This is a genomic window from Clostridium sp. (genome assembly GCF_034179595.1).
In the GTDB taxonomy this organism is placed as follows: domain Bacteria; phylum Bacillota; class Clostridia; order Clostridiales; family Clostridiaceae; genus Clostridium.
Map to the genome: position 1 here is coordinate 57,672 of NZ_JAXFPT010000014.1, position 57,671 is coordinate 115,342.

The window sequence follows — 57,671 nt, forward strand, 5'->3', positions numbered from 1 at the left end:
AATGAAGATACTATTGTAACTATTGTATTATTAGGTCCATAATTTTCATTATAAAACTTTAATAAATCATCTCTTTTAAAATTATCAACATTTTTTTCTATTCCTATAACATCATATCTTAAATGACTTTTTTCAAAAGCTACTTCATCAGTTTTCTTAAAGCTTAAATCTTCAATATCATCTTTGCTTGTCCTTATTTCTGCAAGTATTACGCTTCTTTCTTTTTCAATTTCTTCTACAGGGAAATTAGAATTTATCATCATATCTCCTAGTAACTTTATTCCATTTTCAATTTCTTCTTCTAAACAACTTATAGTATATACAGTAGAGTCATAATCTGTATAAGCATTATATTCTCCACCTAAATATTCAAGTTCCTCATTTAATTTTTCATTACTTCTTAAACTTGTCCCCTTAAATAACATATGTTCTATAAAATGACTTATACCTTTTTCATTTAAGTTTTCATACATAGCTCCAATTCCGACCCCAACGTTAACTGAAGCTATCTTTGTATCTTTTTTTATAGTTATTACCTTAAGTCCATTTTTAAGAATACTCTTTTTTATATCAAAATTTAATTTAACCATAATTATCTCCTATTTTAAATTTAATTGTAACCTTTAATATAATATGTTTTAAGAAATAATACAATACAAATAATAGAAACTATTTAAATATTTTTTTATTTATATATAATGTAATTAAGTATTTTTTTAAGGGGGTAATTTTTATGAAAAAATCCATACTTATTGTAGAAGATGAGATAAAAATACGTTTTTTAATTAGAGATTATTTTTTAAAAGAAGATTTTAATGTGTATGAAGCTGAAGATGGTGAAGTTGGATTAGAAGTTTTCTCAAAAGAGAAGATTGATTTAATAATTCTAGATGTAATGATGCCAAATATGGACGGTTTTACATTCTTAGAAAAGATACGTTCAGTTTCATCTGTACCTGTAATACTTTTAACAGCTAAAGCTGAAGAAGAAGATAAGCTTCAAGGTTATGAATTTGGAGCAGATGATTATATGACAAAACCATTTAGTCCAAAAGTTTTAGTTGCTAAAAGTAAAGCTCTTTTAAAAAGAACAATAAAGAATATTGATTCAAGTTCTCAAAATTTTAATGGTCTTACAATAAATAAACTCTCTCATGAAGTTAAGGTAAATGACACTGAAATTTCTCTTTCTCCAAAGGAATATGAACTTTTATTATATTTAATATCTAATGAAGGAATAGCTCTTTCAAGAGATACTATATTAGATAATGTTTGGGGATTTGATTATTATGGAGATATAAGAACTGTTGATACTAATATAAAAAGGCTTCGTGAAAAACTTTTAGATAAAGCTAATTATATAGTAACTGTTCGTGGTAGTGGATATAAATTTGAGGTGAAATAATGAAAGAAACTTTATCTAAAAGAATATTTCTTATAACATTTATATTTTTAGTATGTTTTATGGCACTAACTTTGCTTTTTCAAACATTTATTTTTGAAGACTTTTATCAGCAAAAGAAAACCAAATCACTTTCAAATCAAATAGAGGAATTTTCTAAAAAAAATTCATTTAAAATAAATGATACAAATAGACTTTACTCTGCACTTAGAGACTTTGAAGATAAAAATAATGCAAAGATAGCTATATTTTCAACAGATGGAAAACTTAGATATATATCAAGTAATCTTGAAAATGATAAAGAAAATATAAATATGCTAACAGAGTTTTGCTCTTCTTTATTAAATAATAATACTATTTTAATGAAGTTATTTACTAGTGATAAACCAGTATCTACTATATTTTTTACAAATAATCATAATACAAAAAATATAGGTGTAGCAACTGCTATATCAATTGATAGCAAAAATGATGCTATAGTGCTTTGCGTATCATCAATCCAACCTATCATTGAAGCTAGTAATGTTATAAGCGAATTTTATGTTTATATATTTATAGGTATTTTATTTATATGCTTGATAATTTCTTCTATTTTCTCTAAATTAGTAACTCATCCACTTAAAAATATAAACAATGTTGCAATTAAAATGTCAAAGATGGATTTTTCAGAAAAATGCGAAACTAATAGAGATGATGAAATAGGAAATCTTGCTAAAACGCTAAATTTTTTATCTATGAATCTTAAATCTTCTCTAGAAGATTTAAAAGAAAAAAACAAAAAACTTGAACAGGATATAGAAAAAGAACGTAAACTTGAAACAATGAGAAAAGATTTCGTAGCTAGTGTAAGCCATGAACTTAAAACACCTATAGGTATAATTGAAGGATATGCTGAAGGAATAAAAGATGGGATAGTATCTGGAGATGATGCACTTATTTATCTAGAAACAATAATTGATGAATCTAAAAAAATGGGCAAACTTGTTTCTAATATGTTAGAACTTTCAAAGCTTGAATCTGGAGTAATAAAACCACAATTTGAAATCTTTAATATAAATAGATTAATAAATAATGTAGTTAATAAACTAAAACCTGATTGTTTAGAAAAAAACTTAAAGATAGAATTTTCTCCAAAAACAGAATACTCTTATGTAAATGCTGATGTATTTCAAATGGAACAAGTTCTTACTAATGTAATAACTAATGCAATAAAATACACTCCTAAAAATAATGATATTAAAATAAGCATAGAAGATGTAGATAAGGATTATTTCAATATTTCAATATTAAATACTGGAACATCAATTCCAGAGGGAGAAAATATAAATCTATTTGATAAATTTTATAAACTTGATAAATCAAGAAATAGAAAAAGCAATAGTACCGGCTTAGGTCTTTCAATAGTTAAAAATATATTAGATTTACATAACTTTAAATATGATTTAAGAAATGTACATGATGGAGTGCTATTTGAATTTTTCCTTAAAAAAGCTGAAATAGATGATATTGAAGATATTTAAAATATAAGGATATTCCAAAATGGAATATCCTTTATTTAAATTAATCCACCATCTATTCTTATTATCTGTCCTGTTAAATAAGGTGAATCATCTGTACATAAAAATACTACACATTTAGCAATTTCACTAGTCTTACCAAATCTACCCATAGGAATCTCTTCTTCTAATTCTCTTCTTTCATCATCATCTAAAAATGAGTTCATTTCTGTATCTATAACTCCAGGTGCTATTGCATTAACTCTTATGTTTGAAGGTGCCATTTCCTTAGCTAATGCCTTAGTAAATAAATTTAATCCTCCCTTTGATGATGAATATAAAACTTCACAAGAAGCTCCAACTTCTCCCCACATAGAAGATATATTTATTATATTACCGCCTTTATTAAGCATATGTGGAAGTCCATGTTTTGTGATATACATAGCACCTTTAAGATTGACATCTAAAATATTATCTATATCTTCTTTAGTTGAATCCATAAATAGTCCTATTTTACTTATTCCTGCATTATTAACTATAATATCAATAGAGCCAAAGCTTTCTATAGTTTTATCTATTATATTTTTTGCACCTTCAAAGCTTTTAACATTTTCTTTTACCTTTATTGCATATCCACCAAATTCTTTTATAAGATTTAAAGTTTTGTCTGCTCCATCTTCATCTTTAGAATAATTTATTACAACGTTTGCTCCATTTTTTGCAAGTTCTATTGCTATATCTCTTCCTATTCCTCTTGAAGCACCTGTAACTATTGCTACTTTTCCTAATAGTTTTCTCATATTTTACTCCTTGTCGTATTCTTCTAGTACTCTAATTATATTTTTATAAAATATTTTTTCTATATCATCATAACTAAAACCTTCTCTTTGAAGATAGTCGCAAAGTTTGTTCATTTCACTTGTGTTCTTTATCTCAACTTCATTTTCTATTCCATCAAAATCACTACCTAATGCTAAAACATCAATCCCACCTATATTTCTTATATGCTTTGCATGTGATACTAAATCATAAATAGAAGTTATTTCATTTTTTCCTACAAAGTCACTGCAAAAGTTTAGTCCCATAACTCCGCCTTTATTAGCTAAAAGCTTTATCATTTCATCAGTTAAATTTCTTGGATGATTCATTATTTTTCTTGAATTAGAATGAGTTGCTATAAAAGGCTTATCACATATTTTTACTAAATCATAAAAACCTTTATCTGATAAATGTGAAGCATCAGGTATAATTCCAACCCTTTGCATTTCCTTTACCATTTCTATTCCAGTATTTTTTAAGCCCATATCTTTATATTTAAAATTATAATTTGGATAACCTATACTATTTTCATAATTCCAAGTTAGAGTTATCATCCTTATTCCCATATCATAAACTTCTTTAATTTTACTTATATCACCCTTTAATACTTCACCTTCTTCTATTGATAAAAAGGCTCCTATTTTTCCTAAACTTTCTGCTTCTTTAAGTTCTTTTACATTTCTAACTATTTTTATACTATCTTTATTTTTTTCTACTTCTCTCATAAAGTTTTCATACATATTTTTAAACCCTATATATGGATCATCTACTTCATTTAAATCTAAGAAAAAAGCAAAAACTTGAGCAAGAGCTCCTCCTTTTTTTAGCTTACTTATATCCACTTTACATACACTATTATCTAAATGTAGATTTTCATTTAACATCCTATATGCTGTATCGCAATGTAAATCTATATATTTCATACTTCCTCCAAAATGTATATTATTTTTATTTATATTATACAGTCATTACTTAACAAACTTCAAATACTCTTCAAGTTTTTGAGCTTTATCTAACTTATCTCTTTTTACAAATAAATTATTTTCTACGCATGGCTTATTTTTTTCCCACAATTTATTTTTTTCACAAGACTTATTTTCTTTACAAGAACAAGACTTATTTTCTTTACAAGAATTACATTTTCCTCTAACATCTATACTCCATTTAATTGGTACAATTGAGCCTTCATTTATTTCTAAACACGTTATACTATGAGGAAGTACACAAGATCCATCATTAAAATAAAGCCCTTCTCCTACTTTAGGAAATTTAACATTATGAGTATGTCCACATATTAATAAAGTTTTATTTTCATTTGCCCAATCTGCAAGCTTTTTATCAATCTTACTTCCTTTTTTATAGCTATTTGCAGGGCTATTTGGAGCCTTATATCCTGCAATTCCTTCTAAAAATGTCCATATATATCTTACTAAAAAGCGACTTACAAAACTAAATTCATTATTCATTAAGTCTAACTGATGACCATGCGTTACTATGCACTTTTTCTTAATTTTTTTACTATTCAAGGAAAAGTTTAAGACAATGCCTTCATGAAATTCTATATTATTTATTAATTTTAAAAAACTTTCCCCAAAATTTTCATCTATTTTTCTAAATTTATTCTCATTATATTTTTTAAAGTTCTTATTTTTCTTAATATTATCATGATTTCCATATATCATATATAATCTTTTCTTGCCACTGGATTTATCATTATTAAATTTATTATATAAATCAAATACCTCTTTATAATTATAGGCTATATCAATACAATTTCTATTTTCCCATAATTCATCTCCATCTCCTACCTCAACTAAAGTATATCCTTCATTATAATAATATTTTATAGCAGCTAGATATATATTCCTGTTGTTCATAAGAGAATCATTGTAGCCTCCATCACCTCTATGCACATCACTTATAAACACAATTTTTGAGTTTAAATCAACCTCTAATTCTTCCTCATTTTCTAATATCCTTAAAAATTCTTTTTTCCCCATAAATATCTCTTTATAATTAATTTGCATTATTATTATATTCATTTTTTAATTTTATGATATTAAAATCTTTAAAGTCCTATCTAAATATAAAAAAACAGAAAGAATTTTATTCTTTCTGTTTTTAAAATCATTTATACATTCTATGTTTTAAGCTTAAATTTCTAACCCTTTCAATTAATTCTTTAGATCCTTCTTCTCTTTTTTCTATTGCTTCATTAATTATAGATGCAATTTCTTTCATATCTTCTTCTTTATATCCTCTAGTAGTTACTGCTGCTGTTCCTATTCTTACTCCTGATGTAACAAATGGACTTCTCTTTTCATCTGGAACAGTATTTTTATTTAACGTAACTCCAATTGAATCTAAAAGCATCTGCGCTTCTTTACCAGTTATATCTTTATTTGTTAAATCAACTAAAATCAAATGAGTATCAGTTCCTCCTGATACGATTTTAAATCCATAATCTTTAAGACTCTCTGCTAAAGCTTTGCAATTTTTCACAACTTGTTTCATATATTCTTTAAATTCTTCATCTAACGCTTCCTTAAAAGCTACTGCTTTTGCAGCTATTATATGCATTAAAGGGCCTCCTTGAATTCCTGGGAATATATTCTTATCTAGCTCTTTTGCGTATTTTTCTTTGCATAATATTAAACCACCTCTAGGGCCTCTTAAAGTTTTATGAGTTGTTGAAGTTACAAAATCAGCATAAGGAACAGGCGACATATGAAGTCCTGCTGCAACAAGCCCTGCAATATGGGCCATATCTACCATAAAATAAGCTCCAACTTCATCACATATTTCTCTAAACTTTTTAAAATCTATCTCTCTTGAATAAGCACTTGCCCCTGCAACTATAAGCTTAGGTTTATGCTTTAATGCAAGAGCTTTTACATTTTCATAATCTATAACTTCTGTATTTTTATCTACTCCATATGATACAAAATTAAATAATTTACCTGAAAAATTCACAGGAGATCCATGAGTTAAATGTCCGCCATGACTTAAATCCATACCTAATACAGTATCTCCTTCATTTAAAACAGTAAAATATACTGCCATATTTGCTTGTGAACCTGAATGTGGCTGTACATTTGCATGTTCTGCATTAAATAATTCTTTAGCTCTTTTTCTTGCAATTTCTTCAACTTCATCAACTACAAAGCATCCACCATAATATCTTTTATTTGGATAACCTTCTGCATATTTGTTTGTTAAATATGATCCCATAGCTTCCATAACAGCTTCACTTGCAAAATTTTCTGATGCAATTAATTCTATCCCATTTTCTTGCCTTTCCATTTCTTTATTAATTAAGTTATAAATCTCAGTATCTGTTTTTGATATTTTTTCAAAATTCATCTTCTATCCCCTTTTCTAATTTTTTAAAATTTTTAATAAATATATTTTAAATTTCTATACTATTTATTATATTTTTATTCATATAAAATTAGTTCTTTTGATATTATAAGGTTTTACATTTATGATATAATATTTTTAATAACTTATTTTTCGAGGTGATAATTTGGACGTAAATAAATTACTTCATTTATCTACATATGCAGGGGTTTTGATGCTTCAAAGCGGAGCTGAAATACATAGAGTAGAAGAAACTATATGTAGAATATGTCAATCATATGAAATTAAGGAAGCAAATAGTTTTGTTACCCCAACCGGTATTATGGTATCTATATCATATAATGATCAAACATATTCTATAGTTAAAAGGGTACATGTAAGAGGGGTTGACTTACATAAAATAGAACAAATAAATGATTTATCAAGAAGAATTGAAGCATCTAAGCCACCTCTTGACTTAATAGATAAAGAACTTAATAAAATAAACAATACAAAAAGATATTCAATGCCTACCACAATATTTTTTTCCGGACTTGCTGCTGGATTTTTTTCAATATTATTTGGTGGAAACTTTAGAGATTTAATCGCATCTTTCTTTATAGGGATTTTTATACAATGCCTAGCTTCTATATTTTCAAAGATGTCATTAAATGATTTTTTCATAAATACTATTTGTGCTGGAACATGCGCAGCATTTGCAATCTTATTTTTAAATTTAGGGTTTATAACAAGTATTGATGAAACTATAATCGGATCTATAATGCTATTAGTTCCTGGACTTGCAATAACTAATGCTATAAGAGATACAATAGCTGGAGATTACTTAGGTGGAATAACAAAAGGTAGCGAAGCTTTTTTAGTTGCAATTGCAATTGCCGTAGGTACAGGTGGAGTTATTAGTTTTTGGCTTAAATTTTTAGGAGGCATTTAATATGACTACAATCATTATACAAAGTGTATATGCACTTATAGCAACTTTAGGATTTGGAATAATTTTTAATATACATGGTAAAAATTTATTTTTTGCAACAATAGGTGGCGGCATAAGTTGGTTTTGCTACCTATTAGGTTTAAAATTCAATCTTACAACTACAGCTACATTTTTCTTTTCATCAGTAATATTTAGTATTTATTCTGAAATACTTGCAAGAAAACTTAAAACTCCAGTTACTACGCTAGTTGTATGTGCATTAATTCCGTTAGTGCCTGGTTCTGGAATGTACTACACTATGTATCAAGCAGTTACAGGTGATATAATGCATTCGCTTGAACTTGGAATTAATACGTTAGCAAATGCAGGAGCACTAGCACTTGGAGTTATATTTGTATCTACTATAACTACTCAATATTATAAAGTAAAAAATAAAACTATAAAAAGATATAAAAAGATTGAGAAATAAAATCTCAATCTTTTTTATATAGTTAAATATTTTCTATTATCTTATCAATATTTCCTAAGCTTTGTTTTAATTCATCTATATCAACTACTTCATCAAATTCACTTGATGGATATTTTATATTAATCTTAGTATTAATATAATTATCTAGTGCTTTTTTAGCTTTAGCAAATTCATAAAGCTCAATCCTTAAAAGACATTCCATAAAATATAAATCTCTAAAATCACTATACTTTTTAGTTATCTTTTCTAAAAAATCTTCCTCTTCCTTATACATCTTTAATTGATGCAATGCTTTTGTTCTATTTATTATTATTTTAGGAATTAAATCTGACATATCTTCTTTTTCTTCTTCAAGTATTTTCATAACTTCATCATAATTTTGCAATGCATTTTTAAAGTTTCCAACCTTTCCAAATTCATTACCTAATCTAAAGAAATAATATATATCCTTTTTTTCGTATGAATTAAGTGTTGAAAGATTTCTTTTACTTTTCTCTTCAATATCAACTATATCCTTATCATTACCATAATTAAAGATTTGAGCATCAGTAAATGCTATAGCTTCTTTTCCATAATTTTTTATAATGCTTTCTTTAACGCTTTCTTGAATCTTACCCTTAAATCTTATATTTTTGTCATTTCTAAAAATTCTTATAGAATTTTCTATTGACCTTTTCTTTCCATTTATAAAAGAAGCTATTCTTAAATTAAGACCTTTATCTTTTTCATTATCTTTTATATAACTTAAAATTCTTTCTTTTCCAGTATCATTTATTATTTCATCACAATCTAAAATTAATATCCATTCTCCTCTAGCTTTATCTAAAGCTATGTTTCTAATATAAGAAAAGTCATCTTTCCATTCTTCTTTATATACCCTTCCCCCATATGATTTTACAATATCAATACTATTATCAGTTGATCCTGTATCTACAACTATTATTTCATCAACAATATCCTTAACGCTTTTTAAAGCATTACCTATTGTCTTTTCTTCATTTTTACATATCATACAAAGACTAATAAAAGCCTTTTCCATAAAAAAACCCCTCTCAATTATTAAATTTGTATCATATCTAAAAAAACTTATAATACTACTATATATTAAGTATATTAGTTTACATTATTATTTATGTTAAATACATTTAATATATATTTTTCTATAATAAAAAAACACTCATCATATAATGAGTGTTTTTAAAATTAATTATCTTGAACCTTATTTTTATGATAGTTATATATGTAAAATGGAATACCTATAAGCATTAATATAAAGCCCCACATTACAGTTTCTGCACCTGATCCATATATTGTCCATATTGAATATATAAATGCTAATATAGGAACTATTGCTCTTTTTATAAAGATTTTAAAGTTAAATTCTCTAACCCCTTTAAACATAAGCATTATTTCTGCTGCTGAAGTTAAAAGATATACTGGTAAAAATGATAGTGTTGCAAGTATAGTTATAAATGTAAATGCTGAAACCATACTTTTTTGGAAATTCATTATTAATAATATATTTACTAATACTGAACCTATTATTAAAGCATTTGCTGGTGTTTCATATTTTGGATGAAGTTTTCCAAAGAATTTAGGGAATACTCCATCTTCTCCAGCTGCAAAGGCAACACGTGCAGTTGAAAGTAACCAACCTATAGTTGTTCCAAGTATACATATAACAACTGCAATAGTAATTGGCTTACCAATTGAACTTCCTAAAATCTTAGTTAATATATCTGTAAGTGGTGCTTGGCTATTTGCAAGTTCTCCGTTTGACATAGCACCCATACTAGCTAAACTAATTAACATATAGATTACAGCAGCTATTATCATTCCATAAATAGTACTCTTTTTAACATTTTTCTCTGGATTTTTTATTTCTCCAGCCGTAACAGTTGAACTTTCAAGCCCTACAAAAGCCCAAAGCGTTGATGTTGCAGCAAGTGAAACTGTTGAAAGTCCTTTTCCTTCTGGAATTAAAGGTGTTATGTTTGAAACATCAAAATTTAAAAATGCAACAATAATAAATGTAGCAAAAAATACAATTTTAAATATAGTTGCTATTGTTTGAAGCTTTCCAGCCTTTTTAACACCTACTATGTTTATTATAGTAAAAATCCATAATATTGCACTTGTATATATTATTGAAAATAATGGCTTATGTAATGCTGGTATAACAGCTGCACTATAACTTGAAAGTGCTACAATTATCGCTGCATTTCCAATCCATGAACCATTCCAATAAAGCCATGCACTTAAAAATCCTGTAAATTCTCCAAATGCAGTTTTAGTATATTGATAAGCTCCACCAGTCTCTGGATATTTAGATCCAAGATTTGCAAATGAAATTGCTATTAGTATAGAGCCTATAGCTGTTACTATCCAAGCAATTATTGTTGCAAGCGGTCCTGAAAGTTGAGCTAAAGTTGCAGGCAGCATAAACACTCCTGAACCTATCATGTTTCCACAAACGAGCATAGTTGCCATAAACAAACTAATCTCTTTTTTTAGATTCTTCTCTTCCAATTTTCTTCCTCCTAATTTTAGAGTAAAAAATAAGCTCAAAGAGTATACCTTTGAGCATGTATAATAATCTTTACAAACACAAAGATAGCTCTTCACAATAGACTCTTGTGACAGTGTTACATATATTTTATGTAACCCCAATATATAATCTTAAAGCATAAATTATATATTTCGGCAATAATACCTTTTATATTAAATCAACGTGCTTTCCTCATTAATACTACTAATTATTATTGCGACCTCTATCTTACTTATTCTTTTATATGTGACATTATATTTATACATAATATTATAAATATTTATACACAGCATTATAATTGTATCTAAAGTATTAAAATATGTCAATTTTTTTATGTTTAATAAGTATATTTCTTATGAATTTTCACTCTTAAATTTCTCTACTAATTCCTTAAGTATAAAAATTTCTTCTAATTTTATACTATTAGGATTAGTCGTTAAAGGAAATTCTTTAATCCATATATTGCCGTCTTTTTCTTCCATAGGAATAACTTCTTTAGTTGAATCTTCATCATAAACTTCTTCTATATATTCATCCTTTGTTAAGATAACAATTCTTCTACAAGGTTCTTCATTATCTGAATATATATTAAAAAAGCTATTATAATTGTCAAATGATTTTACTGAAGTAACTATTTTTGCACTTAGTCCTAACTCTTTTGCAACATCTAATACATTAATATAATCTTTATTCATATTTTTAAACCTCTTTATTTAAATTAATAATCTTTATGTATTTTATTACAAAATAAAAGATGCATGGAAAATCCGGTGCACCTTTTATTTTATAATTTTATTGAGCTGATTCATCTACTGCAACTTCTTTTTCCATATCAGCTATAAATGAATTTAAATCCATAAATGAACTTTTAGCAAAATCTAAGAATAAATCTTCATCAACTTCCTTAAATTCTCTGCTGTTTATAACTACTAAATCTCTCATTAAAAGATTTACATCAATTTTTCCAACTATCTTAGCAACATTTGCTGATACTAATGCGTTTAATACTCCTTCGCATTCATTTCTATTATTTATTATAGCATTATTTGATTTTGGTAATTTTTCTTTATAATCTAATGTGATACATTCATAAAATTCACCAAACTCATCATAAACTTCTAATGCTATATTATCAGTATCTAAATATCTTTCCATAACGCAAGTTAAGTTAAGTCCATCCCATTGAACCTTTTTGTTAAATATCTTTATAGTTGCCATATTTAATTCTACCTTCTTTCAAATTATATATCCTAGTATGTATTAATTTAGTTATTTTCTAGTATTTTATCTATTATTTGTTTTCTTTCTTCACCTAATACATTAAATAACTTTACAGGCATATGTCCATCTTTATATACACTATTTTCATTAGCTTTAACTATTTTAACTATTTTTTCTTGTAATTTTTCATATGTCATAAGACCATCTAGATGTTGATCTATTAAGTCTTTTAAACATGTAGCTAATTCTTTTGGATTTTTGTAAATTACTCTCATAATTAACTCCTTTGTATTAATATTTATATATATAATAACATATTCCTCTGTTATTTTACATTGTTTTTTTAAATCAATACTTATCTTAATACGTTAAAATATTATTTATTATTTTACTTTATAGAATTTAAGAATTACACTATCTGTTAATCTTTTAGCTTTGCATATAAAAGCTGTTTCAGTAAGCCATCTTAATTCTTCGTTATAAACTTCAAATGTTGGTGTTGTGCAGAAATAATAAAGAGATGGATTTATAAAGCCTCCATTTTTAACTATATCTACATATTCTTTTGGAACAGTTCTAAAGCCATTATTTTCAATATAAAAACTCATTCCATTATCCAATCTTACAGCATATCTAGCACTTAAGTCGCATTTTCCATTTGGTCTTATTATTTGGCTATCAACTCCTCCTGGTAAAACTTCTCCATGCATATCTTTTCCTGTAAGTTCTCCACTTAATATAGGTATTAACTGTCTTCTTCCTACAACTTCATCTTGGCCCACTAATATAGGCTTATCTACTTTTACTGTAATTGAAAAAGCTTCTTCTAACATATTTAAAATTCCTCCTATTTTTTATATTTTAATTATACTACAATTAAAATATTTAATAAAAAACTTTAGAAAATTTAAACTTCTCCATATATTTCAATAACTTCTTCAAGTCTTGCAATTGAAGGTTGTGCTCCCTTTCTTTGTACAGTTATTGAAGAAACCTTATTTGCAAATTTAACTGCTTTTAATAAATTTTCAAAACTTAAGTTTTCTATATCTAACTTTGAGCTTAATCCTCCAATAAAGCTATCTCTAGCTGCTGTAGTGTCTATTGCCTTAACTTTATACGCTTCTACTATTTGTCCATCTTCTTTGCTTATAACAGCTGCTCCTTTTGAACCTAAAGTAACTATTACAAATTTCACGCCTTTTTCTAATAATCCATTTGCAGCAAGCTTTGCACTTTCTAAATCATTTACTTTAATACCTGTTAAAAGCTCGGCTTCAGTTTCATTTGGAATTATAATATCAGTATATTTTAATAATTCTTCATCTATCTTTTTAGCTGGTGCTGGATTTAAAATAGTTACTTTATTATTTTCTTTTGCTATTTTAAAAGCTTCTAATATAACCTCTTCTGGTACTTCAAATTGAGAAATTAAAATATCACTATTTTCTATTATTTCTTTTGATTTTTCTATTTCATCTTTATTTAAAGTCATATTTGATCCTGAAATAACTGTTATTGAATTATTTCCATTCTTATTTACAGTTATAACTGCCATTCCCGTTGGTTCATTTTCATCTTCAAATATTAAATTAGTATCTATAGAATCTTCTTCTAATAAACCTTTTAAAATTTTTCCATTATCATCTTTTCCGATTTTTCCAATCATAGAAACTATATTTCCACATCTTCTTGCTGCAACTGCTTGATTTGCACCTTTTCCCCCTGCTATCTTTTCAAAAGATTCTGAAAGAATTGTTTCGCCTTCTTTTGGCATTTCATTAACTTTTATAACTAAATCCATATTTATACTTCCAAGTACACAAACTTTATTCATATAATCTTATCCTTTCTAAACGTTTTTACTAAGTTTATTAATTATATAATAATATATTTTTTAAGATAATAAAAACCTAAATTATTATTTTATTAAGTAATCACACATTTAATTCCTTTTAAATATTTTATTTATATAGCTCTTATTTTGGAGAATATTATGTGTGCATTTAGAATTGTTTCATTTGATGGTGGTGGCATTAAAGGAGCATTATCTGCTAGAATTTTTAAAAGATTTTGTGATAGATATCCAGAGATACTAAAAAAGACTGACCTTTATGCTGGTGTTTCAACTGGATCTTTAATAGCTTTATTATTAGCTTCTGGAAAAGATGCCGATTTTGTTGATAATATATATAGCTATAACAACATAAAAAATGTTTTTAACAAAAATCATCTTAATTTTCTTAGGCCTAAATATAACAATAAAAATTTAAAAAATATATTAAGTTCTGTATTTAAAGATACTGATAAATTAAGTGATTTAAATAAATATGTATTTATTCCATCCTTTAGTTTAACAGGTCTAAACTCAAACACTTGGGAGCCTGTATTTTTTAATAATATAGAACAAAATGATAATCTATCTAATTATTCAATCATAGATGTAGCCTTATCTAGTTCTGCTGCCCCAACATATTTTCCATCTCATAAAGGTTTTATAGATGGTGCTGTCGTTACAAATATGCCAACTGCAACTGCTTTAATAAAAATCTTAAAGTTATATCCTAAGCTAGATTTCTCAGATTTTAGAATTCTCTCAATTGGCACAGGCATAACTCCTTGCTGTATAAAAAGAAATACTTCGAAATGGGGTATTATGCAATGGGCATATAATCCACTTATTAAAATGAAAAAGCCTCTAGTATCAATTTTATTAAATGATACTATTCCATTAGAAGACATGTACTGCAAAGAACTTCTTAAAGATAACTTTTTTAGAATAAATCCAATTTTAGAAAATGAAATAGAAATGGATGATTATAAAAAAGTAAATGATTTAAAAAATTTAGGTAGCTTACTTGATTTAACAGATGCTTATAAATATATAGAAAATAATTTTTTAAATTAAAAAGTAGGGATATTTATCCCTACTTTTACTTATAAATCTGTTTATTTATATTTATCTCTTTATTATCATTACTTTTAACTTCTTCAATATATTAAAGAATTAATAACAATTGTAGAAACTAAAATCCTACTTAATATAACCCAACCTACTATCAGTCTAACGTTTTTATTTTCTTATAAATATTCCCATAAAACTCTTTCTGAAACAATTTTCTTTCAATACTCTAAAATCCTATTATTTCTTCTAGCTTTTCTATATCAATATTTTCTTTAAGTAAGTTAGCTAACTTGTCATATTCTCTTTTTTTATGCTCTTTATAAGATATTTCTTTATTTATATTTTCTATTGAAATATTATTTTTCTTTGCTATATATTCTATAAGCTTTAGATTAAATTCGTCTGAATCAAATATTCCATGAAGATAAGTTCCAATAACTGTACCTTCCTTATTTATAGAACCAATTATCCTATTTTCATCATCACAAATAAATGAAATAGCATCTTCTTTATATTCATTTACTCCGTTATGGATTTCGTAGCCTTCTAGCTTTATATCAGAAATATATTTATTTATTGGATTATCTTTATTTATATGTGCTTTTGTTTGGACAGTTGTTTTTTCTTTCTTAAATCTAGTATTAAAGTCTAAGAAATTAAATCCTAATTCCTCTAAAGTATCTCCTTCAATCTTTTCATCATCTATTATTTTTTCTCCAAGCATTTGATAACCACCACAGATACCAAATATTAAGCATCCATTACTATGAAGTTCTTTAATTTTTTCATATAATCCTATATTTTTTATATGTTTTAAATCATCTATTGTGCTTTTACTTCCAGGTATTATTATCATATGAGGATTTCCTATTTCACTTACATCTTTAACATATCTTACACTTAATCCGTCCATTCTTTCTAAGTTGTTAAAATCAGTGAAGTTTGATATATGAGAAAGTTTTATAACTGCAATATCTATCTTTTCCTTTTTATTGTTTTTTCTTAATATTTTTTCACTAACACCATCTTCATCTTCAATATCTAATGTGCAGTGAGGCATTACCCCAAGAACAGGTATATTTATTATATCTTCTAATTGTTTCATAGCACCTTTAAATAAATCTACTCTACCTCTAAATTTATTTATTATTACGCCTTTAACTCGTTTTCTCTCTTCTTCATCAAGTAACATAATTGTTCCAACAACTGAAGCAAAAACCCCGCCTCTATCTATATCTGCAACTAATATAACAGGAACATCTGCCATCTTTGCCATAGACATATTTGCTATATCAGTATCTTTTAAATTTATTTCAGCACAGCTTCCAGAGCCTTCAAGAACAATTAAATCATAATTTTCTTTTATAGAGTTATATGTATTAGAAACTTCTTTTTTTAGTTCTTTATTTATTTCTTTATACTTATAAGCATCCATTATAAACTTAACTTTTCCATTTACTATAACTTGAGTTTTTCCTCCATTTGGTTTTAATAAAAGAGGATTCATAAAAGATTGTGGAGTTATATTACAAGCCTCTGCTTGAACAACTTGTGCTCTTCCCATTTCAAGCCCATCTTCTGTTACAAAAGAATTTAATGATATATTCATAGCTTTAAATGGTGCAACCTTTAAATTTTTATTTGTAAAATATCTACAAATAGCAGTAGCTAATGTACTTTTACCAACAGATGATGCTGTTCCAAGTAACATTATTCCCTTTGATTTCATAAAGCCTTCCCCCTTTATTTAAAAAGTCATAAATTCTATTAAATGATTTATTTTTGTAAAGTTTATATCTTTATAATCAGAACTTAAAAAGATATATTCTCCTTTTCCCTCTTCATGCATTCCAGTTACTGAATTAGTTATATGATCTCCTGTTATAAGCATAGAAAAGTCTTTATAATTTTCTTTTATATATAAAAATAGTGGATTTACTATTTCATTAAATGTCTTTTTAAGAAATAATATCTTCCCATCTAAATCTTTTCTATGAGCTAGTTCATCACAACCATTTATATGCAATAATAAAAAGTCATGACTTTCTATAGCTTCTTTTGACTTATTAAGCTTTTCTATTAGTGATGTATCATAATCTCCAGTAGCACTATATAAATCTATATTTTCTAAGCCTATAGATAATCCCATTCCCTTTACTAAATCAATCCCTGAAATAACAGCTCCATCTAATTTTAGCTTGTCTTTAATTAAATCTAGAGAAGTTTTTTTAGATAAACCCCAAGGATATAACATTATTCCCTTATATCCTATATTTTTAAAGTATTCATATGAGTATTTCATAAATTCTAATATAATATTTAATCCTCTATTAAACTTATCTAAAGTATTTTTTGGCAATATATCTTCTAAAAGATTACCTACATTATCATGTGGCTTAAAAAAAGCTATATCTTTTAAATCATCATAGTTTTCATCTATAAAGATTAGATTTCTGTATGCATCACAATGAATCATTTTTATCTTTTCATTTAATCTTCTATTTTTCTTAAAATCTTCTATAAACTTATATGTAATAAAGCCAGCTTCTTTTTTAGATAAACCACTTGTAAAATCTTTTAGTTTATAATTATCAATTTTAACTAAATTACATCTTAATATAGATTCATTTTCTTTTACCTTATATCCTTTTGACAATGCTTCAAAATAGGCTCTTTCATATATCTTATTTTCATTAGGTGAATATCCTAAGATATTAAAGATACAATTTAAACTATCTACATCATAACCAGCTGTAGAATTATCAAAACTCCCTCTATAAGAAAATTGAGTTATAGACTCTAAATATTTAAATTTAAAGTCTATAACTTCTTTTAAACTTTGTGTATCTTCAAAATATCCATCTAAAATTATAAGTACCTTTTTACTTTTCATAATCAAAAACCTTACTTAATGCACTAATAATCTTTTCATTTTCTTCTCTTGTTCTAACAGCAATTCTATAATACATATCATCTAAACCAATATAATTATTACAGCTTCTTATAAGTATTCCATACTTTAATAATTCTATCTTTAAATCTATATCTTTATCTATCTTAAAAAATATAAAATTAACTGATGGATTAAATACTTTTAATTCTTTTATATCTTTTAAACTATTATATAGATATTCTCTTTCCTTATTTACATAAAGAATGCTATCTTTGTTATATGTATCTTGTTTTAATCCACATATAGCTGAAACAGAAGCTAATGTATTTACATTCCAAGACATAGTTACCCTATCTATATTTTTAAGTAAATCTTTGTTAACTGTAACTCCAAAACCTATTCTAAGCCCTGGCATTGCATAAAACTTAGTTAAAGATTTTATTATAACTAAGTTAGAATACTTATATACTAAATCCATAACTGAATAATCTTCTTTATCCTCTACAAAATCTAAAAATGATTCATCAACTGCAACAAAAATATTTAAATCATGTGCTCTTTTTATAATCTTTTCTAAATAGTCTTTTTTGGTTATAACGCCTGTAGGATTATTAGGATTACATATAAATACAAGATCTATACTTTCATCTAATGATTCTAAAAATTTATCTGTTATTTTAAAATCGTCTTCTTCTTTTAAAAGAAAATATTCTATATCTCCACAAACACTATTTACTGCCTCTTCATATTCTGAAAAACTTGGAGCTAATAAAAGTGTTTTTTTAGGATTTAAAGCTCTCACTAAATTAAATATACATTCTGCTGCTCCATTGCCTAAAAATATATTTTCTTTTTTTATATTTTCAAAACTACTTATTTCTTTTTTTAGTTCATAATAAGTTATGTCTGGATAATTAACTATATCTTCTAAATTATTTATTATAGAATTTTTTATATTCAAATTAAGTCCTAAAGGATTTATATTTGCTGAAAAATCAATAATACTTTTTCTATCTATATTATAAACTCTGCATATTTCATCAATATTTCCACCATGAATAGACTTTAACATAAAATCACCTCAATAACCTTACTTATAACGCAAGCTACTATAACACCTAAAAATGAACTTAAATATAAAATTCTATTTACATCATCAACAGTTTTTAATGTTATTTTATTTATTTGATCTCCTATTTCAGGCTTTTTAACTAATTTTCCAAAATAATAATTTGCTCCACCAAGTCTTACCCCTAAAGCACCAGCTGCTGCTGATTCTGGGTGAGCACTATTTGGGCTTGTATGATTATTTTTGTCTCTATTATAAATTTTAAAGGCATTTTTATAATCTAATCTTAATAAAAATGATGATATTATTATTAAATAAGCTGAAAGCCTTGCTGGTATATAACTAAATACATCATCTAATTTAGCAGGAAAATATCCAAATTCTTTATACTTATCATTTTTATAACCAAACATAGAATCCATAGTATTTACTGCTTTATATAAAAACATAAGCGGTGCTCCACCTAAGCCTACAAAAAATAATGGTGCTATTACCCCATCTGACATATTTTCAGCAACAGTTTCAATAACAGCTTTCATTATTGCTTCTTTATCTAATCTATCAGTATCTCTTCCAACTATGTATGATAATTGCTTTCTAGCCATTTCTATATTATCTTCTTTTACATATTTTATTACCTTTAAGCCCTCAACTTTTAATGCCTTTGTTGATAAACAAAAATATATTGCTATACATTCGTAAATTAGAGCTATATATGGATTTATTTTTCCTAATAACTTTATAAGTAAAAAATTAATTAAAAATACTATAGATACAACTACAATCCAAGTAATTGCTCCTGCAAGCTTTAGATGTTTTTTGAAGATTTTTCTAAATAAATTTTCAAAGATTTGTGCTATTTTCCCTATTCCTCTTATTGGATGATATGGATTTTGAGGATCACCTATTATTAAGTCTAATAAATATCCTATTATTATCTTTATCATATTAAAAGCTCCTAAATTTAGATATAACCTTAAAGGCTATATCTTTCTACTAAATAATCAACTAATCTAGATTCATCATAAAAAGTATTACCATAATTCATTTTAGGTTTTTCTATGACAATAAGTTTTATATTTTTATCTATGCAAGATTGTAACTTTTCAAGTGTTCCACCAGCATTTCCACTATCTTTAGTTATCATTGCCTTAGCATTATATTGATCTATAAAACCAATATTTAATTCATAGCTTATAGGTCCCTTGATAGCTACAACATCTTGAACGTCAACGCCTAAACTTAATACTTCTTTAAGTATTTCAGAAGATGGTAAAATTCTATGTATGATTCTATTTTTGCTATTAACATCAAGGATATTTTTTATGTTTCTACTACCAGTAGTATTTAATATATTACCGTCTATATCTTTTAAAATTTCTTTAAGTTCATGATATTCTTTTATTTTTATTATATTTTCATAACTTGAGCTACTTAATACTCCCTGTCTTTCAAAACGAATATAATCAATCCCCATATCTTTTGCGCTTTGAATTGCGTTTTTGCTAACTTCTGTTGCATATGGATGCGAAGCATCTACTAAAACGTTTATATCAAATTCTTTAATTAGATTTTTTAAACCATCTTCATCTAAAGGTTTTGTATTTAAATGCTTTAGCTTAAAATTTTCAAGTAACTTTCCACCATACTCTGTAGCTGTAGATACAACAACTTCATCAGTATATTTATTTATCATTTTTAAGATTTCTCTTCCTTCAGAAGTGCCTAATATAAAACCTATCATTATTACTTATCCTCTAATTTATAACCTCTAGGTGTTATAAATATGCCATCTTTTATATAACTTTGTGAATTGCCGACTATAACTATACTCATCATATCAACTACTTCAGTATCAAACTTTTCAAGAGTTGTTATAGTATATTCCATACCATCTCTAAGAGCATTTTTAACAACTGCAATTGGAGTATTTCCATCTCTATATTCACTTATTATATCTAAGCATTCTCTTAAATACTCTGGTCTTCCCTTACTTTTTGGGTTATATAAAGATATTATAAAATCTCCTTCTGCTGCAAGTTTAACTCTCTTTTTTATAGTTTCATAAGGAGTCATTAAATCACTTAAACTTATATTACAATTATCATGCATAAGTGGAGCTCCAACTACTGAACCTGCTGCACTTGATGCTGTAAGTCCTGGAATTATAACTACTTCTTCATCAGTTTTAAGCTCTAATATAAGCCCTGCCATACCATATATTCCAGCATCTCCAGTACTTATTAAACAAACGTCCTTTTCTCTTGAAAGTTCTAAAGCTCTTTTACATCTTTCAACTTCGCCTCTCATGCCTGTTTGATAAATTTCTTTATCTCCTATTAAATCACGTACCATTTCTATGTACTTTGTATATCCAACAATTATATCAGCATTTAATATAGCTTCTTTTGCTTTTATAGTCATATGTTCTAATCCACCAGGACCAATTCCTACTACATATAATTTTCCCATCATTTAATCTCCTTTAAATGTATTTTTCTCCTATTGAAAGAGTCATTCCTTCGTATTTTATCTTTTTAACCTTAACCTTTGCATCCATAAGATAAATAACGGGTTCACAAACACATCTTACTCCAACAGTTTTAAATACAAAATCACTGCCTTCATAATCTTCATCTACACTATTTATCTCATCTTTATTAAAAGTTATAAATTCACATCCTAAAAATTTAGCTAAAGATATGATAGCTTTTTCATTTTTCTTAACATCTATAGAACCTATTTTAATTACTGATCTTTTATCATAATTATTTTCTTCTAACACCTTAAGAACAAATTCTCTAAGCTTTTTTTCATCCGTATCTTTTCTGCATCCAATTCCTAAAACTACATCTTTTCTAACTAATTTAAGTAAATTATTTTTCTTTTGTATATTTAGTTTATTGGTAACTAAAATCATATCGTCTCTTATTTCTTTTTCTTTTATATAGCCTTTTGGAGTGCTTATTATATCTTTTTCATCATTAAAATAAACTTTTTTACCGTTTACTAAAAGTGCTGCTACATCCTTACATATCTTTAAATCATCTATTACTAAATCATTTTCTTTTGCAATCATATCTGGTGCTACTATATTCATTTTATCTGTTGCAGTTGTTATAACTTCTGTATTATTTAAAATTTTAGCTACTTTAGATGTTAATCTATTTGCACCACCTAAATGACCACTTACAAGGCTTATTGTAAAATTATTATTTACATCAACAACAACTATAGCAGGATCCTTTGCCTTACTTTTAAGGTAAGGAGCTATAAGTCTTACCGCAATCCCAGTTGAACTTATAAATATAACTCCTTCTAATTCTTGCATAAATTCTTTTGTAACGCTCTTTAAATCTTTATCTTCTTTAGACTTTAAAAACACTCTGCAATTAAGATTTTCTTTTAGTTTCTCTGCAAGAATATCACCTTTTTTTGTTACACTTATTACACCAATCATCTTTAAAGTATTGCATCCCTAAACATATGTGAAAATGTTTTATCATAAAGCTTACTTTTTTCATATTCACAGTCAATAAAATCACCAACTAAGATTTGAGCACATTTTGTTATTCCAGCCTCTTTAACTTTTTCACTTATATCATCTAATGTACCAATTAATATTCTTTGATCTTCCCATGTTGCTCTTTCAACTACTGCTATATTAACGTTTCTTCCATATCCACGTCTTAATTTTTCTACAACCTTATCAATCATTGATATTGATAAAAATATTGCCATTGATGCTCCAATACTTGCAAGTTTTTCTAAATCTTCAGTTTCAGGAACTTTAGTTCTACCTTCTACTCTAGTTAAAATAACTGTTTGTGTTATACTTGGAAGAGTAAATTCTTTTTTTATAGCAGATGCAGCTGCTGTAAATGAGCTTACCCCTGGAATTACTTCATACTCTATATTATATTTATCAAGTTCATCCATTTGCTCTTTTATTGCACCATATATAGATGGATCACCTGTATGTAATCTTACTATTATCTTATCTTTATTTTCAGTCATAACCTTTATAACTTCATCTAAATTCATCTTTGCTGAATTATATATCTTTGCATCTTTTTTACAAAAGTTCATATGTTCACTTGAAACTAATGAACCTGCATATATAACTATATCTGCTTTTTCTAATATCTGTCTTCCCTTAACTGTAATTAAATCTACATCTCCTGGACCTGCTCCTATAAAATAAACCAAAATCTTTCCTCCTATCTATTTGCTATTATAAGTGACATATATTCTTTTGAATTTATTATGTCCTCTCTATTTGTTAATACCTTTTCTCCATCTCTTCCAACTCTTTGTACACATACATAATCAAAGCCTTTTTCTTCAAGATAGTTTACAACTTCTTCTTCTTTTTTATAAACTTTCATTATTACAACATACTTTTCATCTTTTATATCAGAAACTCTACTAGCTGGAAGAATTAAAAGAGGTTCATTTCCTATAACAAGAGTTCTATTTACTAAACTTGCTGCTGCACAAAATGATGTTATCCCTGGTATTGTAGTAACTTCTATACCATTTTCCTTCATATGGTCTAACATATGAATATATGTACTATAAACATATGGATCTCCAATAGTTAAAAAACCTACTGTTTTTCCATTTTCTATTTCACTTCTTATATAATCATAAGCTTCTTTAGCTTTTTCTACTCTATCTTTTTTTCCCATTGGGAAGTGTTTTAATACAACCTTTGTATCATCTTTTATATATTCTTTTGCAATTTCATAAGCTACACTTTCTCCGCCTTCTACTGCAACTGGAGCTACAATAATATCACAATTTTCAATAGCTCTAACAGCTTTAATAGTTAAAAGCTCACTATCTCCAGGTCCTACTCCTATACCGTATAACTTAGCCATCTATTTTTCTTCCTTTCTACACTCTACTATAAATATTGGATTATTTGCCATAAGCATTAGACTTTTTCCTCTTCCTTTGCTTACTTGAAGCATTGTTACATCAACATCATAACCTAACTTTTCAACTACACTTATTGCTTCATAAACATTTTTTAATGTTATAAAATTCATAACAAGCTTGCCTGATTTTTTAAGTAATTTATCAGAAGAAATGAGTATTTTTTCTAAGCTTCCTCCACTTCCTCCAACAAAAATAGAGTCAAATTTTTTATTTTGCTTTAAAAATTCATTTAAATAATCTAAAGCTTCTCCTTTAAAAAGACTTACATTATCACAATTAAATTTTTCAATATTCTTTTCTGTAATATCAATTGCTTCAAAATCCTTTTCTAATGAATATACATTACCCTTATATGCTATTTTTGCACATTGAATTGTGATAGAGCCAGTACCACTACCTATATCTAAGACATCAGAATCTTCTTTTAATTCTAATTTGCATACTGAACTTATTCTGATTTCTTCTTTAGTCATAGGGCAATTTCCTCTTATAAATTCACTATCCTTTATAAAGTTCATATCTTTCCTCATTCCATTAAATTCTTTCTATTATAACAACAGATAATAATTCATATATGTTGTTCATCAATTCCTTTGGAGTTCCTATGCTTATCTTTTCATCATCATATGATAAGTTTTCGCCTATAATAACTCTAGCATCTATACTATTTTCATATAAAATTTCACATAATCTACTTGGATTATTTACTTTATCAGTAAGCCATACAGAGCAATCATTTCCCTTAACATTTTCTAAAAATTCTTCATATCTTCCATGTAAACTTCCTAAGTAAGCCTTACTCCACATGACTTGAACTTTACTGGTTAAATATTGAAAAGAACTTATACCTGGTATAATTTCTATGTTTTCATCTATTTTACTCTTTAAATAATTTGTAATTCCATAAAATGTTGGATCTCCAGATGCTATTATAGACACATCTAAATCCTTATTTTCATTTACATTATCTAATAATTCCTTAAGTGATGACACTGTTATGCTTTCTTTTCCTAAAAACTTTATAGACTGCACTGCTCTATCAAAGCCAATAATCTTATCACTATTTTTTAAAATTTTTAATGCTTTTGGGAGTATATATTCTCTATTTCCAGGTCCAAGACCAACTATATAAATCATTTAATTCTCCTCTATCAATGAATTCCATAAAACTTTAGGATCACATGGATCATAATACATAACTACATCACAATTTATTTTATTATAAGTATAAAGTTCAAGTCTTTCTTTGACCTTTATTCCTATATTTCTATATAAATCATCGAATCCATCACCTAATAATTTCACTGCACCTTCTGATGTTTTTTGTTCTAATACATTCTTTACAAGATTTATATCATATCCTAAAAGTGCAAGTTCTAAAGCTATAACTTCAAGTCTTACATCACTTACTCTGCTATGTGTATTAAAACATCCATAAGCAACCTTACTTACTTTTCCAATATGTCCTACTAAAATTATGTTTTTTACATTTAAATTAGCGCAACATTCTAATGCATATCCAACATAGTTTGAAATTATAACAATTTGATTTTCTTTATATCCAAGCTGTTTACATAACCTTTCACCCATATTACCAAAAGTAAGTACTAGAGTCTCATTATTTATAGCCTTTTGATTTATTTCTAGTCTAACTGATGCTTTTAGTGCTTCTTCTGACATTGGATAGACTATTCCAGTTGTTCCAAGTATAGATATTCCGCCAACTATACCAAGTCTTGGATTAAATGTCTTTTTAGCAACCTCTTCTCCTTTTGGTACAGATATAGTTATTTGGACTCCCTTATCCTCTGGCTTTACCTTTAAAACTTCTTTTTTTATACATTCTCTTGGAACTTTATTTATTGCAGGCTCTCCCTTTGGTATAAAAAGGCCATCTTTTGTAACAACTCCAACGCCTTTTCCACCTTTTAAAACATAGCCTTCATCAATGATTTTAGCTTCTGCCCAGATATCTATACCATGAGTTGCATCAATATCATCTCCACCATCTTTAATAATAGAGCAAGCTACGAAATCTTTTCCTCTTTTTATTTCGTTTATTTGTAAATCAAGTTCTATTCCTTTTGGTGTATCAATTTTTATTGATTTGATTTCCTCATTATTAAATAGCATAAAAGTTGCAGCTTTTGCAGCAGCTGACGCACAAGACCCTGTTGTGTATCCGCACCTTAATTTTTTTCCGTCACTTTCAATATATAAGTCAAGCATACTAATTCTTACCTTTCATAAAGCATATACATAAGGGCATTAATTATTGCAGTTGCAACAGTACTTCCACCTTTTCTTCCATTAACTCTTATGTAAGGTATTCCAAGTTCCTCTAAGCCTTCTTTGCTTTCACTAGCTCCAACAAAACCTACTGGAACTGCAATTATAAGCTTTGGCTTTGCATCTCCACTTTCAATAAGCTCTCTTAATTTAAAAAGCGCTGTTGGTGCATTACCAAAAACAAATATATCAACACCTTCTTTAGACGCAAGTTCAACACCTGCCATTGAACGTGTTATTCCTCTTTCTTTTGATAACTCATGTACCTTATCTAAATTAACATAGCAAGTCCCTTCAGAATTTAATGCACTTAAAGCTCTCTTATTTATTCCTGCTAATATCATATTAGTATCTGTATAAAGTCTAGCTCCATTTTTAAATACTTCTTTAGCAGTTTCTATTGCACCTTCGCTTATTTCTAATAAATCTTTATATTCAAAGTCGGCCGTTGTATGTATAACTCTTTTTACTATAAGTAATTCTTCATCAGTAAAATTATGTTCTCCAAGCTCACTTCCTATAATCTCAAAACTTCTTCTTTCTATTCCCATTGGATCTTTTATATAATTCATAAATCCCACCTACTTTCTAAATTATTTTAATATTTCTTATAACCAACTATCTCTTTAAAGAAATCAATATTTCCTAAGAAATTAACATGTGGATAACCTGCAATAGTATTATTTTTTTTGTATCCGCATACCCACTCAGTTTTATTTCCTAGATAATTTTCTTTGCTTATATTATAAACTGTTTCTTCCTCTAAATTAACTTTTGATTTATGAAATTCATGACAATTAATTGTTAAATCTTGTTCATTATTATTTAAAATTAATGTTGAATATCCAAATCTTTGAAGCCTAGTTGTCATTTCTGCATTCCCATTAAAGAAACCAACCATTTCACTTCCATCTATATCTTGAGTAAGATACATAAGCCCTCCACATTCTGCAAAACACCTAAGACCATTTTCTAGAGCTTTTTTTATACTTTTTCTCATAGATATATTTTTTGAAAGTTCTTCTTTAAAAACTTCTGGATAACCTCCACCTATGTATAAAAAATCTAAATCTTTTGGTAGTTCTTTATCATTTAAAGGGCTAAAATACTTAATCTCTCCAATTTGTTTTAATAGTTCTATATTTTCTCTATAATAAAAACTAAAGGCTTTATCTAAGGCAACTCCTATTTTTATATCCTTATATTCTAAATCGTATTTAATACTTTTTGCCTTATATTCTTTAAATTCATCTACAAGGCTATCAATATCAACATACTCTTCTAAAAGTTTACTTGCATAATCTATCTTTTCTTTAAGGTTAGAAACTTCTACGCTTTGAACAAGTCCAAGATGTCTGCTCTTTAAACTTAACTTTTCATCTTTTGGCATATAGCCAAATACCTTTATATTGCAATGTTTTTCTATAGCAGCCTTTAACATAGTGTAATAACTTGGACTTATAGAATTTAATACTACTCCAACAATATTTGCATTTTTAAATTCTTTTAATCCATTTATTTCAGCACATAAAGTAACACTTTGAGCCCCTGGAGTGATTACAAGTAAAATTGGCATATCACCTAATTCTTTTGAAACATGATATGTAGAAGCAAAAGTAGATATACCTTTGCCATCATAAAGACCCATAACTCCTTCAATAACTCCTAAATCACTTTTTCCTTTTGAATAACTATAGTTTATTCCATCTGTTCCCATTAAAAATAAATCTAAATTTCTTGAAGGCTTTTTAGTTATAAATTCATGGAATGCTCCATCTATATAATCTGGACCAACCTTAAAGCCTTGAACTGAAAATCCTTTTTTAATTAAAGAATTCATTAAAGACAAAGTAAAGGTAGTTTTTCCTCCTCCACTTTTATTAGAAGCAATAATTAAAGATTTCATTATTTCTTTCTCTCTTTCTTTAAAAAATTATTTTCCTAACTTTTTAGTTTTTCCAACACCTAAATATGTATCATTTATCATATCTTCTATATGATCTATATATATCTTTCTAAATGCTTTAATCTCTCCAAGTCCATGAATATGTGTTTCTACTTCAAATCCATTTTCCTTTAAAATCGTTTTCCATGAATCGTCTTCATCTGAAGCCATATCATTTCTAACATGGTCTCCTGCAACAACCATTAATGGTACAAGTTTAACTTTTTTAATATTATTTTTATTTAGTCTTTTTAATACGCTATTTAAAGTTGGATATCCTTCAACTGTTCCAACAAATGCTCTTTCAAAGCCTTCATCATAAAGCATTGTTTGAAGTGCTCCATAAGCTGCATTAGAATAGTGTGCACTACCATGTCCAAATAAAACTACTGCTTCATCTTCCTTACATTCTAATAATTCTTTTATGCTATCTATAAATATCCCATAATCATTTGGCATATCCTCTTCTCCTTGATAAAAGAAAAGTGGTCTTCCAAACTTTATACTATTAAAGTACTTTTCAAATCTTTCCACATTACCTTTTACATAATCATATTCTTCCCCAGGTATTATGTGAATAGGTTGAACTAAAACTTCATCATATCCTAAATCTTTTATCTTTTCTAAAACTATCTCTGGTGTATCAACTTCCATGTTATAAACAGATTTTAATTTTCTTATTATCATATGTGAAGTAAAACTTCTAAATATATCATACTCTTTAAAATTTTCTTGTATTTCCTTTTCAATCTTCTCAATTGAATTTTCCAACGCGTCTAAATAACTCGTTCCAAAACTTACTACTAATATTGCTTTTCTCATAACTCACCTCAAAAAACATTTAAATTTATTGGGATTTTTAAAAAAGCACTTTTATCTTTAAGGATAAAAGTGCTTTGTGTACACAAAAATAAGATAGAGCTTTAAAATCTACCAAAACTTTATCTATCGTACTTCCCTCTGAAGAATAGCTAATAAGTCTTAGGCAGGTTTCCTGACTTTAGGGTCATCCTTACTTAATCCTTCCCAATATTAAATCATATTAGTGGCTTTATTTAAGCTTGTCACCTTTTACAGTAGCGGGGGCTGTAATGGATTTTCACCATTTTCTCTTTTAATAATTTAAATAAATTATTCACCTAAAACTATAAATTATTTAGTTTTGCTATCTTTTATTTTCTAATTACATATTACATTATATATTATATTTTTCATTTATTCAACACAAAACAAAAGGATTAGACTTAAAAATCTAATCCCTTTTATACCTTTATTTAACCTTTTTGATTTGGGAAAATCATATTTGGATATACTTTTTTCATATATGAATTTGGATAATGCTCATCTAAAAATCTATCAATTGCATTTGTAGCTTTAACATGATCCATTCTTGCAACTTCTCTTCTTACTGCTAATGCAGATAATATAATATTAGGTACCATTATTATTATAAATATATAAGTCCAAATCTTTATAGCTTTACTTGAAATCTTATTAAAAAATTTATCGATTAAAGGATAAACTTCTTTTATAAATAATACTCCTAATACTCCCCAGAATATACAATATTCAACGCTAGTTCTTCCACCTATACTTAAATTATTACTAGTATAATCCCAAGAAATTGTTCCTACCATCTTTTGTTGAGCCCATGAACATAAATATTCAAATGCTCCACCTGCAACTGCACTTATTAAAAATACTATAATTCCTCTTGTATGCAAAAACTTATACAATAATAAACTAAGAAGAGCACTGCCTATACCATATACAGGACTAAATGGACCATATAATAACCCTTGTCTACTTTCAAAATACCCATTTGTTATATAGCACCAAAGCATTTCAACACAGTACCCTAAGACACACCCTATCATAAAAATCCAAATCAATTTGTAAAAATTCATTTCTTTCTTTAAATCAAACATAAAATCTCCTTTTTTAATTAAATTTTTAATATCTAAAATAATATCATCATATTAAGTATTAATATGAAAGAGATTTTTAACTTTCTTTAAACTTTTACTTTTCCTATATTATATGTATTAGTGCATTTTAAGTTTTTCTATTTCTTCTAAGGTAAGATTACGCCATTTCCCCTTATCTATCCCATCTATTTTTATATTCATTATTCTTATTCTTTTTAACTTTATAACTGTATATCCAAAAACTTTAGTCATTCTTCTTATTTGTTTATTAAGTCCTTGAGTAAGTATTATCCTAAATGTATCTTCATTTATTCTAGTAACAGTGCAAGGTCTAGTCTTAACATTAAGTATTTCTACTCCATTTGCCATCCCTTCTAAAAAGCTATCATCAAAAGGTTTATCAACCTTAACTATATATTCTTTTTCATGATTATTCTGGGATTCTAATATTTTATTTGCAATTTCACCATCATTAGTCATTATTATTAATCCTTCAGATTCCTTATCAAGTCTTCCTACAGGAAATATATATTTTCCATAATTCATAAAGTCAATTATATTATCTTTAACTTCTTTAGCTGCTGTACAAGTTATTCCCTCTGGTTTATTTAATGCTATATAAACTTTTTCCATAGGCTTTAGAGGTTTATTATCTAAAAGTATTTCATCTGTCTCTTCTACCCATTGCCCTTTAGTGCAAAGCTTCCCATTTACTATTATTCTTCCATCTTCAATAATCCTATTAGCTTCTTTTCTTGAACAAATTCCATAGTTACTAAGTAATTTATTTATCCTCATCTAATATCCTTTCCTTTAATTAAAGTTAATTTTCATATAATGATACTTTAAGTAAATTTACTTACTTTTATATATTATAAGATAAAAAAAGTGCAGCATATATACTACACTTTAAATATTATTTTTGTCTTATAACTTCTATCATATATCCATCTGGATCAGTTACAAAATAATAATGTGGCTCTTCTCCTGGAAGTCCTTTTAAATCAGTAACCTTATAATCAAGTGAAATATGTTTTTCTCTCATTTCTTCTAAATTTTCAACTCCAATAGCTATGTGGCTAAATCCATTTCCTAATTCATATGGTTTTTCAGGATCATAGTTATAAGTAAGTTCTATTTCATAACCACCAACTTCATTTGATAAATAAACAAGAGTAAATTCATTTTCTGGAAAATCTTTTCTTTTTGTTTCTATAAGTCCTAAAGCTTCCTTATAAAACTTTAATGACTTTTCTAAATCCATAACTCTTATACATGTATGTAACATTTTTACTGACATAAAATAATATCTCCTTTATTATGTTTTAGTTTATTTTATCATAAAAAGTCAATTTAAAGTATATAGTTAGATAAATTTATATAAAAGCCTTTAATATAATGATTTCTATTTTAATTTATCTTTTAATTTATGGTATAATATATTCATAATTTTACATATTATGGAGGTTTTTTATGTGGTTTTTCTATGCCATCTTATCAGCCTTATTTGCTGCAATCACTTCAATCTTTGCTAAAATAGGAATTAGCGGAATAAGCTCTAATCTAGCAACTGCCATACGTACAATTGTTGTTTTAATCTTAGCATGGGCAATTGTATTTATAACAGGAAGTCATAGAGAAATTAAAAATATTTCAAGTAGAAGCATGTTATTTTTAATCTTATCTGGACTAGCTACAGGCTTATCTTGGCTATTTTATTATAAAGCTATTCAAATGGGCAATGTAACAAGCGTTGTTGCTATTGATAAATTAAGTATTATAATAACAATTGTTTTAGCATTTTTCATACTTAATGAACAAATTACGTTTAAATCAGTTATTGGAGGAATCTTAATAGCTTCTGGTACCCTCTTTATGGTATTATAAATTTTAGTAAAAAAGTGTATGATTTAATCTACACTTTTTATCTTTTTAATATATCTATCTTAGGTGTTCTAAAAGTATATTAAGACCTATTAAGATTAATATTACTCCACCAATGATTTCAGCATATTTTTGTAAAATGCCACCTAGCTTTCTTCCTATAAATACAGCTATTAAACTTAATACAAAAGTTGTTATTCCTATTATAAAAATAGAAGGTATTATACTAACATTTAAAAATGCAAAGCTTACACCTACTGCAAGTGCATCTATACTTGTTGCTATTGCAAGTATTATTAAATTTTTAGTGCTTACTTCATTATTTTCAAGCCTTTCACCTTCAACTGAAACTTCATCTATAACGTCTTCATTTGCAGACTTTTCTTCATCTTCTCCCTTTATTGATTCATAAATCATTTTACCTCCAATAAAAGCAAGAATGATAAATGAAATCCAATGGTCAAATGCTTCAATATAATCTTTAAAATATCTACCTGCAAACCAACCTATAAATGGCATTAAAGCTTGGAATCCGCCAAAAAATATTGCTATTTTTAAGGCATTTTTCATTACATTTTTCTTAAGGCTCATTCCTTTTGCAATTGCAACAGCAAAAGCATCCATAGATAGACCAATTCCGGTCATAAAAATCGCTAGAAAACTCATATGTATATAACTCCTTTTTTTAATTTTTACTCACCCTATATAAAAAAGGAGACTTACGCATAGCATAAAACTATGCATAAGTCTCGTTATTCAATATTAAGCCAGAACAGACTCTTGTTCAATATGTTGACTTAATAACTCCCTACAAATTATTTCGAGCTAACTACTCCCCTATACAAAATGAGTATATTTTAAATTTTTCATATAATATGGTAACAGATTTCCTTTATGAAATCAATTTATTTATTTAAAATAAATTGATCTATAGCCTTTGCTACTCCGCTATTTTCATTACTTTCTGTTACATAATCTGCATACTCTTTTATATCATCTGGTGCATTACCCATAACTACAGTAGTTCCAGCTTCATAAAACATTGATAAATCATTTCTACTATCACCAATACACATTATTTCATCTTTTTTTATTCCAAACTTTTTGGCTAACATCTTAACTGCATTTCCTTTAGATGTACCTTTTGCCATAAATTCAGCACATCCACTCCATGAATAAACAATATCCACATAATCTTTTAACTTTTCTATATCTTCTTTAGCATCTTCAATTTTTGTACTATTTTTAGTTTCTATTATTATAAGCTTTAATATATCAGATCCATATTTAGAAAATGCTTCTTTAAAATCATCTACTTCATAAAATTTAATTTTTTCATCTTCTGTTACCCATTCATTCATCTTTCTATGACTATCATCATCTGGAATTTTTGTATCACTTATTATTCCATATGGAGTATCAAAATAAGCTAAAAAATTATGCTTTTTTATAAGTTTATAAATTTCTTCTAAAGCTTCTTTATCTAATACTGATTTAAATATGATTTCATCTGTATCTTTTGCTCTTATATAAGAGCCGTTAGAACATATAAGCGGTGCTTTTATGCCTGTAATTTTAGCATATATCCTTGCTGATGCAAACACTCTTCCTGTTGATATTGCAATATTAACTCCTAATTCTGTCGCCTCTTTAAGAGCTCTTTTATTTTCATCACTCACTTCATGCTCTTTATTTAATAAAGTCCCATCCATATCAATACACACTAATTTATACATAGCTTCTTACACTCCCACCTTTTCATAATTATAAGATATAATATAAGTTAAATATATTATTTATACTCCATTTATATATTTTTTAGTATTATAAAATTTTTTTAGTCCATTAATACTTATCTCTATATTAATTTCTCATTATAATATATAAAAGATATATTATATATAAAAGTACTAAAATCAGCCCTTTAAATCTAGTTAATTTATTTATATCTTTATCTTTATTTAAAAATATCATAATCCCTATAATTAATGTTACTGCTATTAAAAATAATAAATCTATGTAAAGATTTCCCGCTACAATTATAGGATTAATAGTTGAAGATAATCCTAAAATAAGTAATATATTAAATATATTTGATCCTAATACATTACCTAGTGCAATCTCTGTCTCTCCTTTAAGAGCTGCAATTATAGATGTTACAAGTTCTGGAAGTGATGTTCCCATAGCTATTATTGTAAGACCAACTAATTTTTCACTCATTCCTATAGAATATGCTATATTAGTTGCTGAATTAACTACTAATTCTCCTCCTAAAATTATTCCAACTACTCCAATTACTATTTTTATAATATTTTTTCCAATTTTTATATGACTTAAATTTTTTCTTTCTATATCTCTAATATCTGAATCTTTATTTTTAAATACCTCTCTTATTAAAATAACTATATAAGTTATACATAGTAACAATAGGATTAATCCATCTAATCTTGATAGTAATCCATCTTTTCCATTAAATCTTAATCCAAAAGAAAATATATATAAAATAAATAATACTAATACATTAACTAAAAAATCTCTTTTAACAATATTTTTTCTAATCATAAGAGGTGTAACAAGCGCTGTCCCCCCAAGTACAATTAATGTATTAAAGAGATTTGAACCAAGTACATTTCCTATTGCAATCCCATTATTTCCTTTAATTGCTGATATTGAGCTTATTGCAAGTTCTGGCGCACTTGTACCAAGTGAAACTATTGTAAGCCCAACTATAACTGAAGGTATCCCTATATTTTTAGCTATATTTGATGATCCATCAACAAATATATCAGCACCCTTTATTAAAAAAATAAACCCTATAATTAGAATAATTGCATTTATAAAATTATTCATATTTCATTCTCCAATATACCTATTTCACAAAGTTATTTATCTTTTTAACTAACCCTTGAACCTTTTTTTGTTCATCTGACCCTTCTTCAAAGCCTAAACAATTTATAGCATAATTTTCTATAATCAATCCCCCAACATTATTTATAGCAGATCTTATAGCTGAAACTTGAACTAATATATCTCCACAGCAAGTATTTTTCTCCATCATACCTTGAATCCCCTTAACTTGACCTTCTATTCTTTTTAATCTATTCATTATATCTTTTCTAAGCTTTTCATTATGCTCATCGAAAATTAACATATCTCTATCATTTTCCATTTATAATATCCTCCTTATACCTCCGGGTGGTATTTTCTTATTATTATATTCTACATTATTTTTTCTAATTTTAGAAGTCATTAATATTGTACACTTTTTCTTTACAAAATATAATAGTGATATTAAACTTATTCTTAGCAATACAATTTTAGGAGGAAAAAATGAGTATAGTTACTGTTAAAGATATGAACCATGGATTTGGTGATAGAGCTATTTTTGAAGATGTTTCTTTTAGACTTTTAAAAGGAGAACACGTTGGACTTATTGGTGCAAATGGTGAAGGTAAATCTACTTTTATGAATATAATCACAGGAAAACTTATGCCTGATGAAGGAAAAGTTATTTGGTCAAATAATGTACGTGTTGGATATATGGATCAACACGCTGTTTTAACTAAAGGTACTTCAATTAGAGATGCTTTAAGAGAAGCATTTAGATATCTTTTTGATTTAGAAGCTGAAATGAATTCACTTTATGAAAAGATGGGTGAAGTATCAGAAGATGAACTTAATAAAATGCTTGAAAGAACTGCTGTTATTCAAGATATGCTTGATAATAATGGTTTTTATATGATAGATGCAAAGGTTGATGAAGTTGCAAAAGGTCTTGGTCTTTTAGACTTAGGACTTGATAAAGACGTAGATGATTTATCTGGAGGTCAAAGAACTAAAATATTACTTGGAAAACTTCTTTTAGAAAATCCAGATATATTACTTCTAGATGAGCCTACTAACTACTTAGATGAAGAACATATAGAATGGCTTAAGAGATACTTACAAAGCTATGAAAATGCATTTATACTTATATCTCACGACATTCCATTTTTAAATGATGTTGTAAATTTAATATATCATGTTGAAGAAAGAAAGCTTACAAGATATGTTGGTGATTACTACGAATTTAAGAGAAAGCATGAAGAAAATAAAAAGAGACTTGAAATAGCTTATGAAAAGCAACAAAAAGAAATAGCAAGACTTGAAGACTTTGTTGCAAGAAATAAAGCAAATGTTGCTACAACTGGTATGGCAAAATCAAGACAAAAGAAATTAGATAAGATGGAAAGAATCGAACTTACAAAAGAAAAACCAAAGCCTGAATTTAATTTTAAGTTTTCAAGAACATCTGGAAAAACTATATTTGAAACTAAAGATTTAGTAATTGGATATACTACTCCTTTAACAAAGCCACTTAATCTTTATATGGAAAGAGGTCAAAAGATAGCATTAGTTGGCGCAAATGGTCTTGGTAAATCTACTCTTTTAAAGAGCTTACTTGGTAAAGTTAAACCATTATCTGGTGAAGTTTTACTTGGAGATTATCAAAATATAGGATATTTTGAACAAGAAGAAAGAGAAGAAAACAATAATACTTGTATAGAAGAAGTTTGGAATGAGTTCCCAAGCAAAACTCAATATGAAATAAGATCTGCTCTTGCAAAATGTGGACTTACTACTAAACAACTTGAATCTAAGATAAGAGTTTTATCTGGAGGGGAAGCTGCAAAGGTAAGACTTTGTAAAATACTAAATACTGAAACTAATATACTTATCTTTGACGAGCCTACTAACCACTTAGATGTTGATGCAAAAGATGAACTTAAAAGAGCTTTAAAAGAATACAAAGGATCAATACTTCTTGTATCACACGAACCTGAATTTTATAAAGATATAGTTACAGAAATTTGGAACTGTGAAGATTGGACTACTAAAATAGTTTAATTATATACTTATTTAAAAGGTCAATATTATATTGGCCTTTTATTTTTGTGTTGTTTTATTAATTTTTAGCTTTATGTTGAATTTATGTTAAAAACCTTTTATTTTTTTCAAAAATATTATAAAATAGATATTAAAATGTTTTATTCATAAGAGTAATAATTCAATATTTGTCGTATAGTTTGTTATTATGAATTATAATTTTCAAAAAAGGAGGTAAAAATATGGAATTAAAATTTGATATATTCCAAACAATGGCATTAGCCACGATAATATTTTTTATAGGTAAACTTTTAAAAAATAAAATATCATTTTTCTCAAAATATTGTATACCAGCACCAGTAATAGGAGGTTTGCTTTTTTCAATATTAGTACTTATCTTAAAACTTACTAATACAGCAACAATAACTCTTGATACTACACTTCAGAATATTTTTATGACTGTATTCTTTACTAGCATTGGTTTTACTGCTAGTTTTAAAGTATTAAAAAAAGGTGGTATACATCTTATAATTTTTCTAATAATAGCAACTTTATTAATAATCTCTCAAGACATTTTAGGTGTATCATTAGCAAAGTTATTTAATTTACATCCACTACTTGGTCTTTGTACTGGATCTATTCCTATGGTTGGTGGACATGGAACTGCAGGTTCTTTTGGACCACTTTTTGAAGGTATGGGAGTTAAAGGAGCAACTACAGTATCATTTGCCTCTGCAACATTTGGATTAGTTATGGGTAGCTTAATAGGTGGAATAGTAGCTAAAAATTTAATTGAAAGATATAAGATTAAAACCCCTAAACATAGTGATGATCATTCTATACCAATGAGTGATTTTCATCAAGAAAATGATGCTATTCTTTGCAATGAAAGACTTATGAAAGCTATGTCATTAATATTCATTGCTATGGGAGCTGGTTCAATAATTTCAAAATTTCTTCAAGATTTAGGACTTACTTTTCCTTCATACATAGGTGCTATGTTAGCTGCAGCTATTATAAGAAATATATGTGATATAAAGAACATATCTTTAAAAGACAAAGAAATCGAAGTAATAGGTAATATTAGTTTATCATTCTTCTTATCAATGGCTCTTATGGGATTAAAGCTATGGGAACTATTTGATTTAGCATTACCCATGATTATAATGCTACTAGGTCAAACTCTTCTTATTGCATTCTTTGCTTATGTTATTACATTTAGAGCTATGGGAAAAGATTATGAAGCTACTGTTTTTGCATCTGGTCTTTGTGGATTCGGTATGGGAGCTACTCCTAATGCTATTGCAAATATGGATGCATTAACATCTAAATTTGGATTTGCTCCAAATGCTTATTTTACAGTTCCTATTGTTGGCTGTTTATTTATAGATTTTATAAACTCAACTGTCATAACTTTATTTGTAAATTTCATTCACTAAAATAAATAAATTACATAATAAAAGAGCTAAATTTCTTTAGCTCTTTTTTCTTTTATTTAGATAAAAATTCAATAAACTTCTTATTAAATTCCTCTAATTCATCATAAAATAAACAATGACCACTCTTTTCAAATGTATATAATTTTGAACAATATATATTCTTATTTAATTCTAGTGCAAATTCAAAAGGACATACTTCATCTAATATGCCATGAAATATTCCTGTTGGAACATCTATACATTTTAAATCATCAAACATATTTTCATCTCTAAGTGATATAGCTGTTTTTATAGTTGAATAACCTGTAGATTTTAAAGCTATATTAGAAAACCATTCTTTAAATTCTTTGCTTATTTTGCTTGCAAAAAGCTTATTTCCAAAATCACTTATGGTTTTAGGTTTATCTTCATATATTCCTTTTATAATATTATCAACTTCTTCTTTAGATAATCCATATGGATATCCTGGATATTTTGTAAATGATGGTGCTGCTGCTCCTAAAAGTGCAAGTTTTGATACCTTATAACCTTTATGCCTTGCCATGTATCTAATTGCTATTGCCCCACCCATAGAAAAACCAGCAAGAGTTAAAGATTTTACATCTATATTTTTTATAACTTTATATAAATCATCTGCTAAATCATCATAGTAATATCCATCAAACGGTTTATCTGAATTACCAAAACCTCTAAGATCTACTGATATACAACGAAAATTATATTTAGGTAATATATTATACTGATATTCAAATATTTCGCTTGTAAATGGCCAACCATGAATAAATAATACACTATGTCTTCCACTTGGATTTATATCATTTACAGCTATCTTAACGTCTTTATTAACTTTTTGATAATACATTTTTATCACCTCTATTTATTAATGATATATTTAAGATTATAAAAAGAGTATATCTTTAAATAAAATTTAGTTTTATCTAAAGATATACTCCATTTTTACTATATATTTATTCTAATTTTTATATAGATATTATAAATAATTATCACTTTTTATTTTATATTTTTTTATAAATCTTTTTATTATAACATCTACAGCAATATGAAGGTTTAATCTAGTATCAGCATCATAATCTGATATTTTAGGATCTCCTGCATAAATAACATATTTGCAAAGTCTTTCAAAAGTAGATTCTCTAGACTCTGTTATAAGTACAACATCTATGCATTTTAAATTTGCTTCAACAAGTACTTCTAAAAGTTCTGCAGTTTCTCCACTTTTTGAAAATATAAATACAAGGTCTTCATTTCTTTTTAATAGTTTACTAGATAATTTCATAAACCTTGGATCATTATGATGTTCTGTTGGTATCTCTAATAGTTGCAATTTCGTTTCAAATATACTTGCTATATAATCATTTATACCCATACTATATATAGTAACTTTCTTGCAACTTGCCATTTTATCAATTATCTCTTCTTGCATACTTTCTATTATAACTTTATAGGTTTCCATAATATAATCTATATAAGAATCGCCTAAAAGTTCTTTTTCATCTTCTATAATGTCATTTTTCCCAAAATAATCATCCTTAAATTGAACAAAACTTTTATAATGTAATTTTTTCGATAATCTATGAACAGTACTTGTACTTATTAAAAATTCTCTTGCTATATTTTCTATAGTAAATGTTTTATATGAAAATTTATTAGTATTATCTAAAAGTTTATTTAATAAATCTTTCTCAAGTACACTTAAATTTTTATTATATATTGATATTTTTCTATTTAAATTCAAATAACCACCTCTTCTATACCAACTAAATATACCACATTAACTTTACCATAGAATTATTTTTTTATCACTACTATACATTTATAGTAAGTGTATTTTAGAAGTATTTTGACCTATCAAAGTCAAATTTTTAATTATTAGTTCATAAATTATTTTAATAAACAATATAAAAATCAATATATTATTTTGTTATACACTAACTATATTAATTCTATTAAAACAAGATTTAAACTCTCTAAAAAAAGTGTTAATTGTTTTATAAATGATAAATTTAAGTATAATAAAAAAGACTATTACTAAGTAATAGTCTTTTTTATTAATTTAAAACTCTTCTAACTCTTCCTATTCTGCTCCAAGGTACACTTGCAATTTTTACATAATCATGTGATTTTGGTGCTTCTATCCATTGTCCATTTCCTATATACATACCAACATGTTGAAGATTTCCATAGAATAATAAATCTCCAGGTCTAGCATCATTTACTGAAACTTCTCTTCCTGCATTTATTTGGTCATACGTAGAGCCACCGATATTTATACCAATTTGTCTAAAGCCCCAATACATTAAGCCTGAACAATCAAATGCTCTATATCCGCTATTTATATATCTTGATGGGATATCATACTTTCCTTGTGCAGCAGCACTTGGATACATATTCTTAAATGATCTTAAACTAGATGTAGTTATAAGTTCACCTTTTCCTCCCCAAATATATGGTGAGCCAATTTGTTGCTTTAATATATTATAAATTGATTCAAATGAGGCTGATGCTTGTGATGAATTCGCATCATTTTTATCTACTAATTTTATATATTCTGAACTTGCATATCCTACCTTGCCATTTGAATTAATTTTATACCAGTTTCCATTTCTTGCTGTAACTTTAAAAGTTTCTCCTGGGAATAAATATCCTACGACTTCACTGTTTGCATCTGGTGATTTTCTAAGTCTTAAGCTCGTTGAAACATTAACTAATTTTCCATATTCATTAAGTACTCCATCATCGCTTATATTACTTCCGCTATTTCCATTATTATTACTTGATTGTCCAATAACTTGTACATAATCTTGATGAATATATCCAGTACCATTAGTATGTTTAATCTTATAAAAGCTTCCTGATTTACCTAGTATATCAAAAGTTTGTTCTGCTAATAAATATCCTACAACAGGACTATTTGTGCTTGGTGCATTCCTAACTCTTAAATTTGAGCTAACATTAATAACCTTACCTCTTCCTGATGCACTTTGTAAATTACTGCTATCAGTGTATCCATCTTCTCCTTGAGATAAGATTTTTACATAGTTTTTATGAATATACCCATTAATACCTTTAGCTTTTATCTTATACCAATCGCCTGTTCTTCCAGTTATATCAAACTCGTCTCCATTTGAAAGATATCCAACTATTGAATAACTAGTTGATGCTCCACTTCTTATTCTTAATCTAGTTGTTACGTTTGTAACTTGTCCAACTTTACCACCTAAATCAGTAGAATTGCTACTACTATTATTGCTTCCATTTATTTCTTGAACATATTCTCCTGATATATATCCAATTTTCCCATTAAAGCTTATCTTATACCATGATCCTGATTTTGAAATTATATCAAAAGTATTTCCTTTGTATAAATATCCTATTACAGAATGAGAAGTTGATGCTCCACTTCTTACTCTTAAGCTAGTTGTTACATTTATAACTTTTCCTTTTTTTGAAGAATTGGTAACCGAATTTGTATTACTTTCACCTTCTTTTATATAATCTCCATGTACATAGCCTATTTTTCCATTAAAATCAATTTTATACCATGACCCTGTTTTTTCTATTATATTTACCTTTTCTCCATTATGTAAATATCCTAATACTTTTGAATTAGTATTTGCACTTGATCTAACTCTAAGGTTGGTTGATACATTTACTACATGTCCAATTTTATGTTCACTAGCATGAGATTTGACCGTACCATGCATTAATATAGATGCAGTGCATGCAGAAGTAGCTAGCATTATTGCCATAACCTTCTTCTTATTCATAAAATCACTCCTATATATCCAAATTATAACACTCTACTTCTATATTCTACCTTATTTTGATTAATATTTAAAGATTTTTTATTTCTTTTGTTTAATTTAAACATTATATGGTTATTTATGAATATAAATGCTAAATACTATATGTAATTATGTTTATAATCTACATCATAATTGGTAATGTACTACAAGCTATACCTCCCCCAAGCTTTATCATTTCATCATATTCACAACAAAGAACCTTATATCCAGCTTTTCTTAATATTCTAGTCGTATCAGTATTACTACATATTACTTTCTTTTTTCCAATTACTAATACATTAGCGCCAAGATTATCTGCACTTTCATTTGGTATGTAATATAATTTTTTTATTCTCTTTTTTATTTCTTCTATATCATATACATATTTACTTATTAAAGCAGATTTTTTATCTAATATATTAAATACGCAATTTAAATGTGTTTTATTATCTGAATCAAATTTTATAGGTATTACTTCATACTTTAAACCCTTCTTTTCTATATATTCTCTAAGTTCTTCTATTGCAGCTTCAGTTGTTCTTTGACTTATTCCAACGAATATAGTTGAATTGCCAATTACAACATCTCCACCTTCTATACTATTTTCAAATATATAATGATTCATTTTATTTTTCTTTGCAAATTCTATAAGCTTTTTAGTTTCCTTTTTTCTGCTTGCACTTCTCATATTGCTAATAAATATAGTATCATCTAACATAAAACCAATGTCTCCAATAAATACTTCACTACTACTATTTTCAGTATTTAAAAAATAATATTTTATATCTTCTGAAGATAATATATTTAATAAATTATTATACTCATCAAGTGCTTTTTCCTTACAAAAAATACTTTTATGTCCACTATTACTATCAGCAATCTCTATAAATGTTGGATATCTCATTAAAATATAATCTATTTCATTCATATTAAATTCCTCTTTCATAACTATTTTATAATAATCTTTATTTTAATAAATCTTAATATAAAATAATTCGTCAATTTTCTTCTTATTTTAGCATATTTATAAGCTTTTTTGTATGTTTTTATTGATTATATTAATTATTTGCAAATAAAAAGATACCGTAAACTGGTATCTTTTTATTTTCTATTCTCTATTTTCTTCTCTTAATTTTATATCTATTCCTAACTCTTCAAGTTGTTTTTCATCAACTATATTTGGAGCTTCACTTAAATAGCAATATGCATTTTGGTTTTTAGGGAATGCTATAACGTCTTTTATGTTTTCAGTTCCTGCTAAGAACATTATCATTCTATCTAAACCAAACGCTAATCCGCCATGTGGTGGTGGTCCAAATTTAAATGCTTCTAATAAGAATCCAAATCTTTCCCATGCTTCTTCCATAGTAAATCCTAATGCCTTAAACATTCTTTCTTGAAGCTTAGTATCGTGTATTCTAATTGATCCTCCACCAAGTTCTTCTCCATTTAAAACAAGGTCATATGCTATTGATCTAACTTTTCCTGGATCTGTTTCTAAGAATTCTAAGTCTTCTTCCATTGGAGCTGTAAATGGATGGTGACATGCAGTATATCTACCTTCTTCTTCACTATACTCAAATAATGGGAATTCTGTAATCCAAGTAAAGTTAAATTCATTTTTATCTTTAATTAAATCAAACTTCTTAGCAAGCTCTAATCTTAAAGCACCTAAACTTTGGAAAACTACTGAATTTTTATCAGCAACTATTAATACTAAATCTCCAGTTTTAGCTTCAGCAGCTTCTAAAAGCTTAGCCATTTGATCTTCATTTAAGAATTTAGCTATTGGAGATTGTATACCATCTTCTTTAACCTTAATCCATGCAAGACCTTTAGCTTTATATGTTTTAACAAATTCTCCAAGTCTATCGATATCTTTTCTTCCCATTGAAGCTCCACCTTCAACACAAAGTGATCTTACTGATCCTCCATTTGAAAGTGCATCTGAAAATACTTTAAAATCAACATCCTTTACTGCTTCTGAAAGATTGTGAATCTTCATTTCAAATCTTAAATCTGGTTTATCTGAACCATAGCTTTCCATAGCTTCTTTAAATGTCATTCTCTTAATTGGAAGTGAAACTTTATGTCCTAATACTTCTTTAAATACGTGAGCTATTAAACCTTCATTTAATGCCATTATATCTTCTTGATCTACAAAGCTCATTTCTAAGTCAACTTGAGTAAATTCAGGTTGTCTATTTGCTCTTAAATCTTCATCTCTAAAACATTTAGTTATTTGATAGTATTTGTCAAATCCAGATACCATTAATAATTGTTTAAATATTTGTGGTGATTGAGGAAGTGCATAAAACATTCCTGGATAATTTCTTGAAGGAACTAAGTAGTCTCTTGCACCTTCTGGAGTACTCTTAGTAAGTATTGGTGTTTCAACTTCTAAGAATCCATTGTTATCTAAGTAATCTCTTATTGCTTTTGAAGCTCTATTTCTTATGAAGAATATTTTTTGCATATCTGGTCTTCTAAGATCTAAATATCTATATTTTAATCTTATGCTTTCAGCTGCATCTAAATCTTCTTTTATATATATTGGAGGTGTTTCTGATTCTGAAAGAATTTTTATATCCTCACACTTTAATTCTACAAGACCTGTTTCTAAATCTTTATTTGGAGCCTGTCTTAATACTATTTCTCCTGTTACTGCAACGCAGTATTCAGGTCTAACTCCCTTTGCCTTTTCAAATATTTCTTCTTCTACATCATCGCCAAATACAACTTGCATTATTCCAGTTCTATCTCTTAAATCAATAAACTGTAATCCTCCAAGCTTTCTATTTCTTTGAACCCATCCCATTAAGGTAACTTTTTTACCTACATGTTCTTCTCTAGGTTCACCACACATCATTGTTCTTTTTAAACCGCTAAGCGCTTCTGCCATATGTGATTCCTCCATATCTATTTAAAATAATTTATTTTAAGCTTTTTTAATTATGATTTAACTATTTCTTTTATCTTTTCTAAGTCATCTAAACTTATTTCAAATTGTTCTCCATCTTCCATTCTCTTAAATCTTGCTTTTCTGCTTTGTAATTCATCATCACCTAGAACAACACTAAATTTTGCTCCTATTTTATTTGCATACTTCATTTCTGCCTTAAAGCTTCTTCCTGCATGATTTATTTCAGAACTTACACCAATACTTCTTAAAGCATGTGCTAACTTAAATGCTTCTTTTGCCCCTTCTTCTCCTCTTGATGCTAAATAAAGTTCAACAACTGGATCTTTTGGAATTTCTATACCTTCTTTTTCAATAGCCATTATAAGTCTTTCTATTCCCATACCAAAGCCAACAGCTGGCATTTCAGGTCCACCTATTTCTTCAATTAATTTATCATATCTTCCTCCACCACATACTGTGAAATCAGAATTTAATATTTCAAATATTGTTTTAGTATAATAATCAAGTCCTCTAACTATACCTGGATCAACATTATAGTCTATACCTAAAATATCTAGGTATTCTTTAACCTTTGTAAAGTGATCACTACAATCTTCGCACACATAGTCTAATATTATTGGAGCATTTTTAGTTATTTCTTTGCAGCTCTTTTCCTTACAGTCTAAAATTCTCATAGGATTTTTTTCAAATCTTGTCTTACAAGTAGGACATAAATTTTCATAATTATCTTGTAAGAATTTCTTTAATGCTTCATTATATTTTGGTCTACAATTTGGACATCCTAAGTTATTTATGTTAAGAGTTAATCCTTTAAGACCTATCTTTTTAAGCACTTGCATTGCAAGAGCCATAACTTCAGCATCTATTGATGGATTTGAAGCACCAAACATTTCAATACCAAATTGATGGAACTGTCTATATCTTCCTTTTTGAGCTTTTTCATATCTAAAGCATGGAGTTATATAAAATAACTTAGTTGGTTGAGCTTCATTAAATAATCTATTCTCAATAAATGCTCTAACTGCAGGTGCAGTTCCCTCTGGCTTTAAAGTTATACTTCTTGATCCTTTATCTTCAAAAGTATACATTTCTTTTTGAACTATATCAGTTGTTTCACCAACACCTCTTAAAAATAGTTCTGTGTGTTCAAATATAGGAGTTCTTATTTCTCTTACTCCAAAATTTTTAGATAATTCTCTAAATATATTTTCAACATAATGCCACTTATAAGCATCACTTGGTAACATATCTTTAGTACCCTTAGGTGCTTGTATTTCCATTTTCTTGCCTCCTATCTGTATAATGTATCAAGTAATTTTATTTTACCTTCTATCATCTCATCTATTCTATTTACATACTCTCTAACATCTTTAACATTTGGAAATCTTTCTATTCTATTTTCATCTTTGAAAACTACTTTAGATACAGCATCAGCTCCAAGTGCAATTATAGTTTGAGTATCCTCTATCATTTGCATATTATAAATGCACTCTTTTCCTTCTTTTGCATATCCTATATTTTCCATATTCCCAACCATGTTTTTTTGTCTATACATATAGTATGGTTTAAGATTTAATTCTTTAGAAAGCTCTTTACTTTCATTATACATTTTTGTTATTTCATCTTGGTTTTTAATACCAAGTCCTTTTTTTAATATAAAGTTTTCATAAAGTCTTGAACCTCTCTTTAATGAAAGTCCATGAACTGTTAAGCTATCTGGTTTAAGCTTTTTTATTTCTCTTGCTGTATTTAAAGCTTCTTTATATCCTTCTCCTGGAAGTCCTATTATCATATCCATGTTTATATCTTTAAAGCCAAGCTCTCTTGCCATATTAAACTTTTCTTTTACATCTTCTACGCTATGATTTCTTCCGATTAATTTTAAAGTTTCATCATTCATAGTTTGAGGATTTATACTTATTCTTGAAACTTCATATTTTTTCATAGTTTCAAGCTTTTCTCTAGTAATAGAATCTGGTCTTCCACACTCAACTGTAAATTCTATTATTTCTCTATTTCTTACAAAAGAATTATAAATCCTCTCCATTACTTCTTCAAATTCCTCATTTGATACAGCAGTTGGAGTTCCTCCTCCAAAGTATACTGTTTCTATAGCTAAATTCTTTTTATCTACATATTCTTTTATCTTTTCTATTTCATGAGAAAGTGCATTTAAATAAGGAGTTACTAACTTCTTATTTCCTCCTATAGGATTAGATGCAAAAGAACAATATAAACATCTTGTAGGGCAAAAAGCCATACCTATATAAATAGCAATCTTTTCATTATTAACATTTACAAACTTTTCTTCAAGTTTTGCAACATCAATACAAAGCTTTGCTTTTTCTTCGCTTGCTATATGTTTATCATAAAAATATTTTATTATTTCATCTTCACTTTTCCCTTCATTTAGAAGTTTTAAAGCGATTTTAGAAGGTCTTATTCCAACTAAAGTTCCCCAAGGATATATATCTTTAGTTATTTCTCTAAGCCCTTTAAATATAACTTTTTTTATAGAATCTTTTATATTTTCTTCAATATTTTCACTTAATTCTAAATTTGAAGCTTTAAATAAAACTTTATCAGCTTCTATATTTACTATATAGTCATAATCTCCTTCTTCAGGAAATTTTAATTCATCTAAAGGAAAATATATATTAAACATTTGATAAACATCATATCTGTATTTTAAATCATTTAATCCTATATTTATTATCATAATTTCTCCTTAAGTTAAAAATGGATTATTATTTTTTTCAAATCCAATTGATGATTTTGGACCATGTCCTGGATATACTGTAACATCATCTCCTAAAGGTAATAACTTAGTTTTTATGCTAGTTATTATTTTGCCATAGTCTCCTCCAGAAAAATCTGTTCTACCTATTGCACCTTGGAATAATGTATCACCTGAAAATAAATTTTTATCAATTAAAAAACAAACTCCACCTTCTGTATGTCCAGGCGTATGAATTATATTAACCTTGTGTTTTCCAATATATAATTCTGTATTTTCATCTAAATATCCATCAGCTTTTCTCACATTTCCAAATACATAATTATCATTTTTTACATATTCTTCTTCAGCTTCATGCATATAAAACGGAATATTTAATAGTTTGCTTAAGTACTCAACTGCGCCAACATGATCTACATGTGCATGTGTTAATAAAATAAACTTAGGTTTTATATTTAACCCTTTTAGTATACCTTCAAGCTTTATTTCATCTCCACCTGGATCTATTATTCCAGCTTCTCTTGTATCTTCATCTATTACTATATAACAATTGGCATCATATATCCCTGCTGGTATTGTTTTTATTATCATAAAAAACATCTCCTTAAGATTAAAATTGTTTAAAACTATCTAACAATATAGTTACTGGACCATCATTTTGAATATCAACTTCCATATGTGCTCCAAACTCTCCTGTCTCTACTTTTAAACCTGTATGTTTTAACATATCTATAAACTTATTATATAATATTTTTGCCTCTTCTCCACCCTTAGCATTCATAAAATTAGGTCTTCTACCTTTTCTACAATCGCCATAAAGAGTAAATTGAGAAATTGCTAATATATCTCCCTTTATATCTAAAAGTGAATAATTCATCTTATCATTTTCATCTTCAAAAATCCTAAGATTTATTATTTTATCTTTTATATATTCTAAATCTTTTATAGTATCTTCCTTTGAGATACCAATTAAAACATTTATTCCTAAGCCAATTTCTCCAATTATCTTGCCATCTACTTTTACTTTTGATGAAGAAACTCTCTGTACTACTGCTCTCAAAATGGACACTTCCTTTAATTATTCATTCTATATACGTCTATAACACCCTTAATTCTTCTTATAGCTTTCATAAATTCTTTAAGTTGTTCAATTGAATTTATCTTAATTTTTACATTTATTATAGCTATATTTCCCTTTATAGAATTAGCATTTAATGAATTAAGCGGCAATCCTTTATCAGTTATAATAGCCATTATATCCGCTAAAATTCCCATTCTATCTTCTGTTTTAATCTGAATTTCCGCTATATATCCAGAACCTTCTTCTTTTCCAAAACTTGCTTCTACTATTTTTTCTGGTTCAGTTTCTATTAAGCTTTTTAAGTTGTTACAGTCTTTTCTATGAATTGATACTCCTCTTCCTTTTGTGATATATCCTAAAACATCATCACCTGGAACAGGATTGCAACATTTAGCGAATCTGACCATAATATTTTTAAGGCCTTTTACAGTTACTCCATAAGTATTGTTCTTCTCTTGCTTTTTCTCACTTTTTTGTATCTTTTCTTCGATATCTTTTTCTAAAGCATGCTTAGAATACTTTTCTTTTTCATCTATATTATCCTCTTTAAGTCTTGATACAAAATTACATGTATTTATAACGCCAATACCTATGCTTAAGTAAAGATCTTCAATTTGATGAATATTGTGTCTTTTCATCATTCTTTCATATACATCGCCTTTTGCAATATCATTATAGCTAACATTTTGCTTTTTAAGCTCTTTTTCTAGAAGTTCTTTACCTTTTTCAATATTTTCTTCTTTTTTAACTTTCTTAAACCATTGTCTTATTTTACTTTTTGCTTGGTTACTCTTTGCAATATTTAACCAATCCATATTAGGGCCTTTTGCAGCTTTTGAAGTTATTATTTCAACTATTTCACCGGTTTTAAGTTTATAGTCTAAAGGAACTATTTTTCCATTAACCTTAGCACCAACGCATTTATTTCCTACATCAGTATGAATTCTATAAGCAAAATCTATTGGAGTAGATCCACTTGAAAGATTTATAACAACTCCTTTTGGTGTAAATACAAACACTTCATCTGAGAATAAATCTATTTTAAAACCTTCTATAAATTCTTCTGCGTCTGAAGTTTCTCTTTGCCACTCTAACATATCTCTAAGCCATACAAGTTTTGTTTCAAAGTCTACACTATCATCAGCATTTCCTTCTTTATACTTCCAATGGGCAGCTATACCATATTCAGCAGTTTTATGCATCTCAAATGTTCTTATTTGAATTTCAAATGTTTTTCCTTGTGGTCCGATTACAGTTGTATGAAGTGATTGATACATATTAGGCTTTGGCATAGCTATATAATCTTTAAATCTTCCTGGAATAGGCTTATATATAGTATGAACTATACCTAATACTCCATAACAATCCTTAACAGAATCAACTAATATTCTTATTGCTGTTAAATCAAATATTTGTTCAATACTCTTATGCTTATTGACCATCTTTCTATAAATACTATAAAAATGTTTTGGTCTTCCTTCTATATCAGCATCTATTCCTGAATCTTCTAATTTTTGATGTAAATCTTTTATAACCGAATCAATATATTTTTCTCTTTCAATTCTTTTTTCAGCAATCTTATGAACTAAATCATAATATTCCTCTTCATGTAAATATCTAAAACTTAAGTCTTCTAATTCCCACTTAATTTTTGACATACCAAGTCTATGTGCAAGTGGTGCATATATATCTAAAGTTTCTTTTGCTTTTTGCTTTTGCTTTTCTTTTTTCATAAACTTCAAAGTTCTCATATTATGAAGTCTATCTGCTAATTTTATTATTATTACTCTAATATCCTTAGCCATTGCAAGAAGCATTTTTCTTACATTATCAGCTTGTTGTTCTTCCTTAGTCTTATATTGAATCTTACCAAGCTTTGTTACACCTTCAACTAAATTTGCAATTTCTTCATTAAATTCTTTGGCTAAATCTTCGTAAGTATAATCTGTATCTTCAATTACATCATGCAAAAGCCCTGCTGCAATTGTACTAGTGTCCATCCCTAGTTCTGCTAAAATACAAGCAACATCTATTGGATGTATTATGTATGGTTCTCCCGATTCCCTGCTTTGGTTTTTATGAGCCTCTTTAGCTAAATTATACGCCTTTTTTATTGTTTCGATATTGACATTATTACAATTTTCGTTAATAATTTTAATTAATTTATCTATCATTAGGATTACTCTCCTTAAAATGTTTAAAAACTATAATTACTTAAAATCAAAGGCTGGTTTTTTAACCAGCCATTATCTATAATTATATAATATTGTCAAATCATTTTCAATAATTTTAAGCATCGTATTTTGTTAATGACATAACATCATAACCTTGAAGCTTATCTCTACCCTTTAAATCAGTAAGTTCTATAACAAAATTTAATGATACAACTTCACCACCTGCAAGTTCTACAAGCTTTGTAACTGCTTCAATAGTACCACCTGTAGCTAATAAGTCATCAACTATAGCTACTCTTTGACCTTTTTTTATTGCACCTTTATGAAGTTCTAAATTGTCTGTGCCATATTCTAAGTCATAAGCTATTGAGAAAGTTTCTCCTGGTAATTTTCCAGGTTTTCTAACAGGTACAAAACCTGCTCCTAAAGCATAAGCTACAGGAACTCCGAATATAAAACCTCTTGCTTCTGGTCCTACAACTATATCAATATTTTTATCTTTTAAATGATCTGCTATTAAATTAACAGATTCTCTTAAACCTTCACCATCACCTATTAATGTAGTGATATCTTTAAAGCTTATCCCATCTTTTGGAAAGTTATCTATTACTCTTATTTTGTCCTTTAAATTCATAATAATTCCTCCAATATTTTAAGAAATTCACCTTTAAAACTTTTATCTTTGGTGTACTCTTGTATTATATAAATATTTTGCTATTTGTTCTGCTCTATCTTCATCATTTGTAGTAAGTAGCTCTAAAACTATTCTAGCATTATTAATCATACCAACTGCACTTTTAGTTGGAGTAATTAAATTTATTATCTTCTCTATATTCTCATCATCAAGCTCTTCTATATTATTGAAATTAATGATTGCTCTTAATCCAATATTATTTGTATTATCTAAAAATTTCTTGCCTTCTTTTAAGAAAACTGCGTTTTCTCCTTTATCTGAAGAACCAGCCCATTTAGTACCAATTAAAATTAAATCTAAGTATTTATTAATACTTTTCATATTATAATAAATAGCTATTGCTTGCATTAACTTAAACGTCAATGCACTTATGGATAAAGTCTTGTACCTATACTGGCATGACTTTTGTCTAGGATTTATGTAAATGTAATCTCTTTTTTCATCTGTCTTTTTATTTTCAAGGACAATTAAATCTATTCCTAAAGTTTTACAAAGTTCTGCTTCAGCTTTTGAAGCTAAATCTAAACCTAAAGTAATAAGTAATTCTCCTCCTAAAAAATCAACTTTCGTCTTTATATCAAAAGAGTCTACTTTTTTACACTCTTCTCCTCCATCATGAATTAAATATTCTACATCTGCATTTAAGTATCTTAGCACTAAGCTTAAGGAAGCAATTGCACAAATACCATCAACAGTGTCTGTTCCATATATAATGATTTTCTCCCTATTATTAATAGCAGTAATAAGACGTTCTATCGACTTGTTCATGTCTTTTAAAATAAAGGGATTATATCCTCTTATGTAATTAGGGCAATATATGCTCTCCCAAAACTTACGCATCACTTACTATCTCCTCCATAAAATTAGAAAACACTAATATTATAATTTAAAACATGCCATTTGACAAATATTTATGAAAAAAAATTAAAAAACCTTCAAAACTAAGTTTTGAAGGCCTAAATTTTTAATATAATTAAAAATTTAATTATGCTTTTTTAATTTTCTTTTTATGTCCAAATTTTTGTAATAAAACCCACATTGGTGATGCTATAAATATTGATGAATAAGCTCCAGTTGCTATACCAATTATAAGAGGGAATGAAAACTCTCTAACTGTTGGTACAAAAATATTTACTGCAATTATTGTAATTAATGTAGTTAATGTAGTGTTTATTGATCTTGACATAGTTTGTGTTAAACTTTTATCTGCAATTTCTGTAGGAGAACTCTTTCTCATAAATTTAGCATTTTCTCTTATTCTATCGAAAATTACTATAGTATCATTTATTGAATATCCTACAATAGTAAGTATAGCTGCTATAAATGGTGAATTAACTGTAATATTAAATATAGCATAAACACTTATTGTAATTAATAAATCATGAATTAAAGCAGTTAATGCTGCTATACCAAATTTAAACTCAAATCTTATAGCTATATATATAAGCATACATATAAATGCTACGCCTAATGCTAAAAATGCTTTTTGTGTTAATTCTTTTCCTATTGATGCTCCTATTTCATTTTGTGAAACTATAGCCTTATTACCTATTTTGAAATCTTTCTTAAATACATCATATATTTCATTAACTTTTTCTGTAGTTAAATCTGATGATTTTATTTCATACTCTGTATTATTTACAGTATTTGTTACAGCATTTGGTGAATATTTTTTTACAATATCATCTGCTTTTTGTTTATCGAATTCTTTGCCAAACTCAAATACAACTTGAGTACCACCTTTAAAATCTATTCCAAAATTAAGACCTCTTGTAAAAGTAAATCCTAATCCAACTATTATAATAGCAAGTGATAAAGCAATCCATATTTTTGCATGTTCTATTATCTTTAGCATAGCTTTACCCCCTTTTTGCTTTTACTCTAAAATAAGATAGCTTACTTAATAAGCCTGCATTTAGAGCTTGATTCATTAAAAATTTAGTAACTATAAGTGCAGTAAATAAACTTACAACTATACCTATCATAAGTGTTATTGCAAATCCTTTAACTGAACCTGAACCAATAAAGTATAATACTAATGCAGCAATTATTGTTGTTATATTTGAGTCAACTATTGATGAAAGCGCATTATCAAAACCTTTTTTAACAGCAGATTTTACTGATAAACCTTTTCTTAATTCTTCTCTAATTCTCTCAAATATAAGTACATTTGCATCTACTGCCATACCTATAGTAAGTAAGAAACCTGCTATACCTGGAAGTGTAAGTGTTGCACCTATCTCAACAAATACTAAAAGTACTAAAGTTGTATATAATATTAATGCTATACTTGCAATAAATCCTGGCACTCTATAATAAAGAATCATAAATACAAATATTAAACATATACCAATAGCACCTGCTTTTATAGCGTTTGGTAGTGCTGTTTCTCCAAGTTGAGCACCTACTGTTTGTTGTGAAAGTGCCTTTATTGAAACTGGAAGTGCTCCTGAATTAATAAGACCTGCAATATTTTTTGCTTCGTCTATAGTACTCATTCCAGTTATAACTGCTTCTCCGTTAGTTATTTCACTTTGAACTGTAGGATTTGTAAGCTGTTCACTATCCATATTTATAGAAATTTGTTTTCCTAAATATTTCTTCGTTGCTTCTGCAAATAGTTTTGTTCCTTCAGCATTTAACTCTAAAGTTACTACTGGTCTATTAGTTTGCTGATCAATATTGGCAGTTGCTTTTTTAACATCTTTTCCAGTTAAAAGAACTTTTCCATCTGGAGCCTTAAATGTAAGATCACCTGTTTTACTTAAAGAGCTAGCTATTTCTTGAGAATTATATTCTCCTGGAATATCAACTCTTATTTTATTATCTCCTTCTGTAGTAACAACAGTTTCAGCAACTCCAAGCTTATTAACTCTTAGTTGAATTAAATCTTTTGTTTTTTGTAAATCTTCATGACTTACATTTTTATCTTGTATTCCAAGCAAAACTGAAACTCCACCTTGCAAATCTAAGCCTTTTGTTATCGTGTCATTAAAAGACTTAATTTCCCATCCGCCTATTTTGATTCCTCTAAAACACACGGCTGCGAAAAGTATGATAACTAAGGTACAAAGTGTAAAAATAAATTTGCTTTTTCCTTTCCCTTTCATTTTTATCTCCTTTCGTTTTTTAACATTGATTTTATATAATAAATTTTTACATTTTATCTTACATTTATTGGAATTTTAATTGTTAAATCGATTTTAATTATATCATATTAACTTACCTTAATAAAGTATTATGTATATATACAAATTTTTTACAATGTATATTAAATTAGATTTTCTTTAAACAAGAAATATCCATCAGCAACACGCCGATGGATATTTCTATGCTTTTTTATTATCTTCTTTGTTTAATTTGCTTGCTATTGAATTTCTAACTAGCTTAATCTTTGTTCTATCTGAACTAGTTTCTATAACTATATGTTCTTCATCCATTTGAACTATTTTACCAACAATTCCGCCTCTTGTCATTATATCATCATTAATTTGTAATGAATCCATCATTTGGCTATATTGCTTCTTTCTTTTCTTTTCTGGGAAAATAATCATAAAGAAGAAAAGTACAAATATAACTACTAGTGGTAGTACTTGATATAAAATCGCCATAAATTTACTTCCTTTCATACTAAAATGATTCTTTGTTGGAATTAAATACTATCCCATAAAATGAGTTTACATTTATTTTATTTTGTTGTCAACAAGCTTTTCTTTTTGTATGAAAATTAATGTATAAAATTATTTTTTTATATTCCAATCTTTAAGTTTTTGTTCTTTAAATTCTTTAAATCTATCTTCATCAATAGCTTTTCTTATATCTTCCATAAGTTTATTATAAAAATAAAGATTATGTAGAACACAAAGTCTCATTGCAAGCATTTCCTTAGCCTTAAATAAGTGTCTTATATATGCTCTAGTATAATTTTTACAAGCAGGACATTCACATCCTTCATCTATTGGACCTTTATCTAATTCAAACTTTTTATTCATGATATTTATTTTTCCGTTTTTAGTAAACACATGTCCATGTCTACCATTTCTTGCAGGAAGAACGCAATCAAAGAAGTCTACTCCTCTTTCAACCGCTTCTAATATATTTGCTGGAGTACCAACACCCATTAGATAAATTGGTTTATCTTCTGGAAGATGTGGAACTACAGTTTCTATGATTTCATACATTTCTTCATGAGTTTCTCCAACTGCAAGACCACCTATTGCATATCCATCTAGATCCATCTTTGCAATTGTCTTTGCATGTTCAATTCTTATATCTTTAAAAGTTGCACCTTGATTTATTCCAAATAACATTTGCTCTTTATTTATAGTATCTGGAAGTGAATTTAATCTATCCATTTCCTTTTTACATCTTTCAAGCCATCTTGTTGTTCTAGCAACTGACTTTTCTACATATTCTCTTGGTGATGGTATTTCAATACATTCATCAAAAGCCATTGCTATTGTTGAAGCTAGATTACTTTGTATTTGCATACTTTCTTCTGGTCCCATAAATATTTTTTTACCATCTATGTGTGAGTTAAAATAAACTCCCTCTTCTTCTATCTTTCTAATTCCTGATAGTGAGAATACTTGGAATCCACCTGAATCTGTAAGTATTGGTCTATCCCAATTCATAAATTCATGTAATCCCCCCATTTCCTTAACAACCTTATCTGATGGTCTTAAGTGTAAATGATATGTATTTGAAAGTTCTACTTGGCATCCTATATCTTTTAAATCCATACTTGAAACTGCACCTTTAATGGCAGCTAAAGTACCAACATTCATAAATACAGGTGTTTCTATTGTTCCATGAGGTGTAACAAATCTACCTCTTCTTGCATTTCCATCTTTTTTTAGTAATGTGTATCTTTTACTCAAAAAGTTCACTCCTTTAAATTTATCGTAAAGATTATTTTATAAACATCGCATCTCCAAATGAGAAGAATCTATATTTTTCTTTTACAGCTTCATTATAAGCATTTAAAACATGTTCTTTTCCTGCAAGTGCTGAAACTAACATGATTAAAGTTGATTCTGGTAAATGGAAGTTTGTTATTAAGTTATCTACAACTTTAAACTTATATCCTGGATATATAAATATATTAGTCCATCCACTACATTCTCTTACCATTCCATTTTCATCTGCAATAGTTTCTAATGTTCTAGTTGATGTTGTTCCAACAGATATTACTCTTTTACCATTTTTCTTTGTATTATTTATTATTTCTGCTGTTTCTTTTGATAATTGATAAAATTCTGAATGCATAACATGTTCATCAATTGTTTCTGCTTTAACTGGTCTAAATGTTCCAAGCCCTACATGTAAAGTAACGTATGCAATATTTATCCCCTTATCTTCTATCTTCTTTAATAATTCTTCTGTAAAATGTAAGCCCGCTGTTGGTGCTGCAGCTGATCCTGTTTCTTTTGAATATACTGTTTGATATCTTTCTCTATCATCTAATTTTTCATGAATATATGGAGGAAGTGGCATTTCCCCTAGTGAATCTAAAACTTCTTCAAATATTCCTTCATATTCAAATTCTATAATTCTGTTTCCAGTTTCTAAAACTTCTAAAACTTTACACTTTAATTTTCCATCACCAAATTCAAATCTTCTACCTGGTCTTGCACTCTTTCCTGGCTTTGCTAAGCATTCCCATTTATCGCCTTCTATTCTCTTAAGAAGTAAAAATTCTATTTTACCGCCAGTACCTTCTTTAGCACCTATAAGTCTAGCTGGCATAACTCTTGTATTATTTAAAACTAAAGTATCTCCTTCATTTAAATACTCTATTATATCCTTAAATACTTTGTGTTCTATTTCACCAGTTTCTTTATCAAGC

At 27.3% G+C, this 57,671-nt stretch carries 59 protein-coding genes and 2 riboswitches (2 of these 61 cut by a window edge); of the genes, 8 read left to right on the forward strand and 51 right to left on the reverse strand.

The window, feature by feature from the left end:
* Nucleotides 1-590 carry the start of a pitrilysin family protein gene (locus tag SPJ33_RS01175; protein WP_321116128.1) on the reverse strand. Its footprint begins 655 nt before the window's first position, so the window shows 590 of its 1,245 coding nt (coding positions 1-590); it begins with the start codon at nt 588-590; its stop codon lies beyond the left edge, outside the window.
* A 143-nt stretch (nt 591-733) separates the two neighbouring features.
* Here SPJ33_RS01175 and SPJ33_RS01180 point away from each other — a divergent pair, with 143 nt between their 5' ends.
* Both SPJ33_RS01180 and SPJ33_RS01185 read left to right on the forward strand, forming a co-directional pair.
* On the forward strand, nt 734-1,405 hold the full coding sequence (locus tag SPJ33_RS01180; protein ID WP_321116129.1) for a response regulator transcription factor: 672 nt from the start codon (nt 734-736) through the stop codon (nt 1,403-1,405).
* On the forward strand, nt 1,405-2,922 hold the full coding sequence (locus SPJ33_RS01185; RefSeq protein WP_321116130.1) for a HAMP domain-containing sensor histidine kinase: 1,518 nt from the start codon (nt 1,405-1,407) through the stop codon (nt 2,920-2,922). Before SPJ33_RS01180 ends, SPJ33_RS01185 begins: the two co-directional genes overlap by 1 nt.
* Nucleotides 2,923-2,957: 35 nt before the next feature.
* Here SPJ33_RS01185 and ymfI read toward each other — a convergent pair whose 3' ends face one another.
* The 4 genes from ymfI to glyA all read right to left on the reverse strand — a co-directional run bounded on the left by ymfI (nt 2,958) and on the right by glyA (nt 7,080).
* Nucleotides 2,958-3,698 (reverse strand): elongation factor P 5-aminopentanone reductase, encoded by a 741-nt coding sequence (gene ymfI, locus SPJ33_RS01190; RefSeq protein ID WP_321116131.1) that lies wholly within the window; start codon nt 3,696-3,698, stop codon nt 2,958-2,960.
* Between the two features lie 3 nt (nt 3,699-3,701).
* On the reverse strand, nt 3,702-4,640 hold the full coding sequence (locus SPJ33_RS01195; RefSeq protein ID WP_321116132.1) for a dipeptidase: 939 nt from the start codon (nt 4,638-4,640) through the stop codon (nt 3,702-3,704).
* Nucleotides 4,641-4,685: 45 nt separating this feature from the next.
* A complete protein-coding gene (locus SPJ33_RS01200; RefSeq protein WP_321116133.1) occupies nt 4,686-5,759 on the reverse strand; it encodes a metallophosphoesterase in 1,074 nt (357 codons plus the stop codon).
* An 85-nt stretch (nt 5,760-5,844) separates the two neighbouring features.
* Nucleotides 5,845-7,080 (reverse strand): serine hydroxymethyltransferase, encoded by a 1,236-nt coding sequence (gene glyA / locus SPJ33_RS01205; RefSeq protein ID WP_321116134.1) that lies wholly within the window; start codon nt 7,078-7,080, stop codon nt 5,845-5,847.
* Nucleotides 7,081-7,243: 163 nt separating this feature from the next.
* Here glyA and SPJ33_RS01210 point away from each other — a divergent pair, with 163 nt between their 5' ends.
* Complete coding sequence (locus tag SPJ33_RS01210) at nt 7,244-8,008, forward strand: threonine/serine exporter family protein (RefSeq protein ID WP_321116135.1); 765 nt, start codon at nt 7,244-7,246, stop codon at nt 8,006-8,008.
* 1 nt (nt 8,009) lies between these two features.
* On the forward strand, nt 8,010-8,477 hold the full coding sequence (locus SPJ33_RS01215; RefSeq protein WP_321116136.1) for a threonine/serine exporter family protein: 468 nt from the start codon (nt 8,010-8,012) through the stop codon (nt 8,475-8,477).
* Between the two features lie 22 nt (nt 8,478-8,499).
* On the opposite strand, the gene SPJ33_RS01220 is transcribed toward SPJ33_RS01215, so the two are convergent.
* The 7 genes from SPJ33_RS01220 to rbsK all read right to left on the reverse strand — a co-directional run bounded on the left by SPJ33_RS01220 (nt 8,500) and on the right by rbsK (nt 14,083).
* Complete coding sequence (locus SPJ33_RS01220) at nt 8,500-9,516, reverse strand: glycosyltransferase family 2 protein (protein WP_321116137.1); 1,017 nt, start codon at nt 9,514-9,516, stop codon at nt 8,500-8,502.
* Between the two features lie 164 nt (nt 9,517-9,680).
* The gene (locus tag SPJ33_RS01225; protein WP_321116138.1) at nt 9,681-11,006 is read right to left on the reverse strand and encodes an APC family permease; all 1,326 of its coding nucleotides are present in this window, start codon (nt 11,004-11,006) and stop codon (nt 9,681-9,683) included.
* A 77-nt stretch (nt 11,007-11,083) separates the two neighbouring features.
* Nucleotides 11,084-11,259, reverse strand: a riboswitch (Lysine riboswitch).
* A 119-nt stretch (nt 11,260-11,378) separates the two neighbouring features.
* On the reverse strand, nt 11,379-11,720 hold the full coding sequence (locus tag SPJ33_RS01230) for a hypothetical protein (RefSeq protein WP_321116139.1): 342 nt from the start codon (nt 11,718-11,720) through the stop codon (nt 11,379-11,381).
* A gap of 97 nt (nt 11,721-11,817) precedes the next feature.
* Nucleotides 11,818-12,243 (reverse strand): hypothetical protein, encoded by a 426-nt coding sequence (locus tag SPJ33_RS01235; protein ID WP_321116140.1) that lies wholly within the window; start codon nt 12,241-12,243, stop codon nt 11,818-11,820.
* Between the two features lie 47 nt (nt 12,244-12,290).
* A complete protein-coding gene (locus tag SPJ33_RS01240; protein WP_321116141.1) occupies nt 12,291-12,521 on the reverse strand; it encodes a TIGR04540 family protein in 231 nt (76 codons plus the stop codon).
* A 108-nt stretch (nt 12,522-12,629) separates the two neighbouring features.
* Nucleotides 12,630-13,079, reverse strand: coding sequence for a DUF3237 domain-containing protein (locus SPJ33_RS01245; RefSeq protein WP_321116142.1), 450 nt, complete (start codon nt 13,077-13,079; stop codon nt 12,630-12,632).
* Nucleotides 13,080-13,153: 74 nt separating this feature from the next.
* Nucleotides 13,154-14,083, reverse strand: coding sequence for a ribokinase (rbsK, locus tag SPJ33_RS01250; RefSeq protein WP_321116143.1), 930 nt, complete (start codon nt 14,081-14,083; stop codon nt 13,154-13,156).
* 159 nt (nt 14,084-14,242) lie between these two features.
* Between rbsK and SPJ33_RS01255 the strand changes: the two genes are divergently transcribed.
* On the forward strand, nt 14,243-15,154 hold the full coding sequence (locus SPJ33_RS01255; RefSeq protein WP_321116144.1) for a patatin-like phospholipase family protein: 912 nt from the start codon (nt 14,243-14,245) through the stop codon (nt 15,152-15,154).
* A 223-nt stretch (nt 15,155-15,377) separates the two neighbouring features.
* Here SPJ33_RS01255 and SPJ33_RS01260 read toward each other — a convergent pair whose 3' ends face one another.
* From SPJ33_RS01260 to SPJ33_RS01345, 18 genes are all read right to left on the reverse strand, one after another.
* Complete coding sequence (locus SPJ33_RS01260) at nt 15,378-16,880, reverse strand: cobyric acid synthase (protein WP_321116145.1); 1,503 nt, start codon at nt 16,878-16,880, stop codon at nt 15,378-15,380.
* 18 nt (nt 16,881-16,898) lie between these two features.
* Nucleotides 16,899-18,044 (reverse strand): hypothetical protein, encoded by a 1,146-nt coding sequence (locus tag SPJ33_RS01265; RefSeq protein ID WP_321116146.1) that lies wholly within the window; start codon nt 18,042-18,044, stop codon nt 16,899-16,901.
* Nucleotides 18,034-19,116, reverse strand: coding sequence for a threonine-phosphate decarboxylase CobD (cobD, locus tag SPJ33_RS01270; protein WP_321116147.1), 1,083 nt, complete (start codon nt 19,114-19,116; stop codon nt 18,034-18,036). Before cobD ends, SPJ33_RS01265 begins: the two co-directional genes overlap by 11 nt.
* Complete coding sequence (gene cbiB, locus SPJ33_RS01275) at nt 19,110-20,060, reverse strand: adenosylcobinamide-phosphate synthase CbiB (protein ID WP_321116148.1); 951 nt, start codon at nt 20,058-20,060, stop codon at nt 19,110-19,112. The genes cobD and cbiB overlap by 7 nt, the downstream gene beginning before the upstream one ends.
* A 29-nt stretch (nt 20,061-20,089) precedes the next feature.
* Entirely contained in the window at nt 20,090-20,857 is a 768-nt protein-coding gene (locus SPJ33_RS01280) for a cobalt-precorrin-6A reductase (RefSeq protein WP_321116149.1), read from the reverse strand.
* 2 nt (nt 20,858-20,859) lie between these two features.
* On the reverse strand, nt 20,860-21,585 hold the full coding sequence (gene cobJ, locus SPJ33_RS01285) for a precorrin-3B C(17)-methyltransferase (RefSeq protein WP_321116150.1): 726 nt from the start codon (nt 21,583-21,585) through the stop codon (nt 20,860-20,862).
* Nucleotides 21,586-21,598: 13 nt separating this feature from the next.
* Entirely contained in the window at nt 21,599-22,573 is a 975-nt protein-coding gene (gene cbiG, locus SPJ33_RS01290; protein WP_414627191.1) for a cobalt-precorrin 5A hydrolase, read from the reverse strand.
* 2 nt (nt 22,574-22,575) lie between these two features.
* Nucleotides 22,576-23,322, reverse strand: coding sequence for a precorrin-4 C(11)-methyltransferase (gene cobM, locus SPJ33_RS01295; RefSeq protein ID WP_321116151.1), 747 nt, complete (start codon nt 23,320-23,322; stop codon nt 22,576-22,578).
* Between the two features lie 11 nt (nt 23,323-23,333).
* Nucleotides 23,334-23,996, reverse strand: a complete 663-nt coding sequence (locus SPJ33_RS01300; protein WP_321116152.1) for a cobalt-factor II C(20)-methyltransferase — start codon at nt 23,994-23,996, stop codon at nt 23,334-23,336.
* On the reverse strand, nt 23,997-24,575 hold the full coding sequence (cbiT, locus tag SPJ33_RS01305; protein ID WP_321116153.1) for a precorrin-6Y C5,15-methyltransferase (decarboxylating) subunit CbiT: 579 nt from the start codon (nt 24,573-24,575) through the stop codon (nt 23,997-23,999).
* Between the two features lie 16 nt (nt 24,576-24,591).
* Nucleotides 24,592-25,194, reverse strand: coding sequence for a precorrin-6y C5,15-methyltransferase (decarboxylating) subunit CbiE (gene cbiE, locus SPJ33_RS01310; protein WP_321116154.1), 603 nt, complete (start codon nt 25,192-25,194; stop codon nt 24,592-24,594).
* A complete protein-coding gene (gene cbiD, locus SPJ33_RS01315; protein ID WP_321116155.1) occupies nt 25,195-26,286 on the reverse strand; it encodes a cobalt-precorrin-5B (C(1))-methyltransferase CbiD in 1,092 nt (363 codons plus the stop codon).
* Nucleotides 26,287-26,294: 8 nt separating this feature from the next.
* A complete protein-coding gene (locus SPJ33_RS01320) occupies nt 26,295-26,918 on the reverse strand; it encodes a precorrin-8X methylmutase (RefSeq protein WP_321116156.1) in 624 nt (207 codons plus the stop codon).
* Nucleotides 26,919-26,944: 26 nt separating this feature from the next.
* On the reverse strand, nt 26,945-28,252 hold the full coding sequence (locus SPJ33_RS01325) for a cobyrinate a,c-diamide synthase (RefSeq protein ID WP_321116157.1): 1,308 nt from the start codon (nt 28,250-28,252) through the stop codon (nt 26,945-26,947).
* 27 nt (nt 28,253-28,279) lie between these two features.
* Nucleotides 28,280-29,113, reverse strand: a complete 834-nt coding sequence (locus SPJ33_RS01330) for a sirohydrochlorin cobaltochelatase (RefSeq protein ID WP_321116158.1) — start codon at nt 29,111-29,113, stop codon at nt 28,280-28,282.
* A 144-nt stretch (nt 29,114-29,257) separates the two neighbouring features.
* Nucleotides 29,258-29,449, reverse strand: a riboswitch (cobalamin riboswitch).
* 116 nt (nt 29,450-29,565) lie between these two features.
* Complete coding sequence (locus SPJ33_RS01335; RefSeq protein ID WP_321116159.1) at nt 29,566-30,219, reverse strand: putative ABC transporter permease; 654 nt, start codon at nt 30,217-30,219, stop codon at nt 29,566-29,568.
* A 117-nt stretch (nt 30,220-30,336) separates the two neighbouring features.
* A complete protein-coding gene (locus SPJ33_RS01340) occupies nt 30,337-31,017 on the reverse strand; it encodes a pseudouridine synthase (RefSeq protein ID WP_321116160.1) in 681 nt (226 codons plus the stop codon).
* 118 nt (nt 31,018-31,135) lie between these two features.
* Complete coding sequence (locus SPJ33_RS01345) at nt 31,136-31,519, reverse strand: VOC family protein (RefSeq protein WP_321116161.1); 384 nt, start codon at nt 31,517-31,519, stop codon at nt 31,136-31,138.
* A gap of 173 nt (nt 31,520-31,692) precedes the next feature.
* Between SPJ33_RS01345 and SPJ33_RS01350 the strand changes: the two genes are divergently transcribed.
* Nucleotides 31,693-32,106 (forward strand): EamA family transporter, encoded by a 414-nt coding sequence (locus SPJ33_RS01350; RefSeq protein ID WP_321116162.1) that lies wholly within the window; start codon nt 31,693-31,695, stop codon nt 32,104-32,106.
* A 54-nt stretch (nt 32,107-32,160) separates the two neighbouring features.
* Here SPJ33_RS01350 and SPJ33_RS01355 read toward each other — a convergent pair whose 3' ends face one another.
* The 4 genes from SPJ33_RS01355 to SPJ33_RS01370 all read right to left on the reverse strand — a co-directional run bounded on the left by SPJ33_RS01355 (nt 32,161) and on the right by SPJ33_RS01370 (nt 35,272).
* Nucleotides 32,161-32,769, reverse strand: a complete 609-nt coding sequence (locus SPJ33_RS01355; RefSeq protein WP_321116163.1) for a manganese efflux pump MntP family protein — start codon at nt 32,767-32,769, stop codon at nt 32,161-32,163.
* 239 nt (nt 32,770-33,008) lie between these two features.
* Entirely contained in the window at nt 33,009-33,839 is an 831-nt protein-coding gene (locus tag SPJ33_RS01360; protein WP_321116164.1) for a Cof-type HAD-IIB family hydrolase, read from the reverse strand.
* Nucleotides 33,840-33,966: 127 nt separating this feature from the next.
* The gene (locus tag SPJ33_RS01365) at nt 33,967-34,941 is read right to left on the reverse strand and encodes a calcium/sodium antiporter (protein WP_321116203.1); all 975 of its coding nucleotides are present in this window, start codon (nt 34,939-34,941) and stop codon (nt 33,967-33,969) included.
* A 31-nt stretch (nt 34,942-34,972) separates the two neighbouring features.
* Nucleotides 34,973-35,272 carry a metal-sensitive transcriptional regulator gene (locus SPJ33_RS01370; RefSeq protein WP_321116165.1) on the reverse strand — a complete coding sequence of 100 codons (300 nt, stop codon included), beginning with the start codon at nt 35,270-35,272 and terminating at the stop codon, nt 34,973-34,975.
* 161 nt (nt 35,273-35,433) lie between these two features.
* Between SPJ33_RS01370 and abc-f the strand changes: the two genes are divergently transcribed.
* Both abc-f and gltS read left to right on the forward strand, forming a co-directional pair.
* Nucleotides 35,434-36,990 carry a ribosomal protection-like ABC-F family protein gene (abc-f, locus tag SPJ33_RS01375; protein WP_321116166.1) on the forward strand — a complete coding sequence of 519 codons (1,557 nt, stop codon included), beginning with the start codon at nt 35,434-35,436 and terminating at the stop codon, nt 36,988-36,990.
* A 221-nt stretch (nt 36,991-37,211) separates the two neighbouring features.
* Nucleotides 37,212-38,408, forward strand: coding sequence for a sodium/glutamate symporter (gene gltS, locus SPJ33_RS01380; protein WP_321116167.1), 1,197 nt, complete (start codon nt 37,212-37,214; stop codon nt 38,406-38,408).
* A 52-nt stretch (nt 38,409-38,460) separates the two neighbouring features.
* On the opposite strand, the gene SPJ33_RS01385 is transcribed toward gltS, so the two are convergent.
* From SPJ33_RS01385 to queA, 17 genes are all read right to left on the reverse strand, one after another.
* On the reverse strand, nt 38,461-39,270 hold the full coding sequence (locus tag SPJ33_RS01385; protein WP_321116169.1) for an alpha/beta hydrolase: 810 nt from the start codon (nt 39,268-39,270) through the stop codon (nt 38,461-38,463).
* Between the two features lie 129 nt (nt 39,271-39,399).
* On the reverse strand, nt 39,400-40,164 hold the full coding sequence (locus tag SPJ33_RS01390; protein WP_321116171.1) for a MurR/RpiR family transcriptional regulator: 765 nt from the start codon (nt 40,162-40,164) through the stop codon (nt 39,400-39,402).
* Nucleotides 40,165-40,477: 313 nt separating this feature from the next.
* Nucleotides 40,478-42,196, reverse strand: coding sequence for an SH3 domain-containing protein (locus tag SPJ33_RS01395; RefSeq protein WP_321116172.1), 1,719 nt, complete (start codon nt 42,194-42,196; stop codon nt 40,478-40,480).
* A gap of 160 nt (nt 42,197-42,356) precedes the next feature.
* Entirely contained in the window at nt 42,357-43,142 is a 786-nt protein-coding gene (locus SPJ33_RS01400; RefSeq protein ID WP_321116173.1) for a dimethylarginine dimethylaminohydrolase family protein, read from the reverse strand.
* Nucleotides 43,143-43,322: 180 nt separating this feature from the next.
* A complete protein-coding gene (gene aspS, locus SPJ33_RS01405) occupies nt 43,323-45,116 on the reverse strand; it encodes an aspartate--tRNA ligase (RefSeq protein WP_321116174.1) in 1,794 nt (597 codons plus the stop codon).
* Between the two features lie 50 nt (nt 45,117-45,166).
* Complete coding sequence (hisS, locus tag SPJ33_RS01410; RefSeq protein WP_321116175.1) at nt 45,167-46,417, reverse strand: histidine--tRNA ligase; 1,251 nt, start codon at nt 46,415-46,417, stop codon at nt 45,167-45,169.
* Nucleotides 46,418-46,428: 11 nt separating this feature from the next.
* The gene (locus SPJ33_RS01415) at nt 46,429-47,856 is read right to left on the reverse strand and encodes a coproporphyrinogen III oxidase (protein ID WP_321116176.1); all 1,428 of its coding nucleotides are present in this window, start codon (nt 47,854-47,856) and stop codon (nt 46,429-46,431) included.
* Nucleotides 47,857-47,865: 9 nt separating this feature from the next.
* Complete coding sequence (locus SPJ33_RS01420; RefSeq protein ID WP_321116177.1) at nt 47,866-48,465, reverse strand: MBL fold metallo-hydrolase; 600 nt, start codon at nt 48,463-48,465, stop codon at nt 47,866-47,868.
* Nucleotides 48,466-48,484: 19 nt separating this feature from the next.
* Complete coding sequence (dtd, locus tag SPJ33_RS01425; RefSeq protein ID WP_321116178.1) at nt 48,485-48,934, reverse strand: D-aminoacyl-tRNA deacylase; 450 nt, start codon at nt 48,932-48,934, stop codon at nt 48,485-48,487.
* A gap of 14 nt (nt 48,935-48,948) precedes the next feature.
* The gene (locus SPJ33_RS01430) at nt 48,949-51,129 is read right to left on the reverse strand and encodes a bifunctional (p)ppGpp synthetase/guanosine-3',5'-bis(diphosphate) 3'-pyrophosphohydrolase (protein WP_321116179.1); all 2,181 of its coding nucleotides are present in this window, start codon (nt 51,127-51,129) and stop codon (nt 48,949-48,951) included.
* 115 nt (nt 51,130-51,244) lie between these two features.
* Complete coding sequence (locus SPJ33_RS01435; RefSeq protein WP_321116180.1) at nt 51,245-51,763, reverse strand: adenine phosphoribosyltransferase; 519 nt, start codon at nt 51,761-51,763, stop codon at nt 51,245-51,247.
* 42 nt (nt 51,764-51,805) lie between these two features.
* Entirely contained in the window at nt 51,806-52,663 is an 858-nt protein-coding gene (locus tag SPJ33_RS01440) for a DHH family phosphoesterase (RefSeq protein WP_321116182.1), read from the reverse strand.
* 145 nt (nt 52,664-52,808) lie between these two features.
* Nucleotides 52,809-53,678 carry a protein translocase subunit SecF gene (gene secF / locus SPJ33_RS01445; protein WP_321116184.1) on the reverse strand — a complete coding sequence of 290 codons (870 nt, stop codon included), beginning with the start codon at nt 53,676-53,678 and terminating at the stop codon, nt 52,809-52,811.
* 4 nt (nt 53,679-53,682) lie between these two features.
* Nucleotides 53,683-54,933 (reverse strand): protein translocase subunit SecD, encoded by a 1,251-nt coding sequence (secD, locus tag SPJ33_RS01450; protein ID WP_321116185.1) that lies wholly within the window; start codon nt 54,931-54,933, stop codon nt 53,683-53,685.
* A gap of 219 nt (nt 54,934-55,152) precedes the next feature.
* Complete coding sequence (gene yajC / locus SPJ33_RS01455) at nt 55,153-55,434, reverse strand: preprotein translocase subunit YajC (protein ID WP_321116186.1); 282 nt, start codon at nt 55,432-55,434, stop codon at nt 55,153-55,155.
* Between the two features lie 129 nt (nt 55,435-55,563).
* The gene (tgt, locus tag SPJ33_RS01460; protein WP_321116188.1) at nt 55,564-56,703 is read right to left on the reverse strand and encodes a tRNA guanosine(34) transglycosylase Tgt; all 1,140 of its coding nucleotides are present in this window, start codon (nt 56,701-56,703) and stop codon (nt 55,564-55,566) included.
* Nucleotides 56,704-56,734: 31 nt separating this feature from the next.
* Nucleotides 56,735-57,671, reverse strand: the 3' portion of a protein-coding gene (queA, locus tag SPJ33_RS01465) for a tRNA preQ1(34) S-adenosylmethionine ribosyltransferase-isomerase QueA (RefSeq protein WP_321116189.1). 89 nt of this gene lie beyond the right edge of the window; 937 of the gene's 1,026 nt are visible here — the last part of the coding sequence; its start codon lies off the right edge, out of view — the gene reads right to left on this strand; its stop codon occupies nt 56,735-56,737.

What these genes read in the sequence shown, in the direction of transcription:
- SPJ33_RS01180 (WP_321116129.1), top strand. Translation starts at nt 734, where the DNA reads ATGAAAAAATCCATACTTATTGTAGAAGATGAGATAAAAATACGTTTT.
- SPJ33_RS01185 (WP_321116130.1), top strand. Translation starts at nt 1,405, where the DNA reads ATGAAAGAAACTTTATCTAAAAGAATATTTCTTATAACATTTATATTT.
- ymfI (WP_321116131.1), bottom strand. Translation starts at nt 3,698, where the DNA reads ATGAGAAAACTATTAGGAAAAGTAGCAATAGTTACAGGTGCTTCAAGA.
- SPJ33_RS01195 (WP_321116132.1), bottom strand. Translation starts at nt 4,640, where the DNA reads ATGAAATATATAGATTTACATTGCGATACAGCATATAGGATGTTAAAT.
- SPJ33_RS01200 (WP_321116133.1), bottom strand. Translation starts at nt 5,759, where the DNA reads ATGAATATAATAATAATGCAAATTAATTATAAAGAGATATTTATGGGG.
- glyA (WP_321116134.1), bottom strand. Translation starts at nt 7,080, where the DNA reads ATGAATTTTGAAAAAATATCAAAAACAGATACTGAGATTTATAACTTA.
- SPJ33_RS01215 (WP_321116136.1), top strand. Translation starts at nt 8,010, where the DNA reads ATGACTACAATCATTATACAAAGTGTATATGCACTTATAGCAACTTTA.
- SPJ33_RS01220 (WP_321116137.1), bottom strand. Translation starts at nt 9,516, where the DNA reads ATGGAAAAGGCTTTTATTAGTCTTTGTATGATATGTAAAAATGAAGAA.
- SPJ33_RS01230 (WP_321116139.1), bottom strand. Translation starts at nt 11,720, where the DNA reads ATGAATAAAGATTATATTAATGTATTAGATGTTGCAAAAGAGTTAGGA.
- SPJ33_RS01235 (WP_321116140.1), bottom strand. Translation starts at nt 12,243, where the DNA reads ATGGCAACTATAAAGATATTTAACAAAAAGGTTCAATGGGATGGACTT.
- SPJ33_RS01240 (WP_321116141.1), bottom strand. Translation starts at nt 12,521, where the DNA reads ATGAGAGTAATTTACAAAAATCCAAAAGAATTAGCTACATGTTTAAAA.
- SPJ33_RS01245 (WP_321116142.1), bottom strand. Translation starts at nt 13,079, where the DNA reads ATGTTAGAAGAAGCTTTTTCAATTACAGTAAAAGTAGATAAGCCTATA.
- rbsK (WP_321116143.1), bottom strand. Translation starts at nt 14,083, where the DNA reads ATGAATAAAGTTTGTGTACTTGGAAGTATAAATATGGATTTAGTTATA.
- SPJ33_RS01255 (WP_321116144.1), top strand. Translation starts at nt 14,243, where the DNA reads ATGTGTGCATTTAGAATTGTTTCATTTGATGGTGGTGGCATTAAAGGA.
- SPJ33_RS01260 (WP_321116145.1), bottom strand. Translation starts at nt 16,880, where the DNA reads ATGAAATCAAAGGGAATAATGTTACTTGGAACAGCATCATCTGTTGGT.
- SPJ33_RS01265 (WP_321116146.1), bottom strand. Translation starts at nt 18,044, where the DNA reads ATGAAAAGTAAAAAGGTACTTATAATTTTAGATGGATATTTTGAAGAT.
- cobD (WP_321116147.1), bottom strand. Translation starts at nt 19,116, where the DNA reads ATGTTAAAGTCTATTCATGGTGGAAATATTGATGAAATATGCAGAGTT.
- cbiB (WP_321116148.1), bottom strand. Translation starts at nt 20,060, where the DNA reads ATGATAAAGATAATAATAGGATATTTATTAGACTTAATAATAGGTGAT.
- SPJ33_RS01280 (WP_321116149.1), bottom strand. Translation starts at nt 20,857, where the DNA reads ATGATAGGTTTTATATTAGGCACTTCTGAAGGAAGAGAAATCTTAAAA.
- cobJ (WP_321116150.1), bottom strand. Translation starts at nt 21,585, where the DNA reads ATGGGAAAATTATATGTAGTAGGAATTGGTCCTGGTGGATTAGAACAT.
- cbiG (WP_414627191.1), bottom strand. Translation starts at nt 22,573, where the DNA reads ATGATTGGTGTAATAAGTGTAACAAAAAAAGGTGATATTCTTGCAGAG.
- SPJ33_RS01300 (WP_321116152.1), bottom strand. Translation starts at nt 23,996, where the DNA reads ATGGCTAAGTTATACGGTATAGGAGTAGGACCTGGAGATAGTGAGCTT.
- cbiT (WP_321116153.1), bottom strand. Translation starts at nt 24,575, where the DNA reads ATGAACTTTATAAAGGATAGTGAATTTATAAGAGGAAATTGCCCTATG.
- cbiE (WP_321116154.1), bottom strand. Translation starts at nt 25,194, where the DNA reads ATGATTTATATAGTTGGTCTTGGACCTGGAAATAGAGAATATATACTC.
- cbiD (WP_321116155.1), bottom strand. Translation starts at nt 26,286, where the DNA reads ATGCTTGACTTATATATTGAAAGTGACGGAAAAAAATTAAGGTGCGGA.
- SPJ33_RS01320 (WP_321116156.1), bottom strand. Translation starts at nt 26,918, where the DNA reads ATGAATTATATAAAAGATCCAATGGGAATAGAAAGAAGAAGTTTTGAG.
- SPJ33_RS01325 (WP_321116157.1), bottom strand. Translation starts at nt 28,252, where the DNA reads ATGAAATCTTTAATTATTGCTTCTAATAAAAGTGGAGGAGGAAAAACT.
- SPJ33_RS01330 (WP_321116158.1), bottom strand. Translation starts at nt 29,113, where the DNA reads ATGAGAAAAGCAATATTAGTAGTAAGTTTTGGAACGAGTTATTTAGAC.
- SPJ33_RS01335 (WP_321116159.1), bottom strand. Translation starts at nt 30,219, where the DNA reads ATGTTTGATTTAAAGAAAGAAATGAATTTTTACAAATTGATTTGGATT.
- SPJ33_RS01340 (WP_321116160.1), bottom strand. Translation starts at nt 31,017, where the DNA reads ATGAGGATAAATAAATTACTTAGTAACTATGGAATTTGTTCAAGAAAA.
- SPJ33_RS01345 (WP_321116161.1), bottom strand. Translation starts at nt 31,519, where the DNA reads ATGTCAGTAAAAATGTTACATACATGTATAAGAGTTATGGATTTAGAA.
- SPJ33_RS01350 (WP_321116162.1), top strand. Translation starts at nt 31,693, where the DNA reads ATGTGGTTTTTCTATGCCATCTTATCAGCCTTATTTGCTGCAATCACT.
- SPJ33_RS01355 (WP_321116163.1), bottom strand. Translation starts at nt 32,769, where the DNA reads ATGAGTTTTCTAGCGATTTTTATGACCGGAATTGGTCTATCTATGGAT.
- SPJ33_RS01360 (WP_321116164.1), bottom strand. Translation starts at nt 33,839, where the DNA reads ATGTATAAATTAGTGTGTATTGATATGGATGGGACTTTATTAAATAAA.
- SPJ33_RS01370 (WP_321116165.1), bottom strand. Translation starts at nt 35,272, where the DNA reads ATGGAAAATGATAGAGATATGTTAATTTTCGATGAGCATAATGAAAAG.
- abc-f (WP_321116166.1), top strand. Translation starts at nt 35,434, where the DNA reads ATGAGTATAGTTACTGTTAAAGATATGAACCATGGATTTGGTGATAGA.
- gltS (WP_321116167.1), top strand. Translation starts at nt 37,212, where the DNA reads ATGGAATTAAAATTTGATATATTCCAAACAATGGCATTAGCCACGATA.
- SPJ33_RS01385 (WP_321116169.1), bottom strand. Translation starts at nt 39,270, where the DNA reads ATGTATTATCAAAAAGTTAATAAAGACGTTAAGATAGCTGTAAATGAT.
- SPJ33_RS01395 (WP_321116172.1), bottom strand. Translation starts at nt 42,196, where the DNA reads ATGAATAAGAAGAAGGTTATGGCAATAATGCTAGCTACTTCTGCATGC.
- SPJ33_RS01400 (WP_321116173.1), bottom strand. Translation starts at nt 43,142, where the DNA reads ATGAATGAAATAGATTATATTTTAATGAGATATCCAACATTTATAGAG.
- aspS (WP_321116174.1), bottom strand. Translation starts at nt 45,116, where the DNA reads ATGGCAGAAGCGCTTAGCGGTTTAAAAAGAACAATGATGTGTGGTGAA.
- hisS (WP_321116175.1), bottom strand. Translation starts at nt 46,417, where the DNA reads ATGGAAATACAAGCACCTAAGGGTACTAAAGATATGTTACCAAGTGAT.
- SPJ33_RS01415 (WP_321116176.1), bottom strand. Translation starts at nt 47,856, where the DNA reads ATGATAATAAATATAGGATTAAATGATTTAAAATACAGATATGATGTT.
- SPJ33_RS01420 (WP_321116177.1), bottom strand. Translation starts at nt 48,465, where the DNA reads ATGATAATAAAAACAATACCAGCAGGGATATATGATGCCAATTGTTAT.
- SPJ33_RS01430 (WP_321116179.1), bottom strand. Translation starts at nt 51,129, where the DNA reads ATGATAGATAAATTAATTAAAATTATTAACGAAAATTGTAATAATGTC.
- SPJ33_RS01435 (WP_321116180.1), bottom strand. Translation starts at nt 51,763, where the DNA reads ATGAATTTAAAGGACAAAATAAGAGTAATAGATAACTTTCCAAAAGAT.
- SPJ33_RS01440 (WP_321116182.1), bottom strand. Translation starts at nt 52,663, where the DNA reads ATGCGTAAGTTTTGGGAGAGCATATATTGCCCTAATTACATAAGAGGA.
- secF (WP_321116184.1), bottom strand. Translation starts at nt 53,678, where the DNA reads ATGCTAAAGATAATAGAACATGCAAAAATATGGATTGCTTTATCACTT.
- secD (WP_321116185.1), bottom strand. Translation starts at nt 54,933, where the DNA reads ATGAAAGGGAAAGGAAAAAGCAAATTTATTTTTACACTTTGTACCTTA.
- yajC (WP_321116186.1), bottom strand. Translation starts at nt 55,434, where the DNA reads ATGGCGATTTTATATCAAGTACTACCACTAGTAGTTATATTTGTACTT.